The 57,671-nt window shown below is 59.2% G+C and carries 43 protein-coding genes and 4 pseudogenes (1 of these 47 running past the window's edge); 22 read left to right on the top strand and 25 right to left on the bottom strand.

The genetic code is table 11. The features are described from left to right. The 3 genes from ACFSQT_RS11410 to aepX form a co-directional block, all read right to left on the bottom strand. Window positions 1-205 carry the start of a pyridoxal phosphate-dependent aminotransferase gene (locus ACFSQT_RS11410; RefSeq protein ID WP_379018558.1) on the bottom strand. Its footprint begins 995 nt before the window's first position, so only the first 205 of its 1,200 coding nucleotides appear in the window; its start codon is at window positions 203-205; its stop codon lies beyond the left edge, outside the window. 29 nt (window positions 206-234) lie between these two features. Next, window positions 235-1,050: a phosphocholine cytidylyltransferase family protein gene (locus ACFSQT_RS11405; RefSeq protein ID WP_379018556.1), complete on the bottom strand. Its 816-nt coding sequence runs from the start codon at window positions 1,048-1,050 to the stop codon at window positions 235-237. A 372-nt stretch (window positions 1,051-1,422) separates the two neighbouring features. Then, window positions 1,423-2,307 carry a phosphoenolpyruvate mutase gene (aepX, locus tag ACFSQT_RS11400; RefSeq protein WP_379018767.1) on the bottom strand — a complete coding sequence of 295 codons (885 nt, stop codon included), beginning with the start codon at window positions 2,305-2,307 and terminating at the stop codon, window positions 1,423-1,425. A gap of 1,366 nt (window positions 2,308-3,673) precedes the next feature. Here aepX and ACFSQT_RS11395 point away from each other — a divergent pair. Then, a complete protein-coding gene (locus ACFSQT_RS11395; protein ID WP_379018554.1) occupies window positions 3,674-4,237 on the top strand; it encodes a PIN domain-containing protein in 564 nt (187 codons plus the stop codon). Window positions 4,238-4,765: 528 nt separating this feature from the next. On the opposite strand, the gene ACFSQT_RS11390 is transcribed toward ACFSQT_RS11395, so the two are convergent. The 4 genes from ACFSQT_RS11390 to ACFSQT_RS11375 form a co-directional block, all read right to left on the bottom strand. Further along, on the bottom strand, window positions 4,766-4,912 hold the full coding sequence (locus ACFSQT_RS11390; RefSeq protein WP_379018552.1) for a hypothetical protein: 147 nt from the start codon (window positions 4,910-4,912) through the stop codon (window positions 4,766-4,768). 121 nt (window positions 4,913-5,033) lie between these two features. Next, entirely contained in the window at window positions 5,034-6,032 is a 999-nt protein-coding gene (locus tag ACFSQT_RS11385; protein WP_379018550.1) for a hypothetical protein, read from the bottom strand. A 95-nt stretch (window positions 6,033-6,127) separates the two neighbouring features. Next, window positions 6,128-8,134: an AAA family ATPase gene (locus ACFSQT_RS11380; RefSeq protein ID WP_379018549.1), complete on the bottom strand. Its 2,007-nt coding sequence runs from the start codon at window positions 8,132-8,134 to the stop codon at window positions 6,128-6,130. Window positions 8,135-8,189: 55 nt separating this feature from the next. After that, entirely contained in the window at window positions 8,190-8,801 is a 612-nt protein-coding gene (locus ACFSQT_RS11375; RefSeq protein WP_379018547.1) for a hypothetical protein, read from the bottom strand. Window positions 8,802-9,160: 359 nt separating this feature from the next. On the opposite strand from ACFSQT_RS11375, the gene ACFSQT_RS11370 reads away from it, so the two are divergent. From ACFSQT_RS11370 to ACFSQT_RS11345, 6 genes are all read left to right on the top strand, one after another. Further along, window positions 9,161-9,574, top strand: coding sequence for a hypothetical protein (locus ACFSQT_RS11370; protein WP_379018545.1), 414 nt, complete (start codon window positions 9,161-9,163; stop codon window positions 9,572-9,574). Between the two features lie 444 nt (window positions 9,575-10,018). Beyond that, window positions 10,019-14,110 (top strand): P-loop NTPase fold protein, encoded by a 4,092-nt coding sequence (locus tag ACFSQT_RS11365; RefSeq protein WP_379018543.1) that lies wholly within the window; start codon window positions 10,019-10,021, stop codon window positions 14,108-14,110. 178 nt (window positions 14,111-14,288) lie between these two features. After that, complete coding sequence (locus ACFSQT_RS11360) at window positions 14,289-15,395, top strand: DEAD/DEAH box helicase (RefSeq protein ID WP_379018541.1); 1,107 nt, start codon at window positions 14,289-14,291, stop codon at window positions 15,393-15,395. 1,051 nt (window positions 15,396-16,446) lie between these two features. Further along, window positions 16,447-17,022, top strand: coding sequence for a hypothetical protein (locus tag ACFSQT_RS11355; protein ID WP_379018539.1), 576 nt, complete (start codon window positions 16,447-16,449; stop codon window positions 17,020-17,022). Window positions 17,023-18,234: 1,212 nt separating this feature from the next. After that, complete coding sequence (locus ACFSQT_RS11350) at window positions 18,235-18,720, top strand: hypothetical protein (RefSeq protein WP_379018538.1); 486 nt, start codon at window positions 18,235-18,237, stop codon at window positions 18,718-18,720. A gap of 112 nt (window positions 18,721-18,832) precedes the next feature. Beyond that, window positions 18,833-19,126, top strand: a complete 294-nt coding sequence (locus tag ACFSQT_RS11345; protein WP_379018536.1) for a hypothetical protein — start codon at window positions 18,833-18,835, stop codon at window positions 19,124-19,126. Here the strand turns inward: ACFSQT_RS11345 and ACFSQT_RS11340 are convergent. The 4 genes from ACFSQT_RS11340 to ACFSQT_RS11325 form a co-directional block, all read right to left on the bottom strand. Continuing rightward, on the bottom strand, window positions 19,069-19,611 hold the full coding sequence (locus ACFSQT_RS11340; protein WP_379018534.1) for a HEPN domain-containing protein: 543 nt from the start codon (window positions 19,609-19,611) through the stop codon (window positions 19,069-19,071). The two genes, ACFSQT_RS11345 and ACFSQT_RS11340, sit on opposite strands and share 58 nt — an antisense overlap. A 358-nt stretch (window positions 19,612-19,969) precedes the next feature. Then, window positions 19,970-22,204: a DEAD/DEAH box helicase gene (locus ACFSQT_RS11335; RefSeq protein WP_379018532.1), complete on the bottom strand. Its 2,235-nt coding sequence runs from the start codon at window positions 22,202-22,204 to the stop codon at window positions 19,970-19,972. Then, window positions 22,176-23,495, bottom strand: coding sequence for an ATP-binding protein (locus ACFSQT_RS11330; RefSeq protein ID WP_379018530.1), 1,320 nt, complete (start codon window positions 23,493-23,495; stop codon window positions 22,176-22,178). Before ACFSQT_RS11330 ends, ACFSQT_RS11335 begins: the two co-directional genes overlap by 29 nt. Then, complete coding sequence (locus tag ACFSQT_RS11325) at window positions 23,492-25,864, bottom strand: tellurite resistance TerB family protein (protein WP_379018528.1); 2,373 nt, start codon at window positions 25,862-25,864, stop codon at window positions 23,492-23,494. The genes ACFSQT_RS11330 and ACFSQT_RS11325 overlap by 4 nt, the downstream gene beginning before the upstream one ends. Window positions 25,865-26,152: 288 nt before the next feature. Here ACFSQT_RS11325 and ACFSQT_RS11320 point away from each other — a divergent pair, with 288 nt between their 5' ends. Further along, complete coding sequence (locus ACFSQT_RS11320) at window positions 26,153-27,004, top strand: thermonuclease family protein (RefSeq protein ID WP_095081706.1); 852 nt, start codon at window positions 26,153-26,155, stop codon at window positions 27,002-27,004. A 34-nt stretch (window positions 27,005-27,038) separates the two neighbouring features. Here ACFSQT_RS11320 and ACFSQT_RS11315 read toward each other — a convergent pair whose 3' ends face one another. From ACFSQT_RS11315 to ACFSQT_RS11300, 4 genes are read right to left on the bottom strand one after another with little or no spacing between them, the layout of a single operon-like run. Further along, window positions 27,039-28,082, bottom strand: coding sequence for an OmpA family protein (locus ACFSQT_RS11315; RefSeq protein ID WP_379018526.1), 1,044 nt, complete (start codon window positions 28,080-28,082; stop codon window positions 27,039-27,041). After that, window positions 28,079-29,455, bottom strand: a complete 1,377-nt coding sequence (locus tag ACFSQT_RS11310; protein WP_095081565.1) for a hypothetical protein — start codon at window positions 29,453-29,455, stop codon at window positions 28,079-28,081. The genes ACFSQT_RS11315 and ACFSQT_RS11310 overlap by 4 nt, the downstream gene beginning before the upstream one ends. Next, window positions 29,452-30,276 (bottom strand): hypothetical protein, encoded by an 825-nt coding sequence (locus ACFSQT_RS11305; protein ID WP_379018524.1) that lies wholly within the window; start codon window positions 30,274-30,276, stop codon window positions 29,452-29,454. The genes ACFSQT_RS11310 and ACFSQT_RS11305 overlap by 4 nt, the downstream gene beginning before the upstream one ends. Continuing rightward, entirely contained in the window at window positions 30,269-31,738 is a 1,470-nt protein-coding gene (locus tag ACFSQT_RS11300) for a hypothetical protein (protein WP_379018523.1), read from the bottom strand. The genes ACFSQT_RS11305 and ACFSQT_RS11300 overlap by 8 nt, the downstream gene beginning before the upstream one ends. 414 nt (window positions 31,739-32,152) lie before the next feature. On the opposite strand from ACFSQT_RS11300, the gene ACFSQT_RS11295 reads away from it, so the two are divergent. Next, the gene (locus ACFSQT_RS11295; protein WP_379018521.1) at window positions 32,153-38,506 is read left to right on the top strand and encodes a DUF3320 domain-containing protein; all 6,354 of its coding nucleotides are present in this window, start codon (window positions 32,153-32,155) and stop codon (window positions 38,504-38,506) included. Between the two features lie 121 nt (window positions 38,507-38,627). Here ACFSQT_RS11295 and ACFSQT_RS11290 read toward each other — a convergent pair whose 3' ends face one another. The 4 genes from ACFSQT_RS11290 to ACFSQT_RS11275 all read right to left on the bottom strand — a co-directional run bounded on the left by ACFSQT_RS11290 (window position 38,628) and on the right by ACFSQT_RS11275 (window position 42,199). Further along, window positions 38,628-40,568, bottom strand: coding sequence for an AAA family ATPase (locus tag ACFSQT_RS11290; protein ID WP_379018519.1), 1,941 nt, complete (start codon window positions 40,566-40,568; stop codon window positions 38,628-38,630). 67 nt (window positions 40,569-40,635) lie between these two features. Next, on the bottom strand, window positions 40,636-41,247 hold the full coding sequence (locus tag ACFSQT_RS11285) for a hypothetical protein (protein WP_379018517.1): 612 nt from the start codon (window positions 41,245-41,247) through the stop codon (window positions 40,636-40,638). A 346-nt stretch (window positions 41,248-41,593) separates the two neighbouring features. Beyond that, on the bottom strand, window positions 41,594-41,866 hold the full coding sequence (locus ACFSQT_RS11280; protein WP_379018765.1) for a type II toxin-antitoxin system YafQ family toxin: 273 nt from the start codon (window positions 41,864-41,866) through the stop codon (window positions 41,594-41,596). Between the two features lie 60 nt (window positions 41,867-41,926). Continuing rightward, window positions 41,927-42,199: a type II toxin-antitoxin system RelB/DinJ family antitoxin gene (locus tag ACFSQT_RS11275; protein ID WP_379018515.1), complete on the bottom strand. Its 273-nt coding sequence runs from the start codon at window positions 42,197-42,199 to the stop codon at window positions 41,927-41,929. A 505-nt stretch (window positions 42,200-42,704) separates the two neighbouring features. Here ACFSQT_RS11275 and ACFSQT_RS11270 point away from each other — a divergent pair. The 9 genes and pseudogenes from ACFSQT_RS11270 to ACFSQT_RS11230 all read left to right on the top strand — a co-directional run bounded on the left by ACFSQT_RS11270 (window position 42,705) and on the right by ACFSQT_RS11230 (window position 52,146). Next, window positions 42,705-42,920, top strand: a complete 216-nt coding sequence (locus tag ACFSQT_RS11270) for a hypothetical protein (RefSeq protein WP_379018513.1) — start codon at window positions 42,705-42,707, stop codon at window positions 42,918-42,920. 1,229 nt (window positions 42,921-44,149) lie between these two features. Next, on the top strand, window positions 44,150-44,731 hold the full coding sequence (locus ACFSQT_RS11265; protein WP_379018511.1) for a PDDEXK family nuclease: 582 nt from the start codon (window positions 44,150-44,152) through the stop codon (window positions 44,729-44,731). A gap of 66 nt (window positions 44,732-44,797) precedes the next feature. Continuing rightward, window positions 44,798-47,041 carry a Mu transposase C-terminal domain-containing protein gene (locus ACFSQT_RS11260; protein WP_379018763.1) on the top strand — a complete coding sequence of 748 codons (2,244 nt, stop codon included), beginning with the start codon at window positions 44,798-44,800 and terminating at the stop codon, window positions 47,039-47,041. Next, window positions 47,038-48,114, top strand: coding sequence for an ATP-binding protein (locus tag ACFSQT_RS11255; protein ID WP_379018509.1), 1,077 nt, complete (start codon window positions 47,038-47,040; stop codon window positions 48,112-48,114). The genes ACFSQT_RS11260 and ACFSQT_RS11255 overlap by 4 nt, the downstream gene beginning before the upstream one ends. 2 nt (window positions 48,115-48,116) lie before the next feature. After that, window positions 48,117-48,545, top strand: a pseudogene (locus ACFSQT_RS11250) (TniQ family protein); the annotation flags it as partial. Between the two features lie 186 nt (window positions 48,546-48,731). Continuing rightward, window positions 48,732-50,114, top strand: coding sequence for a hypothetical protein (locus ACFSQT_RS11245; RefSeq protein WP_379018777.1), 1,383 nt, complete (start codon window positions 48,732-48,734; stop codon window positions 50,112-50,114). 147 nt (window positions 50,115-50,261) lie between these two features. Beyond that, the gene (locus ACFSQT_RS11240) at window positions 50,262-50,873 is read left to right on the top strand and encodes a type II toxin-antitoxin system PemK/MazF family toxin (RefSeq protein ID WP_379018507.1); all 612 of its coding nucleotides are present in this window, start codon (window positions 50,262-50,264) and stop codon (window positions 50,871-50,873) included. A gap of 238 nt (window positions 50,874-51,111) precedes the next feature. Further along, window positions 51,112-51,660, top strand: coding sequence for a hypothetical protein (locus ACFSQT_RS11235; RefSeq protein ID WP_379018505.1), 549 nt, complete (start codon window positions 51,112-51,114; stop codon window positions 51,658-51,660). A 270-nt stretch (window positions 51,661-51,930) separates the two neighbouring features. Further along, on the top strand, window positions 51,931-52,146 hold the full coding sequence (locus ACFSQT_RS11230; RefSeq protein WP_379018503.1) for a hypothetical protein: 216 nt from the start codon (window positions 51,931-51,933) through the stop codon (window positions 52,144-52,146). Here the strand turns inward: ACFSQT_RS11230 and ACFSQT_RS11225 are convergent. Beyond that, window positions 52,104-52,538 carry a hypothetical protein gene (locus ACFSQT_RS11225; protein WP_379018501.1) on the bottom strand — a complete coding sequence of 145 codons (435 nt, stop codon included), beginning with the start codon at window positions 52,536-52,538 and terminating at the stop codon, window positions 52,104-52,106. The genes ACFSQT_RS11230 and ACFSQT_RS11225 overlap by 43 nt on opposite strands. Window positions 52,539-52,934: 396 nt before the next feature. On the opposite strand from ACFSQT_RS11225, the gene ACFSQT_RS11220 reads away from it, so the two are divergent. Together ACFSQT_RS11220 and ACFSQT_RS11215 are read left to right on the top strand one after the other, a co-directional pair. Then, window positions 52,935-53,150 carry a type II toxin-antitoxin system HicA family toxin gene (locus ACFSQT_RS11220; RefSeq protein WP_379018499.1) on the top strand — a complete coding sequence of 72 codons (216 nt, stop codon included), beginning with the start codon at window positions 52,935-52,937 and terminating at the stop codon, window positions 53,148-53,150. Window position 53,151: 1 nt separating this feature from the next. Beyond that, window positions 53,152-53,358 (top strand): type II toxin-antitoxin system HicB family antitoxin, encoded by a 207-nt coding sequence (locus ACFSQT_RS11215; RefSeq protein WP_379018497.1) that lies wholly within the window; start codon window positions 53,152-53,154, stop codon window positions 53,356-53,358. 57 nt (window positions 53,359-53,415) lie between these two features. Here ACFSQT_RS11215 and ACFSQT_RS11210 read toward each other — a convergent pair whose 3' ends face one another. Then, window positions 53,416-54,609 carry a LysR substrate-binding domain-containing protein gene (locus tag ACFSQT_RS11210; protein ID WP_379018495.1) on the bottom strand — a complete coding sequence of 398 codons (1,194 nt, stop codon included), beginning with the start codon at window positions 54,607-54,609 and terminating at the stop codon, window positions 53,416-53,418. Beyond that, on the bottom strand, window positions 54,560-54,724 hold the full coding sequence (locus ACFSQT_RS11205) for a hypothetical protein (RefSeq protein ID WP_379018493.1): 165 nt from the start codon (window positions 54,722-54,724) through the stop codon (window positions 54,560-54,562). Before ACFSQT_RS11205 ends, ACFSQT_RS11210 begins: the two co-directional genes overlap by 50 nt. Before the next feature lie 212 nt (window positions 54,725-54,936). Here ACFSQT_RS11205 and ACFSQT_RS11200 point away from each other — a divergent pair. Both ACFSQT_RS11200 and ACFSQT_RS11195 read left to right on the top strand, forming a co-directional pair. After that, a pseudogene (locus ACFSQT_RS11200) lies at window positions 54,937-55,402 on the top strand (Lrp/AsnC ligand binding domain-containing protein). A 127-nt stretch (window positions 55,403-55,529) separates the two neighbouring features. Continuing rightward, window positions 55,530-55,916, top strand: a pseudogene (locus tag ACFSQT_RS11195) (SDR family NAD(P)-dependent oxidoreductase); the annotation flags it as partial. 3 nt (window positions 55,917-55,919) lie between these two features. Here the strand turns inward: ACFSQT_RS11195 and ACFSQT_RS39810 are convergent. The 3 genes and pseudogenes from ACFSQT_RS39810 to ACFSQT_RS11170 all read right to left on the bottom strand — a co-directional run bounded on the left by ACFSQT_RS39810 (window position 55,920) and on the right by ACFSQT_RS11170 (window position 57,487). After that, window positions 55,920-56,546 (bottom strand): flavodoxin-dependent (E)-4-hydroxy-3-methylbut-2-enyl-diphosphate synthase, encoded by a 627-nt coding sequence (locus tag ACFSQT_RS39810; protein ID WP_465264326.1) that lies wholly within the window; start codon window positions 56,544-56,546, stop codon window positions 55,920-55,922. After that, window positions 56,431-56,982 carry a flavodoxin-dependent (E)-4-hydroxy-3-methylbut-2-enyl-diphosphate synthase gene (locus ACFSQT_RS11175; protein WP_379018491.1) on the bottom strand — a complete coding sequence of 184 codons (552 nt, stop codon included), beginning with the start codon at window positions 56,980-56,982 and terminating at the stop codon, window positions 56,431-56,433. The genes ACFSQT_RS39810 and ACFSQT_RS11175 overlap by 116 nt, the downstream gene beginning before the upstream one ends. Before the next feature lie 323 nt (window positions 56,983-57,305). Beyond that, window positions 57,306-57,487, bottom strand: a pseudogene (locus ACFSQT_RS11170) (YdcH family protein). Window positions 57,488-57,671 lie beyond the last annotated feature (184 nt).

Here is a 57,671-nt window from a genome sequence, read left to right as displayed (position 1 = left end):
GCAGACCAATTGATTCAGTATAGCGGTTTACACCGGCATTTATGGCGGCAATCGCGCCTTCGCGAACCGAAACCGGGGGTGCGGTGATGACCTCGCCTGCCGCCAGGTCGATGATTTCGCGCCCTTGGGCTGCCGCTGCCGCTGCTGCTTCCCGAGCTGCCGCGGTCCCTGATCCGGAAAGGAGAGCAATTCGTTGCGCCAACATGTCTATCTCCTGTCTGTTGTCCGCCTCTGCTAGGGCTTAACCTGCTGAACCCCCGCTACCAGGGGCTGGGCTGCCATCAGGCCCTCTGGCGCGAAGATCCCTTCGGCGATCATTAGATCCTCCTCGCTGTCGATCTCGTACCATTTGAGATCATCGCACCTGACAGCCGCGATCTGCAGTCCCTTCTGCTGAACCAGCTGAGACAGCAGCTCCTCGCAGTACGACTTGACGGCACCAGCGCGCATGAGATCGTCGAGATGCGGGACAATTGTCGTGCGAAGGTCCTCTCCGGAAAAGCGGATCAGGTTCATAGTCTTGAACAACTGTGGTGAACCGTCCGTCAGGTTTTCAGCGGTCTGTCCCATCCTCAATTCCGCAATATGGCCGTGATTAGTCAAAATGGCGGCCGAGCCTTCCATCGACGCTCCGAAAAGGGCGACGGCGGCGACGTTTTTGGACTGGCTTGTCGCGAGGCGGCGAAGCGCATCCGGCTCGAAATAGACATCGCCTTCGAGAATGTAGGTATTGCCCGTCAAAAGGACGTGACGCGCCAGCCAAAGCGAATAGGCACTACCGGTCCTGTCGAAAACATCCGATTCGACATAACTGATTTCGAGGCTTCGGAACCGGCGGCCGCAGGAATATTCAATCGCGTCCTTGCGATAGCCAACGACGATAGTGACTTCTTCCACGCCAACGGCCTCAAGGTTTCGTAGCGCGTTGTGGAGAATTGGGGTGCCATTGACTTCAACCAGGGGCTTTGGCCGTAAATCAGTCAGCGGCCGAAGACGCGAGCCGAAGCCGGCGGCGAGAACAACAGCTTGCTTGGCAGAGTTATCGACCATTGGTTATTTCCTCGGTGTGACGCTTTGGCGGAACGCCTGATTCCAAAACGCTGAAGCCATCAGCAAGCCAGCGCAAGCCGGTTCGAGCTTTTTCGACGGAACCCCGTACAGCTGTGCGCGCGCCTTGACAGATGCGGCCCGAAACGGTTGGCACAGCTATCAATGCTTTTTCTGATGGCGTCGATCGCCCCACACCGGATCGCTGCGACCGGATTGCTCCACTCTCCCTGGCCATCAGCTGTCGACCTCGCGGCCGGCATCGCTGGCCGCCCTGGAGGCAGAGCCCGCCGACCGAGGATTTGAACCAGCGTGTTCTTTGCGCCAGCACGCGCGCCCTTCTGCGTTTGCAAATTGCACTCTCAAGGCGGCCAATCATCTCCGGGCACCGTCTCCGGTCTTCGGCAGATAATGCGTCTCTGCGGCAGCGAGCTCGTCATAAGCCATCAACTCGAAAAGCTCTTCCAACGGGGCGACATCCGGCTCGATGCCAGCTATGCCTTCTTCGCGAATGATGCGATTGCAGACATTGCGCATGGCGGCGATCGCAGCGCGCATATTGTGATTTGCCCAGATGACGGCCGAGATATGTGCGGCGCGATATTCGGCGACCGGGGTGCGATAGTATTTCGTCGGCACGATCACAACAGGGAGGTGATTCTGCCATGAACGGGCAAATGCCAGGATTTCCATCGGATCGGATTTGCGCGAATGGATGAGGATCGCGTCGGCACCGGCGCCGGCATAGGCATGCGCGCGGGCAAGCGCCTCGTCCTGGCTGTAGCCGGCAATGAGAGCCTCTATCCGAGCCACCAGCACGAAGCGGGGGTCAGGCACCGCGTCTTTCATGGCCTTCAAACGGCCGCAGAACTCTTCGATGTCGGCGAGCGGGTGGTGATCGCCAATGAAAGAGTTCATCTTAGGGAAGAGTTTGTCCTCGATACATACGCCACTCGCACCGCGTCTGTGCAGATGGGCGGCGAGAAGGCGAGCGTTGTTGAAATTGCCGAAGCCGCTGTCAGCGTCGACGAGAATAGGAATGTTGGCAGCACGAGCCATACGTTCCACCACATCGGCCACTTCGCTCCAAGAGGCTTCGTTCGCATCGCGATAGCCGAGGCTGGAGGAGATCGAAAGGCTGGACGCCCAAAGCGCCTTGAAACCGGCCCGCTGGGCAATGGCCGCGGAGAGCGCATCATGGGCTTCCATTAGGAATGACGGTTCGTCATGTATGCAAATGAGGTCACGGAGCGTAGGCATAGCTCCGCTTGCTTTGCCGCCCGAATCCGCAGGTGATGCTTCTTTTCCGATATGTGGATCCGACGCAGATCTGACATGTCCTTTCATACCTTCAATCAATCCCCATATCCACGCGACACGAATGTCGGTCGGCAGCTCCTGTCGACTCGCTACAAGGGAGTTTCAAAAGTTGTGCCAACTGCGCAGAAAAGAGCCTCGGAAGCATTTTCCACTTGGTCTTCAATGGCTTACATGACTGCGCGTACTGTGCGTCAGGGAATCGGGCCAACGTTTTCGTGTCGCTCATGTGACAAAGCGGCAGTCGATTTCCAGGCGTCTTCCAAGGGATGGCGGACAGAATTCGTCCTTACGGGACGCGGAATTCCCGCGCGCCATTCAACCGGTCCGCGCTGTCCGATGTCCGACGATGTCGTGGCTTTTGGTCGTGCCCCGCTGAGTGGTGTAGCTCGGCGGTGACGAAGCCGCTCGCGAGCGCGCTCTCAACAGCGCCGTAGCGAGCGAGCGGCTTTGCGGCGGTCACTCGAAGCCGAAAAATCGGCGTAGCCAGGCACAGCCATAAGCAGGTTCGTCAATCGGAGCGTCGAGTCGTTCAGCGCATCAATGGAGACGGTCTGGACCTGCGCGTTCAACGCGGCTGCTTGCCCGGCAGAGAGGCGCGGGTTGCGACACACGCCGCAATGCGGGCAGACCGCCATTCGTCTTGGGCCAGCGGAACTGGCGGAAGATAGCGTCTGAACGAACTGGGACTCCGCCGAGCTATAGACAGGTTGAAGGCGTAACCGAACACGCCACATCACGGCATTCCGATCAACATGCCATCCGGCGGCCTGATACGCGTTCATCGGTCATCCCAAATGCTCCTGGACCGTCTAACGCAGGGAAGCGTCGGGTCCCGCCTCTATAAGCGGTCCAGAAAGAAATCGCTTCTCGGCAAGCAACGCTCGGAGACCGGACCGCATGAGTAGCTTGCCTCGAATTTAGTAGCCTGCGCTACCTAATGCCGCTCTGCTAGCAGGCGATCCTCGCCGTCAATTAGTCGAGATCAAGCACTTCATCACCCAACGGCCCGCCCTTTAGCAAGACATCCCGACCGGACTTCCTCGGCCCAAGCTTGGACATTTGGAGCACGAACTGTCGTCGGCGGTCATGAATCTCTTGCGGCCCTCGTTCGGCTGCCGCTGCCAACAAATCATTGAACCTGGTCCTCGCCTCTTTGACGGTCCAGATACCGAGTTCAGTACGACCGCCACTTGCCCCGCCGCTCGCCAATGCACGCTCCAGTTGACCGCGTTTACTATTCGCCGGTGGTTCTGATTTAGGCCTCGCCCATCATAAAGCAATCCTAGCCGCAAAGGAGCCCACCGGAATGTTTCTTCTCGACACAAATGTGCTGAGCGAGTTCACAAAGAAGAGACCGAACCGACATGTCCTTACCTGGGCAGACTGGGCGATGTCGCGACATCGGCTTGCAATCCCGTTTGGCGCCGTTTTCGAGCTGCAACGGGGCATTGAATCTCTGCGGTCGAGAAACCCAAGCCGCGCCCACGATCTCTCGCGCTGGCTGAACGAAGTGCTAGAAACCGATATGATCTTCCTCGTTATGGATGCCTCAGTTGCACGGATGTACGCATCGATGACCACGGTCCCGGAGCTGAGGCATTTGTGGGTGCCGTCACCCCAGAATCATCGGCGAGGACCAAGCCAGGACCTTGCGATCGCGGCGACCGCGATTGTGTATGGGATCCCCGTCGTCTCCATCGACGTCCATGATTTCCTTAGAATCCATGCTCATTTTGAATTACCCGGCCTTTTCAATCCGATCGAAGAAACCTGGGAAGTTCCGATGAAACGAAACTTTGTGACAGGATTGGCGAAAGTCGGCGTAAGGTCTTTAGAGGCACCGAGCCAGCACCTGAGGTACTGCGCCTGACGCTGCCGTGCCTCAGCGCGCGCGGAGATAACTCTCTTGTATCCCGGTCGGACACAAGCGCCACAGACGCGGAGCTGGGGACCTTTATTGCGGTCACTGCGGAACTCTATCGTGGTTAGCGCCGCTCGACAGGCATAACGCCGCGCCGGTCCGCCACATCTTCGCGACGAGATGTACACCGGTGACGGTTTCGACTTGCCCGGATACCCTGAAGCCAAACGAGGAATATACTCCCGTTTTTGTTCCAGCATGGCCTCATCGAATTTTTTGATGACAAGCGCTTTTGGCGGAGTCATTTTCGTCAGGCGGCGGTGTCTCACCGCCCCTGCCCTTTGTTTTGTTTAAGAGCTCAGCCCGCGCGAGGCCAGATGATTGATCGCCTTAATCTAGACCCAGCCCTTTATCCAAGTGACTTGGAACGCCTGAAGTCAGTTTTCGACCAGCTTTGCCAAGAGGGCCTTATCCAGCCTGGGTCGCCAGAAGCCGAGAACATTGCCTCTGACTTGATTCGACTTTTCCAAGAAGGACTCAACGACGAAAACGGCCTGCTACTTGCAGCTCGGGCGCGGCGTCAGGCGTTGCGGCGAGCAGGCTGACCTTTTGCCGCCGCCCTAAAGAGCGCAGATAGGCGGCGATCTCAGGAACGAGGTCATAGGCCGGCGACAGCCCATCCATGTGGGGCCGCGATCATGGCGCGGTTGCGAGGATAGTCATCCGAAATTCGAATCAGGGCATTGCAAGCCACGGATCGTTTGGTCGCTGTTGCTCGCACACGTCATCGGGCGGGGCTCCATTTTCACCTTGTAGAGCCATCCTTTGAGAGCCTTGCTCCAACGGCGAATTCGATAGCTGGAACGACGTCCCTGACAAGCCATCCGCCGAGGTCGCTCGCGTCGGGCCAATCCTCGCGTCCGCCAAGCTTGAAGAGAACTTGGGAAACCGCCTCCCACTGGCTTCCATGCGGAAAATGCGCCGGATGCACTATCCAGTTGCTGCTAGCTTCTGCGTTCGGCTTGACGAAGACTGCCAGGCTCTGCAGTTCAGCCCGGGCGCGGCGCGCCGGATGCTCCAGCTTCTCGACCAGAGCTCCCTTGGCAACCTTCTTGCCCTCGAAATGGGGCACGAGAGCCTCCTCGATATGGCTGAGCATGTCGCGAAGCCGTTCGATAAGGACCGGCACTCCATTTTGGACTTTCGCGCGGGCCAAGGCTTTCAGGCCGTCGGCCCCTGCGATGTCGGCAGGACACGGCTGCGCGCCATGGGTTTCGCCGGAAACCAAGGCCTTGATCTCGCGAACGGTTGGCCGTTTGCCCGCCTTCAGATCGGCAACCACGGAAGCGATGGCTTCGTCCTCTGCAGTCGCCAGCGCGTACATGGCGGCGGCAGGCATGCCGCAACCGACCAGAATCTTCCGATGGGCACGCAGATTGTTGTGAACCGCGATATAGTTGCCGGCCCCTCGCCGGGTCAGCCGGCATGCCTGCTTGGACCAGCGTTCGAACGACTCCTGGCTGGGCGCCTTGCTACGCACCTTCGCGAGCATCTCTCCGCAGGCGAAGACCTCGTCGGTCCTCTTCCGGCCGAGAGACGAAAACATCTCCCGGGCCTCTTCGAACGCGGGCACCGCAGCTTTTGGGATCCCGAGGCTGTCGTAGTCGATTGACTGCTCATCGGTTTTCGCCGGGCCGGACTGGCGGCCATTCCGCTGCGTCGGCGTGGTTGCGGCGGCGTCTCCTGGCTGGGTAACCTGCCTAAGCTCCTGCGTGGCTTCGCCCAATGCCTTCGAACCGTCCATCAATAAATCTCCACATTTATGCTTGTCGAAACTACGGCGCACCAAAACTGATGCCCGGCCCACATGCCAACTGCCGTGACTTAGGACATATTCGTTTAAGGATGCAGCCGAATGTCGGGAAATGTTTTCCCGATTCCGAAACCAATCATAAGGCAATCCAACGCGCTTGGGCTCGCAATGCCTTGCGCAGTCGGAGCGTCCATTCCTGCAAGTGCGCGCACTTCGTCGGCCAGCAATCTTCTTTTCGCAAAAAGACTGTCCGCGATTCTGGCCAGCTCCGCCGGCTTGGCCTCGAGCAGGCTCTTGGCACGAGCGAACTCAGCGGTCAGGACCCCTTCCACCCGCTTCCTGAGATCCTGGTCCATGTGCAACGTGACGAGCAGTTCCTGATCGGTTGTTCCCGAAAGGTACGTCAGCCCGCTTCCCAACCCGTATGAAGCCTCGAGCTGCAGCGCCAGCAGAGTGGCTTTATGAAGGTCGGACCCCGCCCCTCCCCCTCCGCCGCCAGATCTTTGTCCGAGCACGACCTGCTCCGCGGCCAGTCCGGCGAGTCCGATCGCGATCAGGTCGAGGAACTGCTGTCTGGTCCTTTCAGCCAGCAAGGGTCGATCGAACCTCGCCCCGCCACCCCTTTGCCGCTCGCCTCTGGACGGATCGAAGGTATCCTTGATTTCCACGTAGACCAGATCTCCGGTGTCCAGCTCAAGCCCGACTACCGCGTGACCTGCTTCATGAATTGCGGCGCGTCGCAACACGGCTTCGGGCACGGCAACAAGCCCAGGGAGCTGTGACTGGAGATCGTCGCGACTGATCTCCCGCCTGGCGCGCCTCGCGCGACGGCGCGCGTCGCGGACCAACTGTTCGAGGCGGGCTCCGGTCCAGCCTTCCGTCCGATCGGCCACCAGCGCCCGATCGCTATCCTCAAGTTTCCCTCCGAGATGGAAACGAAGGATCTCCTTCCGCGCCTCGGTGTCCGGTAACGGAATCTGGATATGCCTGTCCAGACGGCCTGGCCGTCTGACCGCCATGTCGATCATGTCCGGGAAGTTCGTCGCCCCGACGACAACCACACCTTCCCTGCCCGTCGCGCCGTCCATGCATTCCAACAGGCCATTCACCACTTCCCGGCTATAAGCGGCATTGTCGCCGCGGAACCGGGTTCGGTCTCCCACGGAATCAATCTCATCGATGAAGAGGACCGAAGGAGCATTCTTCTTGGCCTCGTCGAACGCCCCTCTCATCGCCTTCAACAGATCGCCGAGATGGCCTCGCGCTTGCCACTGGGCCAGGGATCCGACAACCAGGTGGACGCCGCAGGTCCGAGCCAACGCCTTAGCGAACATGGTCTTCCCGCATCCTGGCGGCCCCGAAAGCAGGACACCCTTGTCAACATCCGCCCATCGGATACGGCCAGCTTTCCAATCCAACAAGTCGGTCGCGAGTTCCCTGCCCCATTCGGCTGCCTCGCCCAGCCCGGAGAGATCGGCTAGGTACGGCTGCGCGGCATCCAGGACGGGCCCGACCGCTTCCGGGCTTGTCGCGGCATGGAGCATCTTGAGGACCCGGTCGAATGGGCGACCTGTTCGCCACACCGCAGAGATGGCCTTGAGCGGCGCAGCGGCGATCGCTTCCGCCTGCTCCGTGCTCATTTGCATGCCGTGACAAACCGTTGCGGCCGCAAGCACATGGCGAGGGTCCGGCGGCTTGATGTCCAGAACCGCATCAGCGAACCTGTCAAAGCCCTCTAACAGAAGATCACGCGACGTTGTCACCACCAACAGTCGGTCCTTCGTGGCGGACGCATCGAGGAGATCGTATGGCGCCGCCCGTTTGCCGCGCGTCGGTTTCAAGGCCACGATGTCGGTACGTTCGTGGTTTGCGCTGAATCCTCCGCCAAGGCTCTCCCCGAAGGCAGGAAATCTGCCGGCGTCCTCGTAGAATTCGACACTGTTCTCATGGGGCACGATAAGGACGAAGACGCCGGGACCGCCCTTGAGGAAGGTGCGCTGAGTTCGCAAAACGCGCATTAAACCGCAGTATGCGACGAAGCGCGCCGGCTTCGAAAAGAGCTTGCCACGTAGGCGCGGTGACATTTTCTTCATAGCTAGATTCCAGTTTGAAATGTGGTGTGGAGGGTTGGCGTCGCCACCCAATGCATCAGTCCCGGCGGCGGCGAACGGCCGTTTCCGGACCTATTCTGGCCTGGTCGAGCTCGACCTCGACGAAGCGCTGCAGGACCAAGGACGCCAGCCCCGCCATCGGGCGGGTTTCGCGGAAGGCGGCTAGGCATTCCCCCACGGACAGCGAGCCGGCCTCATCCAACGCGCCAAGCAACCGAATCCGGTCACCCAAGGGGCATTCCCATCGAGCGTATATCAGCAAATCCTTGGCGTTGGAGAGGCGGACCCCGTCGCGAATGGCAGACTTTGGCCATGCTTGGTAGTCGCTACCGCGCTCCCGAGCCGCGCTGCAGAGCCAGGGATGTCCCGGCCCCGGCCCGGCGTCGACAAGCGTGTGCCGGCGGCCGCGCTTGATAAGGAAGTCTGGAATGTGCGCATCTCCTTCCGAAGTGAGGGCGGCCGGAAGGCACGACCAGGCGTCGACTTCGTCGTCAACGTCGAGGAGACAACCAAGGTCGCGCGCGAGCTGTGTCCGAAAGGCGGGTGGCCCTTGGCACCTGACGGTGCCCCGAGGTAAAAATGGGTTCGACTGCGCGCGGCTGAGCGCGACTTCGACGGCTTCGTTCGGCTGGTATGTAAGGCTGATCACTGCTGCACCTGCGTACTCGTTCGGATATGCCCGCAGAGTGCGGGCTCGGAACGGTCAGCGTATGAGGTATGCGGCGGTTTTCATGCTCGGAACGAATAGTGAACACGGACTTCGACGTCAATAGGCATTCTGACTGATTGGCTCGCGCGCATACCAACGGCCACCAATGGACAACCTCCTGAACATGCTGCGGCTTGTGTCCGCGTGGTCGATCTGTGAAGACTGTCGTTGGGAAAGGGAGGGGAAATCATGGACTGGCTTATCTGGATATGCGCCGCTGTCGCGGTTCTCGGGCTATTTGGGATAGTCAGGACAAAGCGGCTGCGCGGGCCAGGACGGAAGGCAAGCTCGACTCAGGGGTGAACTTTATTTCGCGTGACGGGGCGCAGGGCATCTCCGTTTCTTCGTCTGGAACTGTGACCGTCGCGACCCAGTATGGATCGCGGACCATCGCCAAGGCCGACGTCATTTCCGCGTCGGTCATGAAGGAGGGCAGGACGTCGATAAAATCCAATCGCGGTTCCCAGCTTGGCCGAGCTGTTGTCGGCGGTGCGCTTCTTGGCCCTCTCGGGGCTGTTGCAGGAGCAGCAACGGGGTCGAAGACGCAGACCGAGGAAATCACGTCAATCACGCTGCGCGTCCTGACGCGTGGCTCCAGTCCTTATGAGGATATCGTGTTTTATTCCGGTTCAGCGAAACCGGAGAGCGAGTTAACCCATGAAGTGCGGGCGGCAAATAACGCGCTATCTCGCATTCTTTCGGCGATCGGCTAGTCTGCATTCCGCTCTTTGGCGATGGCTGCGGCGGGCGAACTGGCGCCAGTCTGCCGGAAGCTTGGAACCGTCGGCCTGATGGGCCTTTCCTCGAACAAGACCGTTTGCTTCAGAGGCGGCGCCGAGACACCTCACAAGCATCGCGCGATCGGATCAGGGAACTCGCGCTGGCCAATCCAATGGGCGGACCGCGCACGTTTTCGAAGCTGCTGGCTGAGGAAGGCGAACTTGTATCGACCCCTACCATCAGGAAGCATCTCATCCGGATGAGGTTAGGAAGGCAGGAGGGATAGGGTGAAGGCGGCAGCATCCACATGACCTTCACAACAGAATGAGCCTCAGATTGCCGCAGTAGCATGGGGTGGTCTGCTTACTGAATTCTGGGGCTTCTCGATGATGCAGGCAGGATATACACATGTCAGGGGTAGAATACAGGGGGGGACAATGACTGCACGAACCAGCGCGGGAATTTCGGGGGAACACGAGATGCCCAGCGTCTTGGACAGAGAGCTGTCAGTCCTCTCGGAAGACGCCTTTGGCCACCAGTATTTCTCAAAAGCGCTTAGGAGTCTGGTCGAAGGCCGGCATCGTCCGCCCTTCAGTATCGGGCTGCTTGGGTCTTGGGGAACTGGGAAAAGCACAATCAAACAGCTTTATCTTGAGTCCTTGGCATCCGACTCTAGCGGCCCGACCGGGAAGCGACGCCGAGACCGCTTCCGTCCGATCACATTCAATGCCTGGAAGTATGGGGGCGACGATGATATCAAGCGGGCGCTCCTGCGGCATGTGTTTATCCAGCTTGGCGGCGACGAGGTGGAACTCCGACGTAGCCTTTATCAGCAGGTTGCCGAGTCCGCCCAGGTAAGACGGAACCTAGGAGAATGGTTTAAGGAAGCCATACTCCAGAACGCCGCATCGGCTTTTCTTTTCGTGCTACTGCTTGCGAGTACTGTGGGAATTTTCTGGTTTGCTTCATACAGCCTGGGCCTCTCGAACCAATTGGGCATCAGTGCTGTTCTGTCAGTTGCCGCGATTGTCGGCGCTTTCTTGGCCAGGAATGTTGTCGACCTTAGGCTGAAATCGCCGACGCTGTTCAATAGCCAATCAGTGGTCACTTTCCCCGCCACAAGTGCAGAGGAATACGAACGGCTGCTGGTCAATCAGATCGAGACGTTTCGGAAGGCGCGGGATGGCCGTTCGTGCGAACGACTCGTCGTGTTCGTTGACGACCTCGATCGTCTGTCTGCTGCTGAAATGGTTTCCGGGCTGGACGCTGTTCGGACCTTCCTTGAGCTCCCAATTACCGACGCTTCTGAAAACTTCGGAGTTGTCTTCGTCATTTCGTGCGACGAAGACCGTGTAGCCGATGCACTGTCACGTGGACGTGGCAGGGTGAATCCTGAATTGCCAGGGTCCGTTTTCACGCGCTCGGACGCGCGTCGATATCTTGACCGACTGTTCCAGTTTCGCCTCGAGATTCCGCCGTTTCCAAAGCTGGATATGAGGCAGTTTACGGAGAAGAAACTTCGTGCCGCCGGATCCATGGTTGCCGAGCTTGAAAAACAAGGGGTCAGGCTGCAAGACCTTGTGGACAGGCTAATTCACGTCGGGGTCCAAAGTCCGCGTAACGCGATACAGATTCTAAACGCTTTCACTCAGACCTGGTGGATCGCGACCCAGAGGGAGCGGAGCGGCGTCGGCTCCAGCGCCCCAGGCGTCTTGCATAAAGGTGCAGTTACAAATCACCCCCTGGCCCTGGCTGCGCTGTGCGTCCTGCGGGTGGATTTTCCCGACTTCTACAACGAGCTACTGAAGCGCCCGGAGTTGATTCAGGAGTTTAGTCGAGTGGTATTCCGGCGAGAGCCGCCGGAATCGCTTGCGATCGGCGCCCAATACGCTCTGAAGGAATTCCTAGCCACGGCAGACGGAAAAATCGGAAATGACGTTCGGACAGAGCACCGGCAGCTTCGCCAGTACCTGTCCAGCCTCTTGGACTTGAGGTGGCCCAGGTCACTGCAGCCGCTGCTCCTTCTGGCGCAGGATACGATCTCCAGGAAATTCGGCGATCGCGCTGCCGAGTTGAACGACGCTTTCGTGTCAGGGGATATTCAAGGGGTCCTCGAAATCTTCGGCCATCATCTTGATAACGATCATCTCGGACGTGACGACGTTCGACTACTGGAAGAACTCGCTGAAGGACTGTCGGACGACACAGCCGCGCGAAGGGTAAATGCTGCGAGGGTGCTGGCAGCACTGGCTCACCGCATACCCCCAGAATATCGCAATGGTTTAATGGTGCCGTTGGCACGGCAGATGGTTGACCTCAAGGATATTCGGACGAACGTTGGTCCCCGCGCGGCAAAGGGAATTATTGGTTCGCTTGCAGCAGCCGACCGCCGGGAGGTCGCCGCTCATTTCTGTGGCGACCTCCTTACGGGTCAAAAGCTTGAATGGCGTTTGCCTACTGGCGAGACGCCGAATCTCGAGGAACTCGTCTCAGATGCGAAGGCAGCTGTAGAGCTCGTCTTGAACGTCCGGGCCAGTGACGGCCTCCTTCCCCCGACGGAGTCCCGCCTTAAAGGCTGGCTGCTCACCCGAGAGGTTCAAGCAAGCACAGGGGCGCAGACGTTGCCCTTCTCGCAGCTTGAAAACTGGATGGACGAGCATGAAGTGCACCTGCTTTCGTTCCTCGGTTCAGACTACGCGCACCTCGCAATCTTGGAGCTCGCTAATGAGCCAGCATCTATCCCGAACAAAGATCGGATGTTGCGGAGGCTCAGCGAAGTCTATCAGAGCCTCGCCCAAGGCGGTCAGGAGAGCCGTCAAGTGCTTTGGCAGCTACTGACAACGCAAGTGGCGGTCCGCGATCCCGCAGGCGCCTCGAGTGCATGGGGCGAAGCGGGAATTCATGCCGCGCTCGCCTCGGATGAAGAGGCCCGAGCATTTCTCGTCGCCCTGGCCGCCCGCTTGCAAAAGGACATGGAAGACGGGGACGACTGGGCGTTGGATTGGGAAGCGGGGGCAAACAAGTTCCTCGACTTGGTAACGCGTTGGGAATCGCACATCGATCCAAGTACTGCCACAGGCATCCTGCCGATTATCACTTCATGGGCCAAAGTCGATGACACCTCTGCCTACATGGTCCGCGCGGCGGAAATTCTGATCCGTACGGATGCTGCCGCATGGAACGGGCTGTTGAAACATATCACCAGCAAGTCCTTTTCCGACCTTCCATGGACCTCCCTGGAATATGTAGCTTCAAAGCTTGGCGAACTGACCGAGGAGCATAAATCGGCGCTGGCAACCCAAATGAATGCCATCATCAACGCCGACCCGGTTGATGTGGAGGCCGCGGAAAAATATGCAAGGTTCATTGCAACCGCGAGCAGTTCTGAATGGTCGGCCGCTCCTCTTCAAGGGCATGTTAAGGCGACGCGAGTCCGCACATTGGCGATGTCGACCCGGCCCGATTACTTGTCAGCGATATACCCTGCCGCTCGAATCCTACTTGAGTACGCCCCCAAGGCCCAAGCCGGAGCGTTTCTTAAACAGCTCTTTGAACAGGCAGTCGGAGCGCCTGACGCTTATCCAATTCTGCACCGTGAGATGGTGGGGCATTGGCCTAAGGAGAACGACCATACCGGGGCGTATGAGCCGGGGGGTATCGCCAGCCGTGCAATTCAATTCATTCGAGAGAACCCCGCAGTTTCCGGCTCCGGTGACGTACTCAAATCCATTGTGGACATGGAAGCGCGTGGCCTGCTTCCCGAGAGTTCTCGTGGGGATATTTCCGGAGCGGCGGCAATTCTGTGGCGCCATTCGCCTTCCTCCGTGGTGACCTGCATCAAGGACATCGGAACGTTCATGATGCCCGCGGATGTGAAGACGTTGCTGACTGGGAAGCAGCCGGCCAATCAGAACACTGATGACCTTCAGACGATTGTCGATGTGCTTGCTGAGGGCGCAGACGAACAACGACTTCTGTCTATCTCGAGAGAGGTCCTTTCGGTTCCGGCGAAGCAGATCGGCGACCATCCAGACGGTGCTCTCACCCTCTGGCTGTCCTCGCTATTGGGCAAGGAGAAGAGAACCCTTAAGACCTTGATGGAGGATGAGGGCCTCAATGAAGAGCAGAGAGAGCGGCTCCTAAACTTCTTGCTGACGGAGCGGGAACGGGTGGGCCTGGACTTCTTCATCGAGATCGTTCCGCTTGTCCTGGCGAGAACGTCGGAAGCGAAGCCGCTCACCCTCATGGTCAACGGGATCGATAACGTCTTGTCGCTAGCTCGCACCAGCGACCAGCGAAGCTCTCTCGTGTCGGCGCTTATCCCTACATTGCCCGACCATTCCAGGGAGACTCTGATCATGGTCGCTCGGTCTATTAGCCGTCTCGGAGGCAAGGGCTTGCTGGAACGAAATACCGACGTTCTGGACAAGATGGATGCCGAGCAAGTGAAGGTACTGTCCAACGAATTCAAAGAATCAAAGGTTCTCGCCGGATATGCACGTGACAGAGGAAATGAGGCGGCCGAATAGCCTACCGGGCCGCGCGGGATCTTCTGTTGAGGCGACCGCCTCCCGTCGGCGGGCATCCCATTAGGGAGTCTGGCGAGAGCAAGCTGGATGCCGCCCTGCGGCTGGCGGAGCATCTCGGTGAAGGCGTACTGCCCGTGCAGGGGCCGCCAGGCGCGGGTAAGAACTTACGGCAGCGCAGGTGATCTGCGCCCTCGTCCGGCGGGGTAAAACGGTCGGGATCACCGCCAACAGCCACAAGGTCATCCGAAACCTCATCGACAAGGTCATCGAGGAAGCGGATGGGCTCGACGTCGATCTGCAGTGTTGTCACAAGGCTGACGAGGAAGAGGAAGAACAACATCTGCTGACATTTGCCCGCCGGAGCGAAGACCTCATCGCGGCGATCGGCGAAGACGTGAACGTCGGTGGTGGGACGGCCTGGATCTGGTCTCGTCCTGACGCATTTGAAGCGGTCGATGTGCTGTTCGTCGACGAGGCGGCACAGATGGCCCTCCCCAACGTGCTCGCCGTCTCGCAGGCAGCGAAGACGCTTGTCCTCCTGGGTGATCCTCAGCAGCTTGACCAGCCGATCCAGGGCAGCCACCCCGATGGCTGCGACGCCGTCAAGGATGTGGTGGAGGGTGGACACGCCCAAACCATCCCGCCGGATCGCGGCCTGTTCCTCGACGAAACCTGGCGGCTACACCCCGACATCTGCGGGTTCACGTCAAAGCTATTCTACGCGGGAGAACTCCGTCCCCGCCAAAGACTGGCGGACCAGTCGATTGCAGGCTCGACACGCTTGTCTGGTGCGGGGCTGCGGTGGCTGCCCGTCACCCACAACGGCAATCAGAGCAATTCGCCGGAGGAGGCAGAAGCCATCGCGGACCTGGTGAAGGAAGTCACCGCCGCCGGTGTTGATTGGACGGATCGCCTCGGGAACGTCCGTCCGCTCACGCTCGACGACATCCTCATAATCGCGCCCTTCATTGCCCAGGTATTTGAGATCCAGAAGCGCCTGCCCGGCGCGCGGGTCGGCACGGTGGACAAGTTTCAGGGACAGGAAGCGCCGATCGCCATCTATTCCACGGCGACCTCAAGTCCCGCCAATGCACCGCGCGGCATGGAGTTCCTGTACAAGCGGCAATCCCACGCGCGTGCCGATCGAGACGAAGGAGAGCTACCGCTGGCTGGCTGGAGAACCTGCGCCAGTCCATCGCGCTCGTTGGCACGCCCGAGCGCTGCGTGCATGTGGGTGACCGGGAGAGCGACATCTACGAGCTCTAAGCACCGCGCAGGACCTTGATACCAGCTTCCTCGTGCGGATGCAGGTGCGCATTCCAGCGAACAGGCTGGCCGAGCGGCCTGCCGGTGCTGCCCCACACGATCCAGATCATCGCGTCTTTGCCCAACTTGCGGCGGCGCCTTGGTCGGGACGTCATCGCATTACGGTCGATCAGGACGAGACGACCTGGTTGCGGGTGAAGTTCGCCACCATCAACACCTTGCCGCCCGTGGGCAAGCAGAAGCGCTACAGTCCGCAGGTTCTGACATACATCCACGCTCTCGAAGAGGATCCGCCGCCCCGGTCACGAGCAGATCGACTGGAAGCTGGTGACCAACTTGCCGGTCGACGATGTCTCCGCGCTAGGCGGACCCATGGTCATGCTCATCATGCTCATCATGCCGACGACGTTGTCGGCGACTTGTTGCTTCCTGCTGCCAATGCCCCGGGGTGGCGATAGAGATCAGCCCATTCAATGAGAAAAGCGCTAAGAAGGGGCTTCTTGTCTCAAATCGAATCCCAGCAAGGCGAGGCGGCAAGCTCCTTCTTCGTCACCATCTTAGGGTGTGCAATCAAGCGCCGAACCGACTGGATGGCTCTTGTCCCGCATCGCCGATCCTCGCGTCGAGATCACGTAAGCCCCAGTAGTCTGCCGATGCTGGAATTCCCTGTCTCCATTCAATCTTAGCTTCCGGATCAGGCGGCGTGAACTGTGCGTTCTTCTCGCTTTCAAGGAATGCATGGGTCGATGCCCAAAGCTCGACCGTCCGGTCGAGAGATGGATCCGCGATCCATGCCGCTGGCCGGGCGTCCCCTACACATAAAGTGCCACATGGCGACAGAATCCTGGTTTAAGTTTCCATTAGCGACAAAGAACGGAAAATGTGATCCCTAAAAGCTGAGCGAGGTAATGACGCAACCGTTCTGGCGCGGCTGCCGATCCGCTGACTTCGGTATCGGAAGAGGGTCCGGGCCAAAAGGACCAAAGATATGGGTTGGCCCACCAGGGATCAGCTGGCTTCCGTCAAAATCGTTGGCGACGGTTGTTGCTGGCACTTTGGAATTCGGGAGAATGCAATTATTGGTTGGTGGTCGCCGTCCTTGCAGATATAGCGCCTGCGTGAGCATTCCAACCGAACATCCCTCTATCACTATAGACGGAAACACCTACGACCTGACGCACTTGAAGGCGTTTTCGGCATCGATTCCCGGAAAGGGTATAAGCGCCGAAACTGACCTCCTGGTCGAGGTGGTGTTTTCGAACCACGTCTATACCGAAAGAACCAAGCATGGTGAGCAACATCATGCCTTCGACCACCACGGCACGAAAAGAACGTTCGATGGTGATCGTTACGAGATGTCGAAGGGGCTGGGAGCCGCCATTAGGTTGCAGATCGAGAGCAATGGCTTGACCTACGTCTCGAAAAGCTATGGCGGGGTCGACAATCTTGTATTCGTCGAGATGGAGGATAGCTGCACGTGGGCTGTCGTGTACTGCCTGCAGCCGCTCGATGATGGCTGCTCAGTTCGCATGGAAGTCCTCTCGGCTCACCCGAAGGTGATCCACCAGAAGACGATTTCCCGCAGAAACTTGAGCTATTTCGCCAGGATGTGTCTGTTCAAAGAGACCAGGGTCCCAAACGCATAAGACCCGGCCGAAGCCGGGTCTTGATATGCAGTGTCCATTACCGTGATGTACAAGACCAAGACGATGCCGCCTTGGTTGACATGGCAGCGGCCTCGAAAGGTCAGCCTGCCTAGACACCGATATAGGGGATGCCTTCTTGGAAGTCAAGGTTTCAAGCAATCCGCCGTATCAATGCGGAACACCCAGCGACCAAGGTTCGGGTGTTGATCGCCATCACTTACACGGCCGACCATGCGAATTCAATTCCCTTCTCGATTGCTAAAACCAGCGAATAATCAGGTCCGCGGCTCAAGCAGAAGCGGAGAAGCGCTACCCAACCGCAGCACAGCGGCTTCGAGCACGAATGCGCCCGGGACAGACCAGCGCCGGCCGATCCGGGCGGCACGGCAGTGTGCAACCCCTACGCAATGTCGAATCGTGTCCACCTATTCCTCGGACAACATCAGCCTCGTATAAGTTGACTCCTCTTCTCTATATGTTCCGTGTCTCGGATAGGATTAGTGAACTGCGATCAGGAAATTTCAGCACGTCGAGCTTCTGGTCAAGCGCGACGGCCGCGTAATGTCGCTCGTCGATCACTATGCGGCGGATTCCTTTTGGAGAAGCCGAGAGCGAAACAAGTCGACGGTCCCGTGCCGGAAGGGTCAACGGGTATCCCTCTGGCGGCGAAATCTCTGTGTATGCCCATCGCCAAGGTGATCACGGAAGTCCTCGAAGGAAGACTGCCCGTCGTCGGCATGCGGGAAGGCATCGGCCTCACGGCGGTCATCGTGGACGTGAACGGCCGTCGCGCCGACTATCGGCATGCCCGCCCTTCCACCTTAACCGCCGGGATGTGGCGCGAGCCTGAGCGGCGGGGACGACCGGCTCTTCGACCTCTGCGTCGCTTCCAATCCTCCGCAGTGGGGACGGCCACAGCGTGACCACCAGCGGCTCATTCCGAGGGGCTTCCTTTGTCGTCAATCCCGCCCTCCACCCCCGCAGGGATTCGGCGTCGCCTTCGCAAGGTTGGCCGTACGGCGAATGTGGAGCTTTGCCAGATCAAGGATTAAAGGTCTGGTGGCGGTTGGTACCGGAGTACGAATACCTCTACCAGCTCCAGAAACATTCTCGCCATTTGGTAGCAGCCGCCACCAAATCGCGATGTTCACCTTTCCTAGCCGCCCTCTTTCGTTTTCCCGGTCAGCGTTCAACAGACGACGGAGGGCTCGTTTGAGCAGCATGTCGTATTGCATGTCTGAAATCCGTTTGGCAAATGTGGGGCACATCATTGCCACTGCCTTGTGCGTCCGAGCATTTGAACCTATCCGGGTCCGTGTGCCAGTAGGCGGCGATTTCAGTCAGCAGAAAATCGCGATCGCCGAATTCTTCACCTATGCGCTGGAGTTCGTCCTCCGCCGCCACCATTTCCTCGACGTCGCCCAGGCAATAGTTGAAATGGCCGATGGCGCAGATGTCACAGCGCGACTTGATCACCCTGTCCACGAAGGCCGGGATGTCGCTTGCCCTCATGAGTCGCTTGCCTGCCATTTTGAAATCTCCCGTCACGTGCCTCTTGCCCACAACATGGCAATCACCGCGTGCACCCGCAACCTGTGTGATTGCACAGGTTGCGGGACGCATCCAGCAACAAAATTCTCGCCAGGAACCTCTGTTGCATCTGTCGAATTCCCGGGTATCCTGCGGCTGCGCATGTGAGCACAAGGTGGCGCCTGGCGCTTCGACGAGCCACCCCTTCAAGAACCAGCGTCGGCATGGCGACCGAAAATGCTGAGGCAAGAGACCGCCATTCCAAAAGGAAACATCCGTCATGGATTCCCATGCCGTTATAGCGTCCCTGCCAGTCGCCGGGGCCGACCGTACTGTGCTTATCGCGGCCGCCAACGCCGCGTTCGAAAGGGTTATTGAGCGGATCGAGCCGGCCAACGAGCAACTGACTCGCACCCTTTGGGATGCCGAGTCTTATGTCGATAATGAAATCACCGCAGACATGTTGCCGATTTCACGGGACGAGGCTGCATACCTCGTCGACGTGTTCCTGGTGCATCATGTCATTGGATTAGCTGTCGCAGCAGACGAGGAGGCCGCTGAGTCCCGGCCTTGAACCTCGCCGGCGGCAGGTAGGCCTGCCCGCTGCGATCCTGACGGCAGCGCCATCAACACAGTGACCTTTGCCGCCACCTCCTCAAGGGTGGCGGTGAGGCGGTTTACCTGCGACGCGGTTGCGGCAAGTTCGGGGCCGTATCGGGTGACAAGATATTCCCGGTTCTGGCTGAGGGACTGAAGATGCCTGGCCGTTTTCGCGCGAAGGCGCAGGCCTGCCTCGATGGCGCGATCCGTGCGCTCCGACAGGTCATGCTGCATCTTGCGGATCTGATTGGGGTTGTGGCCACGGTGGAGCAAGAGCGCGGTCAAATAGAGTTCGATCGCATGGATCGCCGCCAATCTGAACGGCGCCCGGCTAAGTGGCTTGCCGGGTCGGCCGAGCTGAAGGAGGTGGTTTGCCGCCTTGCGGTATTCTTCCGCCAGCTCATGGACCTGCTGCGCGGATGCCAGCTCACCGGGATATTTGCGTTCTTCGGTCGTCATCTAGCGCGTGCCATTTCCCTAAGAGCTATAGCCGCAAGTTGATCAGTACCAACAGCAAGAGGCCGGCAATGACCCACACTGCAATCCGTATGGAGGACAGGAGGCCGACCGTTTGAGGGTCGGCGGCCGGCGGCCGGCGGTCGGGTTGAGCCTGAACAATCGGGTCAGCCAAGTCTTCCGCACTTGCATCGCTATCACTCCACGCCTCCGTGTCTTCCGCTCGTTGATTCAGTTGCCGACGTCACAACAGAATTGAATGCCTGCGCCGATGAGCTCTCCGGTGTAGACGAACGTGATATCAAGAACCGGGCTGACACCGGACTCAGAGTTCGTATATTTTGTTCCAAGGATGAGAGCTTCAAAGTTTGGACGCGAGCACTTCCCCTGCCATCATCCCAAGGTCTTCTCCGATTCTTGAATGCGCTCTCGCCCACAGCCGCCGTAGCAAGGTCTCCGGCACCATCTCGTCGAATTTCGCCGTCCGAAGGTTCTCCACGAAACCCGCGATCGATTGAATGTCCGGCGGACGCTCAGCAATCTGTCGCAGGATTGCGGCAGCTTCATCTGGCGTCGTTTCGAGCACTGTGACCCCGACGTCGAGAACCACGCATTCTAGGCCAGCCGAAACCATAGCGAAGGCCAAGACCGAATTCGCGTCCGTTCCTCTCCACGTGAGGATATGGGTGTCCTTGCCTGCGCGCAGAAACCGTGATTGATCCAGCCCCAACAGCTTGTATGCTGCCCTTCCCTGCTCAAGGAAATCGGTTGCGGCTCCATCGAGATAGGCAGGGATTTCCGTCGACGACAGAACCGTCTTCATCTCGGTCGCAAGCCGGTCGTGAATCGGTTCGTTCATTAGGGCGTCGAATTTCGGGATCTTTCCGGATCGGTGCCTTTCGACTTCAATCACTTTTCCCCGGTCGTCCACGGCGACGATGCGCCACCGCTGGCCCGCGAACGAAATTACAGCGCCGACTCCCACTGGATTGGAGACAGGGATCGTCCCTAACGTGCGCCCTCCGGAGACCAGTCGCCACTCCTCGTCCGTCGAGAAAATGGCGTAGAAATCACGTGCGCTCGTGAGCCGTTCGCCGATCTCGCCAAGCATGATCGTCCCGTCTGGCGCCTGCTCGATCAGCCTTTGTTCCGGCGACGCCATTGTCCGGAGAAGCTCCACGTAGTCAGTCTTGTCGAGCGCGGACAACGGCCCGGCACCGCAAAGCAATCGGTACAACCGGTCAGCACGCGCGCCGCCTTCCTGGACAATCACTGAAAGCGTCTGGTGAAGCACCACTGTTGCGGTAGCGCTGTCCGTCGACGGGGGCTCGACGAACCGTTCAATCAGGAGACGGACTGAGGCGGTCGCTCGCACTGTCTCCAACCTCAGCCGATCTAGAGGATCGGAATCCGCGGCGAGGCTTCGCTCGCGCAAATAGATCCGGAGAACGGCCGGGAAGCCACGCCGGCGTCCGCTGCGTCCAAGCCTCTGGCGCAATGACGCCAACGACCGCGGGGCGCCGATCTGTGCCACCGATTTGACCGAACCGATGTCGATGCCGAGTTCGAGCGTCGTCGTCGCCACGCCCGTGGTCGGAACATCGCCTTTCTTCAGCCGATCCTCAAGCTCCTCTCTAAGTTCCTTCGACAAGCTCCCGTGATGCGGGAAGAATTCGTTAGGCACGGTGGCTTTTTCGGACCGGATGCGGAGTCGGTCGGCCAACGCCTCGACACGCTTTCTCGATCCGGCGAAAGCAAGGTTGTTGGATCCCCGCAGGTTCGCAAAGACATGGTCGGCAATGAGATCGAGGGCGGTTGGGGGGCCTTCTTCGTTCTCGAGGCCATCAGAGTCTTCGACTTCCTCGGAATCGGCGTACGCCCTAACCTGAAGACGGAGCTCCGGTGAATCGGCTGCAGATTCGACGATCACTACAGAAGAAGGGTTCTCAGGCCTGAGCCAGAGCGCTGCGACGGCAAGGTCGCCGATCGTGGCCGAGAGGCCGATACGCCTTGCCGGCTTCTCGGCCAAATCATCCAGCCGACGGAGAAGGCTCGCGAGGTGCAGCCCCCGAGGTCCATTGAGGAAGGCATGCAATTCATCGATGACAATGAAGTCCAGCGAAGCCAACATGGCCTTCGCGTCGCCCGGACGGCGGAGCAGCATTGCCTCAATGGATTCCGGAGTGATCAGGACGAGACCGCGCGGATCGCGCCTCGCTCGCTGCTTCGCGGACTGCGGAGCGTCTCCATGCCAGCGGACTACGTCGATCTCCATCCGCTCGCATAGGTCATCGAGGCGGCGGAACTGATCGTTGATGAGGGCCTTGAGCGGGCTGACATATAGGACGGAAAAGCCGCCTTCTTTCCGATCAGCAACCTTCGTAAGGATCGGCAGGAAAGCCGCTTCCGTTTTTCCGGCTGCCGTGGCGGCAGCGATCAGGACGTCGTTCTCGCCGTTCAGCATCGCGGCGATCGCCTTGTCCTGGACGTCACGCAGTTCCTCCCACCTCTGTTCCCAGATCCAGCGCCGGATCGTCTCATGTAGCTTGTCAAAGCCGGAACGTTCCTCAGAGCCTGATGCTGGCAAGATTATCATCCCCGCCCTCGGCGCTGCCTTCGCTTTCGTCGGCTGACGGGTTCTCGACGTCAGGCGCGACGTCGACCCGCCCGAGAAGGCTTTCCCACCCTGTTCCAGGGTTCTGATCAAGAATCGCCAAGAACTGGACGAACGCTTTGATCGTGTTGCGAGGCATCCTGAAATAAGCCTCGCCGACGTATTTGCTGCAATGTTCCATGAACGCGGGAAGCGCCTCATCCGGAACCAGATGCCTCGCCGGATCGCCATGTGCGAACACAGACCGGATATTGGACAAGAGAATAAGGAGGTCCTCGGGCGTAAGACTCTGCAAGCGAAGCACCGGGCCGGACAGGTCGACGAGGCCGTTCGTCGCGAAGGCGTTCTCCGCGAGACGCGACTGCAGTGCGGCGTAACTGTAGAGGCCCCGGCGAGTGTCCATAAGGAATTCGGGGGTGCCGCCGAACACGAAGCCGATGCCGCCGAAATTCCCCTGAAGAACGTCGTTGAGCATGCGCAGAATTTGCTCAAAGTTCTGGTTGCGTGCCTGCGCGCTCTGGAGCTTGTACAAGTTCACCATTTCATCGAAGACAACGAGCAGGCCGGCGTAGCCAGCGAGTTTGACGAATGCTGCAAGCAATTTCAGCGCGTCATAGATGTCATTGTCATCGATGATGCTCCTGACGCCCAGCGCCTGTCTTGCTTCTGTCTTCGTTGAATATTCGCCACGCAGCCACCGTAGCGCTGATGTCTTGAGGACCTCGTCGCCCTCCTCGCTGCCGCGCCAGTAGGCCTTCAACACGGTCGCATAGTCGTAGCCGCCGACCTCCTCCTGAAGATGGGCAAGGCGTTCGTCTATGACGCGCTCGACAGGCGCGCCCTTCCTTCCCGCCTCGTTCATGCAGTCAGTCACGAAACGCTCCACGACGCTCGGCAGCGCGCCTCCCTCGGGCTTCGTCCTGGTGGCCATGTTCCGGACAGCCTCGGCATAGAGTCCCCTCGCCTGGCCGGCAGACGCATGAATTCTGCGGTCGGGACCAAGGTCGGCGTGGATAGTCACGCATTTCCGTTCAAGCGCTATCAAGCGGACGAGATTCAGGAAGAACGTTTTCCCCGCCCCGTACTCGCCGATGACGAATCGGATCGCCGCACCGCCATCTGACAGGCGATCAATATCCCGGACCAGGGCTCCCACTTCCGCGGCCCTTCCGACCTGCACGTGGCGAAGTCCCGTCTTGGGGACCACACCGGCGGCAAGCGCCTGGAGGATGACATCGCGGTCGCGCGATTTGATGGTCGTTCCTGTCGTCATCTTTCCGCTCCCGCCCTTTGCAGTTCCACCCGGACATGTTCAACGACCACAATGTGCTCCTCTCCGTCGAGGATCGGTTCGTCGAACTTGTCGAAGCCCCATTCATTTATCGTTTCGATCGCGCCGTCCGGCAACAGCCGCAGTTTCCTCGCCACGTCTTCAAATGCGTCACGGCCTAGTTCTCCGGCTCCAAGAAGGCAGGAAAGCAGTTCGGCATGAGCCGCATCAAGTCCTTCAAACCTCGAGTCTCCTCGCAGGGTCGCCTCCATTGGGGCCGGCGGTGGAGAAAGCGGCTCGTCTTCGACAAAGATACCCGCGAGAAGTTGGGAAACGGCTGACGTCTCCGACTTTATCCGTTCGAGCCGAGCACGGTCGATCCGTATGCCAGATGCTTTCGATGCCGAGGCTTCGGCAGGAATGGGAACACCGCCAGCCCGTATTTCCGGTGTGACGGCTATGGGCTCGTCCAGGACCACCGAACCGCGATGAAGCGCGGAATATAAATCCTCCACTGGATACCCAAGCGTTTTGTACAAGCGCTCGAGAAACTTCACCTCATCCGGAGCGGCGTGTCCGTCCGCGAGCACCGCTGACGTGGCCGACCGGATCGCGCTGTCGCGCGCCTCGGGTTTGACGCTGCGCAACCTCTGCATGGCGGATTGCCGGGCGGGAGCATCCTTCAGCAGCGTGCTTGCGTAGGCCATAAGCCTGGCGCGCTCAATTCCGCCGAGGCCGGGAACCGATCGGATGTCGCTCTTGATCGATTCGAATTCACTGATCTCGATCTTCCCATCAGAAGCGGCGGCAAGCGCAGCGACTTCGACCATGGCCTTGGCAGAAGCATAGCTTGGAGCCTCGCCATCCACGGGCGCCCCGTCTTTCGCCTTGAACAGTAGGACATAGCCGTCGGCATCGAGATTCCGGGCGCCGTATCTCCGGTCTGGCTCGAACCCTACATCGAGTTTGTCCATGAAGGCTCCGACTTGATTGCAGAACCCGGAGGGAAGTTTGCCTTTCGGTGGGGTGTCCACTCCCAATGCCGTGGCAAGTTGACCTACTCTGACCCCGGCAATGTTGCGGCCTCCGAACAGGTGTTCAACATTCCCTAGGACGGCGGTTCCCATTACCGAAGGCGATGTCAACAACTCCTTCGGCAACAGGAAGGCGGCCTCGATCGTGCCCTTCGCCTCTGGACTTTTCCCCAGCAGGCGGCTGTACGAGGCGAGTTCGTCGGTGCATGCATTGAGGAGGTCCCGCAAGCCATCGAGGGGCGCGGAAATCGCGGCGATGTCGGGAAGCGGCCCGGTCTCGCTGTCGGACAGGTCAAGGCTGCATTCGAAGCCGCCGCTCGCCGCATGATATTCGATCTTGAGCTTGGTTTTCGGCGGATTGACCTTGAGTCCTAGCGGGTAGCGAGATGCGAACCGCATTTGCCAGAGCTCGGCAAGTTCATCGAAACATCTCGTCGCAGGCGTTCGGAGATAAGTGTCCGGAAGCGAGAGAACCCAGAGAAGTGCGTCCGTGCCGTCGAAAGAAGTCGCTGAGGCGAGTTTGCGCCCAAGATGGAGCCTGACGGACAACGGCATTTCATATCCGTTCCGGAGATCGGGCGAGAGTACCGGGCGAGAGATTTCCGGATCTTTGACGAGCTCCGCAACGTCAAGAAATTTCGACGCGTAGTTCCTAAACGAGTGATTTTCGCCGTGGAGTGCAAGGAGGCGCCTGACCTCCGCAATCAAGGCAGGCGTCTCGTCTTTGACTGCATCCACGAGCATGCGGCGTTCAAGGCCGTAGAAAAACAGGAAGACATATCCAATGCCGATCCTCGGATCCTCCCTTCCGCTCGCAAGCCAGTCGAGATAGGTCCGCCTGGCAACGGGAGGAATGTTCGAATATGACGGCCAATAAGGTAGGAGGCTGCCTGACTGATCGCTGCCCGATGGGGCGATCGCGCATGACGGATCCACGAGGCAATTGTTCCCGCGGTCCGAGATCGATCCGGTGAAGGCTCCGCCTAAATAAAACATGCCTGCGTCGATGGAAATTCCACCAATCCGCACTGTCTCGCCAGGCGGAATCCATCGGGCAGGATTTCTGATCGTAGAGAGCCTGTCGCGACTTGGCGGTGACGGCGCTAGTAACCCCCTGTCTCGTTGGTCCGGGCCGTTGGTGAATCTTGGATCGGGGTTGATCCGAGGATCAATCCACGCCTCCCTAGCTCGGACCTCAGATAAATCTCCGACGACGCTGCTGCTGCTCGTTGAGGCAAACTCGCGCGATGGGGTTGGCTGGACGCTCCGTTCCTTATTCTTTGCGGCGCGGTAAAAGAACCAGGCGGCCAATACCAGGCCCGCAAGCACCCACCCCATCGTCGCCCCCGGCTTGCTTTGGATGTTCTTCCCCGAATAATTGCATATTCGGGAGCTCCGGTACAAATTCTTTGCCAGCCACTGAAGCATTTCCAGCAGTCGACGTCAGTGTTATTCGTGCTCGTTTAGCGATCCAAGCGTGTGGAAGGCCTTGTCCCGCGGCAGGAACACCCGTAGTGGCATGAACTTAGGCGGGTTTTGACGTGGACGGGTTAGTCGAGCTTTTCCCACAGCATATGGCGAAAAGTGCGGTTTGGGCGCATTGTGGTCAGCGCATCGGGGGCGGCAATGGACCATCGTGTCCGACTTAAGCGACGGCGCGAAGCAAGGTCGGTGACGCGATGTTCGCGACAGCATTCGAAGGGAAGCGGACGTTGGACTGTCGCAGCTGCACTCGCCGTTGCTGGCATTGCGGGATATTTCGGGTGGAGCTTCGTCTCAAGAAATAGTCCGGAAATCGTTTCTTACGCGCAGGGCAAAGCTTCCTCCGATCAGGAGGATTTGGTCGGCCGTGCTTCCGTCATCGACGGTGACACAATCGAAATCCATGGCAAGCGCATCCGCTTCAATGGCATCGACGCGCCCGAGTCGTCTCAAACCTGTGCAGACGGAAATGGCAAAGCATATCGATGCGGTGCAAAGGCGGCCGAAGCGGTGGACCAATTTCTGGCCGCCTCATCTCCGACCCGATGCGTTTTCGTCGCCCGTGACCGTTACGGCCGTTTCGTCGGGAACTGCTTCAGGGCGGACGGAGAAAGCGTTCAGGCCGCACTCGTCAGGGATGGCTGGGCTCTTGACTGGCCGCGTTATAGCAACGGCGCCTACGCCGACCTGCAGGCGGCGGCAAAGGCCGAAGGCAAAGGGATATGGATCGGCGCGTTTGAACGTCCGTGGGAATGGAGGGCGGATCGCCGGAATGGCAAGGCTGCAACCGCGCCGATCGTACCGCTTGTCGGCGTCTCGTCCGGTTCCGACGGATGCAACATCAAAGGCAATATCAATTCGTCGGGCGAACGCATCTATCACGTGCCCGGCCAGGAACACTACGACAGGACCCAAATCACGCTGAGCAAGGGCGAGCGATGGTTTTGTTCGGAGGCCGAAGCACTGGCTGCAGGGTGGCGACCCGCCCTTCGCTGATCGTCGAAACCGTCTTACCCGTGCTGCAGTTGCCTCACTGAATCTTCGCGCCGATCTCCGTTGTCGAAGGCGAATTGCGTTTCCTGACCCGGATCTCTATCCGACGCCGCGATTTCACGTCACCTGCTTGGGTTCCGTTGGTGAGGGTGTCGTCGGGAAGGATCAGTTGGGCCCCCGACATGGGCAGAATGGTAACCGCCTGGAGAGCTGGTACGCTCTTCAGGACTTTGGCTACGGCAATCGCACGCGCTAACCCCAGACCCGCATTGTCCGCAGGGTGCAGTACGCCGACGGGGGCAGTGCCGCCGAGTACGTCTTGAAGCTCGGCATCAAGGTTTGATCCAAGACGCGAGATCTTCTGCTCATCGGTGTGCCCGATGACCTCCACGACGTCCACCGCATATTTCGCGGCGATGTCCGCAATCTGTCCGGCAGTGTTTTCTCGCAAGGCCGCGTCAAAGCTCGGGCTGAGTTCCGCGCTGCCTGACTTGAAGAAGTATCCGTTCGTTTCGCTGAGGCTGATAATCGGCGGCCATTCGTGGGGCTTTGCGTTGCCTTCAGATTCCTTAGCCTTGCGGATGACCTCAAGAAGTTGCTCTTCCGGCGTCTGCTTCGAGGGTGAGACGACGACCTTGTCTCGGAGCACTTTGATCGCTGGGGCAAGCTTTTCGATGTCGTTGGCAGTCAGCCCGGAATCCCGGAGCCGTACTGCCATGGGCACAACTTCTTCGAGAGTGAGACCGGTCTCCAATATCTGGTCCACCTTCGTTTTTGCGAGTTCCAGTTCCCGCCATTCCTTTTCGAGTCCGTCGCTACCAGCAACTGTCTTTCGGAACACCTCGAGCTTTTCTTCGAGCAGAGCGTTGGAGGCCTCCTGCTTCTGAAGTTCAACCTCGACCGCCAGCTTGTCCGCTTTGATGTGTTCGGACGTGGACCGCTCTCTCGCGATGATCGCACCAGCAGCCAACAAGAGGCAGAAGACGAGCAACAGCATGGACTCGGCCATGGTGAGACCGAGAATAAGGCCGCGGCCATAGCCTCTCTGCTCGCTTGAGACGGACGTTCCCTGAGTGCTCAACGACGGTTCCACCACCGCTTGCTGTCAGATTCACTCTCGACAGATTTATTCACGGGGGAAATTGCATCCCCTGCCGCTTCGGGCGCATCCTGGCCGTTTGGCTGCTGCGCTTGAACTTCGACAGGGGCGGCCAAAGCAACGATGTCGTCGAGAAGCGGGGTCGACCCCAAGCCGTCGGTGAAATGGTGAACACCGTTTGCCCCCCCTGAAGCGCCATCGGATAGAGGTTCGAATACGCCGAGCTTAGAGCCTGCGCGCGTTTCGAGGAGCATCCTTTCAAGGAACTTCTGCATCTCCGCATTCTGTTGTTGGATGTGGCGAGCGAGGCTGTCTGTGCTCCGCTGAACTTGAGCCGACGCCTCTACCGACTTCTCCATGATCTGAAGCGACCTCCCGCTTGTCTCCACGATTTTCGCGACGGCATTGGTGATCAGGTCCATGCGGTGAGCCTGATCTTTGCTGAGGGCCTCGGTCCTGGCGCCGTAGTCGACAACGATTTTGCCGAGCTCCCTGACAAGCGGACCGAGCTCGTTCTTCAGGACGGCTTCGGGTATCATGACCGCTTCGAGTTTCCTGGCCACGGCGTCGACTTGGCTTCCGAGTTGAGACGTCGAGCTGGCCATCCCGCTGTTGGCCTTCTCGAACACGTCACCGGAGCTGTCGACCTTTTCCGCGATTTCGGAGAGCTTGGATGCAATCTGACCAAAGCTGGCGTCGATCGCAGTGCTGAGTTTCGCCGACGCATCCTGAACTGGCTTGATGGCTTCGTTCGCCATCCTTTCCAAAGCGCCCTTCAGTTGCTCCCCAGTATCATCAGCATGCCTGACGATCTCGTCGAACCCCTCGCTGATCATCTGATTGCTCACCCGACGGAAGTCGGCGAATTCGCGCGTGGCGCTTTCCATCTCCGAGCGTACGCGTCGCGTCATTGTTGCCAATTCATGGCGTGTCGCCCTCTCGACATCGAGAACGTCTCGCCGCGTCTGGTTGTAGAGGATGCGGAGAGAGATTCCGAAGATCGTGGACGTGATCGCGATGCCGAAGTTCCGGATGACATCGTCTGTCGAAGACACTGAGGTGAATTGATATAGGGAAACGCCCAAGCTCGACAGCGTGAACAGGAAGCCCATGTAATAGAGGTTGTCGCCGGTCTGCTCTTCGTGGAGCCGGATCCGCCCCGAAAACCAGGACAGCGACAAATATCCGATCATGAGCATGATCGGGACCGTCATGGAAACGAACGGATTCACCCCCCACAGCTTCGAGACTGCGATGAAAATGCAACCGGTGAGGGTAAACGCGGCGAAGGCATAAAGCGGCAGGTTCCGGAGAAGACCGGTCGAAAACTCTTCGCCGACTGTGTGACGGTTCAATTCATTCCCTCCAGTCGTGGCGACGGCAGAAAGTTGCCGCGATTTTCTACGACCCACTTAGCCCAGAATTCCAGATGATCGCGCCCGTCAAAGGGTTTGGCCGCGCGATCGACATACCAGATCGCGACGTCGACCCCGTCCAGCGTCGTCCGGTATTTGGCGTTCGCTGGACTGTTCAGATACGCTTCGTAGCTGACCCCTGACTTGTACTGGGAGTACAGCTTCGTGTGTTCGATCATGTCGGAGGCGACGATCAACTGCTTCGCAGCACCGGGTTTGGAAAACTTGTCGAAAACCGTGAGCTTGATTTCTTGAATGGCCGCCATGATCGGCGACTGATTGCCGGATTGGCCATTAGGGATGCTCTCCGAAACCTTATCCAGCGGCTTGTTGAAGGCTTCCTCCCACTGGCGCTGGCGTCTTGCAGGATTATTGGTCCATTGGTCGACTGAAGAGCCGTCACCAGGATTGCAGCCGTCAAACATCTTAACGAGCTCGCCCGGGTTCTCGGTAAGGCCAAAAATCTCCAGCAATCCGCCGACCGGGATCGACGATACGGTCTTTTGGAACCTATTCTTGATATCGAGCAGCGTAGTGTCGGAGATCGGATCGGTCGTATCGATCAAGAACACGTTTACCGCCATGGGGCCGTCAAGCGGACACAAGGTTTCCTTGGCCAGCTTCGTTTGGGAACTGGCCTTCGCGTAAAGGTATCCCAATCCACCGATCAATGCTCCGGAGAGGACGAGCAAACATATGCCGGCCACAACAGTGCCCAATCGTCCCGGTTTGCGGCTTTTTCTTCTTCTCGTCCTAGCCATTGGGAGCCGTCTCCGGATGCAGCTCGTCCAGTTCGCGGTACTGGTCGATGCCGTCGTCGCACACTGCAGCGATTTTTCTGATTTGGTCGGATAGGTCTGCCTGTGCCTTGCGTATGGATTCGGCGACGTCCTTGTCCGTCAGTTCGCTTTCCCCTGCTTTCGTAGGTTGGATGCGGTCCAGCTTGTAAGCGCCGTCGAAGTACTTCGGAGCTGCTTCCGTCCGTGCCTTGGCATTGGCTTCCCGATAGCGTTTAAGCAGCACGTTTGCAGTCCGCTCGAGCTGCTCCTGGTATTGGACAAACAAGGAGAGCAGCTTCGCCCGATGGGCGATGATCGCATTGTGGTCCCTGCGGCGGCCGCTGAGGTCCCTTATGATCTCGTCGACCTTCTCATTGTGGTCGTCTCGTACGCCGAGCAGTTCTTCGATGAGGTCTTCCTGACGGGTGGCGTACGTCGTGCGCGCTGAAAGCAGCCTTTTGTACACTGCCGCATATCCGAGATACGGGTCTTTCAGGTACCAGCCGTCAATAAAGGCAAAGATCGAAAACATCAGGCCGATGCCGAAGAGCAGCCAGGATTTGATGTCCACAAGTCCGAGCGGGTCATGCCGGATTCTATCCATAACGATTGGTCCGGCATCTTCGAGAATGCTCCCGGCTACCTCTCGATAATGCGCAAGCCCAAGATTCAGCGCGACGGCTAGCGCAGCATAGCCACCGATGGAAAGGTATCCGAGAAGCTTCAGGAATAGGGACCGGTGGACGGTGAGGCTGACGCAAAACAGGGCGAAAACCAAAGCGATCCCGATATTGAGGAACGAGAAACTCATGGCCTCGGTAACGCCCCCGACAATTCCCATATCGCTTCCCTTCGCGAGGAAGACGCCGTTCATGATCGCCTCGACGAGAAACAGGAAGAACAGGAACGACACCTTGAAGAACCATACGTGGCCCTCCGACAGCCGCGGGGCGCGCGTGATCCCGTGCCGCCTGCGGAAATCGGCATAGTCTTCTTCGGCAGCGTTCAGTGCCCGTCGCAAACCATGGAGTTCGTTGCGTCCCCTGACGACCTCCGCCTTGAAGTTGGAAACGCCTTCGGCGTTTGCCTTGTGGATGTCGGAAAACTGCCCCTCGAAGTCCAAGCCGCCAAGCCTGCTGGCGAACGAATGGAGCTGATCTTCCAGGTTATTGTACGCGGTGTTCCTGGTGTCCTGGACCTTGCTGACGATCGCCAGTTCGACGTCATCAAGTGATTTCGAGCTCTTCGAGGGCTGGTCGGCTGCACCGCGGGTTTGCCCTTCTTCCGCGAGCTTCATGTCTCGTGCGACTCTGTCTACGTCCAAGTTTGGAAATATTTCAGTCGTGACCACAAAGTCATGGCTCGTCTCGCGGACCTTTTCCAAGATCCGGTTGAGCCCATCAAACGCCTTCGTCAACTCTTTACCCCTTGCCCACTTTCCCATGGTCAGCCCGTGCGAGACCTCTTAAGCAAAGAAACGCACGCGGACAACAATAATGACGATCTATATGAGTTGCGGCAGAGGAGGACCACAGAATCAGTCACCTGTTTGCAGATCGAAACGGGCTACGCGGATGACCAGGGATTGTTCTAAGAAATGTCGCCCTGAGGCGATTGTCGGTACCTCCCTCGCGCTTGATAGCCGGAAACAATTTTGAGAAGAATTGGCCTGTAACACCGAACCATATGCATCATGCCCTCCCGGCCCTACCAATCGAAAAGAATCGATGAACTCGAACGCATTTTCAAAGAGATACGATCCGATGGACCTTCGCTCGAGCTGTTGTGGCGAGAACTAGAGCACCGGTCGACCCATCGAGCCGGGCAACTCCAGAGAAATGTTGCAGCAGCCCGTAAAGTGGCCGAACGAGCAAAGTCCGGTCAGACGCCTGATTGGCGCGACGACATGCAAACGCAATTGCAGCTCACCGGGACTGATCTAGCATCTTCGCAGTGTGAAACGAGGAATCCGGGGTCACTTCCCAATCGCATGTGTGATACCAACGGTTCCGGGGTGGACGTCGCCCGTCAGGCGGAAATGAACGACAGGTTTGGGATGCTTGATCGCGGCGAATTGGACAGGCTTGGCAATATCTACGAGCAGCTCCGACTAAAGCTTCTGGATTTGACCAAGAAAAATCGGATGCTGAATTACTCGATCAGCGCCCGATCAAAACGCCAGTTACAGATCGTCGATGAGGTGCTTGAGGAAGCATACTCGAAACTCGTCGAAGACGACGGCTCGTTTAGGATTGTCCATCTCGATGAACCCGAGGGCCTCCCGCCAGAAGAGAAGACCGAGGAGTTCGTTGACGCGTTCGAGCACGCAAAGGTTTCCGACATCGATTTCCTGACTGCGCTGGACAACTTGGTCGCCAGCGCAACCGATGATGAAATGGCCGTTGAACGGCTCGAGAGGGCCCTCCGCGATCGCGTGCGCTCCCAACTTGGACTCCCGCCTCGGCCCAAGCGCGCGGACGTCAATCGCAACGAACATGCGCGGTCGCTCGGCATAGACCCGAGTCCCGAGCTCCAACCGGCGGGCACGAAGAAGACGCACTCCGACCGCTTTCTCCAGACGTTGAAATATCCTGACGAGCTCGAGGCCTTAATGGAGAAAATCTCCGCTGAGGCCCGGCTCGCCGAACAGGAAGCGGGCCTGTCGACGCTGTTTTTGGCTTTCGGCTTCCTGGAATGGTACGACAGCGATGCCTCCGACAAGCCGATCTACGCGCCCCTCCTCCTTCTCCCTGTCAAGATCGAACGGCAGAAGGTGCGAGGAAAGCACGTCTATGAAGTTGCGGCGCGCGAAGGCGCTGCGGAAACAAACATCAGCCTTCAGAAATTCCTGGAAACGAAATTTGGCAGAGACCTTCCGGATTTCGGCGACGCAGACGACGGGGGATCCGTAGAGAGCTATCTGGCCAAGGTCGAGGCAAGCATCGAAGGATTGAAAAGATGGCGGGTTCGGCGTTGGCTAGTGCTAGGCCATTTCGCCTTTAGCCGCATAGCAATCTACGAGGACACCAAGCCGGAGAAGTGGCAGAACCACCCTGCCGCACATCCACTTGTCGGCTCGCTCCTAAGCGGCTTCGAGCAGGGCGCCGATGGTGACGGGCCCTCGTTCCATTCTCCTGAAGATTACCTTATCGACGATCCGGAGATCGAGAAGTCCGCCCCGATCCTGATCCAAGACGCCGACGCCTCGCAACACAGCGCTCTCGTGGACGTGATGCGGCAAAAGAATTTGGTGATCCAAGGGCCCCCGGGGACTGGGAAGTCCCAGACCATCACGAACATCATCGCAAATGCCCTGGCTGCTGGGAAGACGGTGCTTTTCCTGGCCGAGAAACAGGCAGCCCTCGACGTTGTCAAACGGCGGCTCGACAAGTCCGGAGTTGGCGAGTTCTGCCTGGAGCTGCACTCCGACAGATCGTCTCCCAAAGCTGTGGTCCAAAGCCTCGCCCGCCGATACGAAATCGGCGTCGGGCGGTCTGCTAGGGCAGCTACGGCACAGGAGGACACGACGTGGGCCTTCGCACGGGCCCAAATCTCTGAGTACCTGAACGATCTGCACTCCGAAGCCGACGATGGAGCGACTCCGTTCGAACTGATTTGGAAGTCGATCCGAGGACATTCGGTAAATGCCGATCTTGGCGACTTTTTCAACGACGTCCATATGCCGGACGATCTGCTGGGCGATCCACGCAACCTGCGGGACGTCAGAGGTAAATTGGAGATCTTCGCGGCGAGCGCGCAGGCGTTCCTTGATTCCTATGGACACCCGTCGGCATCACCATGGAGTGTGACCCCTCCGGGCCACCTACCCGCGTACGAGCGCGATCAGTTTCTCGTGGCGATCCAAAGCCTTCGAGATGCAGCTGCGGAATTGGCGAAATTTATGGATCGCCACGAGGGTCTGGATATTCTTTCCGGCGAAGATGGAGATGCGGTTTCGGCCGCCGACAAGATCATACCGGAGCCGTCGAGCCCTTCGACGATAGGCAAGATTGCCGCCATCGATCTCGATGGCCTGCAGCATGGATTGTCCCTTCAATCCTCGTACCTTTCGGCAGTTCAAGCAGTCGACGACTTGCCGTCAGCAGGAGATCTCGACGCGCCGACTCTTGATACGGCCCGTGCGATCGTCTCAGCGCTGCCTTCTCAAGACCTTGCCGAGCTTAGCCCCGTCGGCCTGCGGGCCTATGCCTACCGCACGATACACCGGAACAAGGGGTTCCTCGACGCGCTTGAATCGATGGGCCAAGCAATGGAATTGCTGGGCTTGGGAGGGTCCGCTCCCGTTCACGCTCTCGACGCTGTTGCAGCAGCTCTCGAGGTTACCGAGAGCGCTCACCCTGAGCATCTGCAATGGGTCGGCGCTGTCCAGATTGATACCTCTATTTTCGGCCTGCTATTTGATCAATGGAACGCTCTTTCTCGCGAAGAGTTGGAACTTCGCCAAGCGGCGAGAGGGTTCACCGAACCCAAATGGCCGGATGCACGGGAACTTGACGAAGCCGGCGCTGCATTGCGAAAGACCGGGATCGGCAGGCTCTTCAGCGCGATACGCGGAGACGTCAAAGCCGCGAGCGCATTGTTGGAGCGGCTCCGGCTTCCGGCAGAACCGAACTCCGTCGACATGCTTGTCCGAATCTCCAAACATGTCCGGTCGGTCGAGGTGTTCGCGTCCCATCGCGACGCGGAAGCCGCGATTGGCAAAGCCTGGGCAGGGATGGCAACGCCGTTCGTGGCTATCGATCAGGGGATCAAGCTGCGCGAAGCCTTGGAGCACAAGCTCACGGGGCTTCCCTCCGGAAACAGCGTTGCCAAAGCCATAGTCGGATTGACTGCAGGTTCTGTCTCCGCATTCGCAAAGCTTTCGCGAACGGCAGATCCGTATAGAACCGGACGGGCACGGTTCGATGAATTGATTGACGGGCACCCGATCGAGGACGCCGCGGAACAGTGCACAAAGAATCTGGAAGCTTTTGAGCGTGTTCTCGGACTGGACCCGGATGACCGGCTCTCATCTTCCACGCTTTCGCTCTCGACCCTCGCCGAGATCGATGCCGCCAGGACACGGTTGTCGCAAGCGCTGATCGCGGTCGAAAGATCTCCATTCGCCGTCGCGGTGCGCTCGCTGGCGCCTGACAACGACGGGGTCGCGCAAACTGAAGACGCCATGGGATATGTGCGATCAGTCAAATCGGCGCGACTGCCCGGACCGATCCTTGAAGGGCTTCTCTCTGCGGATGCCTTGGCATGGCGCGACCGACTTCGCGAGATGGCTGAGTCATATGACCGCGTTACAGGCCAGCTCAGCCACTCGGCGAAGCGTCTTGATGAATTCGGGGTTCGTGGCATGGACGCATTCGATCTGCGGTCCATGATCCCGCATCTTGAAAGGCTCCTGGAACATAGAGAAGAACTTTCGGAATTCATCTCCCTCCGCAGTTCCCGAGCTGAAATCGAGGGAGCAGGCCTCGTCGAATTCCTTTTCAAGACAGATGGGCTGCTGGTCCCTCCTTCGCGGCTTCCGGCGGTATTTGACGCGGTTGTTTCCCGACTTCGTGCCAAGGCTGCCCGTCGTCTCTCCTCGTCGTTGGCTAACCGGACTGGCAACGAACTCGATGCTAAACGAAAGACGTTTGCCGAGCGTGACAGACAGAAGATCCTTGGCGACCGCGAGACTGTCCGGGCGCGTCTGCTCACAAGGCAGCCGCCGAACGGCCTCCGCAATGGATCGGTGAAGACATGGACGCAAATGAGCCTTCTGGCGAACGAGTTTCCGAAACAGAAGCGCTTCACGCCAGTTCGCGGTCTAATGGGAAGGGCTGGCGAAGCTGTCAGGGCTCTAAAGCCCTGTTTCATGATGTCGCCCCTCTCGCTTTCAAAGTTTCTCCCGCAAGGCAGATTTGAATTTGACTTGCTCGTCATTGACGAGGCGTCCCAAATGAAGCCGGAAGATGCGTTGGGCGCCATGTTGCGTGCGCGGCAGATCGTAGTGGTCGGCGATCCGAAACAGCTTCCGCCGACGAGTTTCTTTGAGCGTTCGAGCGACAATCCGGCCACGGACGACGAAGATGCGGACGAGATCGATGACGAGTCGATCCTTGAACGATGCCAGAAGGTTTTCGGCGAAGTCAGACGCCTGAAATGGCATTATCGCAGCCGTTGCGAGAGTCTGATCCGGTTTTCAAACGACAACTTTTACGAGGGCAGCCTCGTCACGTTTCCTGCCGCAAAACCCGGCTCTTTCTCTGTCGACCTGCTTCGCGTCAATGGGGAATACAAGGCCAGGCGGAATGTCGCCGAAGCCGAGCGCGTCGCTGAAGAGGCGATAGAGTTCATGCGGCACTTCTCGAACAGCGATGAGGATTCCCTTCCCACCCTGGGCATTGTCGCGCTCAACACGGACCAGAGAGACCTCATTGAGGAAACCCTGCGACGGATGTCGGGCGATGACGAACACGTCGAGACATATAGGGAGAAAGCCGGGAAGAAGGGCGAACCTTTGTTCGTGAAGAACTTGGAGAACGTTCAGGGCGACGAACGCGACTTCATCTTCATATCGATGACCTACGGCAAGGAAGCCGGTGCGACTGTCATGCGGCAGCGCTTCGGCCCGATTAACAGCAAGCAGGGTCATCGTCGTCTCAACGTACTATTTTCCCGGGCCCGGATCCGCATTGGTCTCTTCGCTTCGTTTGGCTCCGAAGACGTCAGACCGACGGAAACGAGCAAAGAGGGCGTCCACGTTTTGAAGCGATACCTCGAATATACGGAAACCGAGGGACGTGCAGCGGTCCAGCTGATCGGCGGAGAGGCCGACAGTGAATTTGAAACCGAGGTGGCCATTCGTCTTCGCGCACGTGGCCATGCCGTGGACATGCAGGTGGGAGTTTCGGGATTCAAGATAGACCTGGGAATAAGACATCCGGACCATCCGGAAATGTTTCTCGCAGGCATTGAATGCGACGGAGCTCAGTACCACTCGAGCAAGAGTGCCCGTGACCGCGACAGGTTGCGCGAAGAGGTTCTACGGGGCCTTGGCTGGAATATCCTTCGGGTGTGGTCGACCGATTGGTTTGACAACCCGGATGCCCAGACGGAAAAGCTCCTCAAGCGGCTTGAGGAACTGCGGACTAAGCCAATGTCGGCGTTTCAGGACTATCGACTTGGCCCCACGTACTTGCCGGCGATTGAGGTCATGATCGCCGAGCGGCCAGAAACAGAAGACGACGATGACATCGATAGCCAAGCCCTGTTTGACTCAATAGCGGAGCACGCGATTTCCGACGTGCAGGCGGAAACCGAGGACGGCGACGACCCGTTTGAGGAAAGCGGTAGCTTGACCGTTGATCAGGCGTATGAAGCCTTGGCGGCGTTCAGGGAAAAGGTCATCCGACCGTCGGCCTCCAATTGGGAGCCGCATCGTTCCATCCTTCGCGAAGCTATGATCGAAACGTTCGTTCGCCAGAGGATCACCGATCCAGACGACTGGTTCACTCGTGTCCCGCACTACCAGAGGTCCGGCACCGACCCGGTGGAAAAGAGGCTGTATCTGGATCACATCTGCAGCGTCGTCGATCGCATTGGCGCGGAGGCCGGACAGAAGCCGCCAGGGCGGTCCACGTCTTCCTCCTTACATGTCGCGAAGGCTGCGACCTCCAAGTCACCCGTCAATCAAATGCCAGGGTTTTATGCCGTCACCGATTTCGGTCTCGCTGGGCTGACGCCGGATCATGATCGCTTTTATGAGGCAAGCTATCGTCCAACTCTTCGACAGCTGATTGCGCAGGTTATTCAGACGGAAGGTCCGCTGTACGGTGATATTCTCGCCATCCGGATCGCGAGGGCACATGGCATGGAGCGGACGGGTTCAACCATACAGAAGATGGTGACCGACGCCGTAGACCCGCAGTTTCCCCGATCTCGTGAGGAGGAACGGGACGTGTTCTGGCCGGAAGGTTCGGCGACGGATCGCCCGGTGCCCTTCCGGGTATCGGCTGATGGAGGCCGATCCCATGCCGACACGCCGCTCGCCGAACTCGCCAGCTTGGCGTCGCCGTATTTGCGTATCAGGCTTTCCGATGATCAGATCATTGAAAAGCTAGCGGAGCAGTTCGGCTTGCAGCGCATTCGGGCCGCCACCCGAGAGCGATTTGTATCGGCGATCGCTATCGCTAAATTGTCCGGCTCCGCCTGAAGGACAATGGGCAGTGTCTGTGCCGCGCTGACTTTGCCCACGACCGGCCTCAGCCCGCCCCCAATAATGAGTTCCGCTCATTCCTGCGACGTTGTGCCGATCCTAGTTTCTATGACCATAATTATGCAGTTTTGCTCCCGGATCCGTCGCGCAGTTTGAGCCGAGGTTGGCGCGAAATTAGCTCCTTGACCGTTTCTGCCGACAGGCGCCGATCACGAAGTAGCGCCGCCGCAATGTTTTCAAGTTCGGGTCTCATGCCTTCAACGAGCGTCCTCGCGCGACGGAACTCTGCAGCGAGGACGTTTTCCACCCGGGCCTGCAGACTGCCGTTCATATGCAGCGTTACCAGCAGTTCCTCCTCGCTTGCCCCGGACAGAAACGTGAAGCCTGCACCCAGCCCGTAGGCGGCTTCCACCTGCAGGGCGGTCACGGTGGCGGTGTGAAGGTCCGAACCTTTCCTCCCTCCTCCTCCGGCAGACCTCGAACCGAACACAATTTCCTCGGCTGCAAGTCCTGCAAGCGCGACGGCGATCCGGTCGAGGAATCCGGCCTTCGTCCGTTCCGGAAAGAGCTGCTCGTCGAAACGAGCCCCTCCTCCCCGTTGCGTGGGCTCGCCTGTCGGATCGAAGGTGTCGATGATCTCCACGCTCCTGAAATCGCCAACGCCTAGCGTCAGGCCGACGACTACGTGGCCCGCCTCGTGGATCGCGTTTCGCCACAGCAACGCTTCCGGGAGAGACATGAGCTCGGGCAACTCGGCGAGCAAGTCCGCGGTCTCGAGGTCGCGCCGCGCACGGCGCGCACGGCGACGCGCCTGCCTGGCGAGCTGTTCCAGGGCCGCCCCTGTCCAGCCGTCCGTGCGAGCGGCTACGGAAGTCAGGTCCAGAGAAGACGACGCTTTGGCTAGATGCCAACCAAGAATTCCTCGTCGTCCCATCATGTCCGGCAGCGGAATGTTCACATGCCTGTCGAGGCGGCCCGGACGGGTCAGCGCCGCATCCAGCATATGGGGGAAGTTAGTCGCGCCGACCACGACGACACCTTCCCGGCCACCGGATCCATCGAGGCATTCCAGCAGACCATTGACGACCTCGCGGCTATATTGTGCGTTGTGCCCCGAGAAGGCATTCCTATCCCCAATGGAATCGATTTCGTCAATGAGCAAAATCGAAGGCGCGTTCTTCATGCCTTCTGCGAACGCGCCTCTCATCGCCTTCAAAAGATCTCCCAAATGCCCCATTGCCTGCCAGCGTGCCAGCGAACCCAAGACAAGATAGACCCCACAGGTTCGCGCGAGAGCCGCTGCGAACATCGTCTTGCCAGACCCGGGCGGACCGCTGAGCAGGATTCCTCTGTCGACTTCGGACCACCCGATCCTGCCTGCCCGCCAGTCCTTCAAGTCGACGGCAAGCTCCCTCCCCCAGTCGGCAGCGGCGCCCAGTCCATGGAGGTCGTCCAATGTCGGTCCCTGCCCTACGCTCGACTTTGGAGCGACCATGGTGGCGCGAGCCGCTTGCAAGACCTTGTCCAGCGCCCTGCCCTTGCGCCAGATTGCGGCGAGAACATGCAGAGGGACCGTCGCCAGGAATGAAGCATCCTCGTCCGACAGGATCTGGTTGCGGCAGAAACGGGCCGCCGCCTTGAGATATCGGGGCTGGATAGCCGGAAGCACCAGCACAGCATCTGCAACCGCGTCAACGTTTTCCGCGAGAAGGTCGCGGGAATGCGTAACGACGACGATGCGGTCGTTAGAACCCGTGATGCCGAGGAGGTCGAACCGTTCGGACTTTTTTCGCCCCTCCGGTTCGACCGTCATGACGAGCGTCCGGTCGCGATCGTACACGCTTCCGGTGACAAGCGATTCCCCCTTTGCCGGGAATTTGGACGCGCCCTCGTAAATATCCACGTCCTCTTCCCTCGGCGCGATCAGGACGATTACGGCCGGTCCTCCCGACAGGAAGTCTCGTTGATCCCGGAGTGCCCGCATTACCGAGCAATAAGCGGCGAACCGCGCTGCATTCAAAGCGAGCTTGGCGCTCAGCGCTTTCGACGGGCGTTTCATTGGATGTCCTGACTTGATGGTTCCGCGCGCTCGGCGGCGCAGCAACGATGGTGTTCGGAAGCCGCGTTCAGCCGCGAATGCGCCGAACGGCGGTCTCGGGTCCGATCCTGGCTTCGTCTAGATCGATCTCGACGAAACGTCGCAGGACCAGCGAGGAAAGCCCTGCTATCGGGACTGTCTCATGGAAGGCGGTCAGGCATTCGGCGATGGTGAGGGAGCCGTGCTCGTCCAACGCCGCCAGCACGTGGACCCGGTCGCCCAGCGGACAATGCCAGCGGGCGTACCGAAGCAGGTCCATGGAATTGGCCAGCCTGTGACCTGCAATGACCGTCGATTGGACGCCATATCGATAGCCCGCCTCAGCGGCAGCATCCTCGACCCATGGCTCCAGACGACAGCTTTCAGACACTGCATCGACGATCGAAGTCCCCTCCTCCCGGACGACAAGAAAATCCGGAACGTGGCTGTCGCGCTGTCGATGCAGGACGAGCGGGAGGCATGACCATTCGACCACCGTCGGGTCGACGTCGAGCAGGCATCCGAGGTCTCGCGCGGCTTGGTTCCTGAACAAGGGCGCGCCGATGCAGCGGACAGTTCCTCGCGGACGGAAATGAAGACGCGCGGCATCGGCGCGGACGGACGCGAGTTGGTCGGTTTCGATTTCGGGCTGGGCGGTCACGGGACGCTCCTACGCATACGCAAGAATGATCGGCCGCTGCGAGTGCAGCGTCGGGGCGCGATCAGCGTATGAGGAGCGATGCCTGTTTCATGGTGGCGGGAACAAATATAGAACAGAAACAACGGCGTCAACTGCGGATTTCGGCGGCATGTCGCATAGTTGCGAGCTTCCATGCCCATAGAACGACAGCCAGCTCGGGCGTAGTTGCGCGCCTGTGATTGGCGATGCGTTGACAATTGCGGCATTCGGTAGCAAAAGCCACCAATCTCGCCTTTGGCATTCGGCTAGGTTCGCGCCCCTTTTTCGGCATCCAGAATCACGGTGTCGGTCGCGCCAGCGCCGTGCCTTACTTTCCAAACAACTCGGAATGTGAGCCGAGCCTGACAAACTCGACGAAGTCGTCATCGGCGGCATAGACGAGGAGAAAGTCACCACCGATATGGGCTTCCCTCGCCCCTTTCCACTCTCTCCCTGAGAGTTCGTGGTCGGCCCATTCCGCGCCGAGCGGCCTTTTCAGAATGATCAGGGTCATCAATTCGATGGCGCGAGTCATATCCATTTTCCCGGCCTTGTTGTATCGGTCCCAGTCCTTCCGAAATTGCTTGGTGTATTCCGACACCCTTGGAAGGGAGGCGCGCCTGGCGTCGCTCGGTTTCTTCAAGCTTTTTGCTCGCAGAATTTACTTTTTTCCGTTGAGATCGGTGAAAAGCTCATCCGGCGACGCAAAGCGAGCCTTACGTGCCTTTCTGATCTCACGCGCCTCCGCCAGGGCGGCGCGGGTTGTTGCGTTGGGAACCTTGAGCTCGAGAGGAAAACTTTGGGTGGAGACAACTCGATGAAGAAAGATCCGAACGGCATCCGAAAGCGACAGACCGAACGACCCAAGAATCGAGGAAGCCTCTTCACGAGTGTCGTCGTCGACTCGAACATGAACCATTTTGGTGGCAGCCATATCAGGACTCCTTGTGGCGATTGACCCGCTGTTGGCCCACTTACGCCGATTGCGACCTGGCTTCTATATGTATCTCAATTGCGATACAGTCAAGAGTGCGGAACTCCGTGACCGTCTGCTGCCTACCCTTCCACCGGATATCATCCAGAAGAGAAAAGGCGGCAATCCAGGCGGGCCCAAATATGCACGGCGGGCGGCGACGATACCTGCGTCGGTTGGCGATGGAGCAACACTCGTGTCGTCTACTCGTGTCGTCCTCGGCCCGCACGAGCCTGATCGCAAATCGAACGTGTTCGGCCGTTAAAAGTTGCCCTGCCGCCACTCTTGGCATTCGCCCGCTTTGTTTGGTGGCGTTTGCTACCGAATGCCGGACAATTGTATCGGGCCTGCCGTTCGTGCGAACCGAATGACATTCACGTCGGCAAAGACATGAGAATTTCCGGCTTTGGCTCTGCGTGCGAATCCCATATTGACTGCGTGAAGTACTAACAGGGAATTATTTCAGTTGAAGAACGATGCCTCTTCCACAATTCCAGAGATCGTTTTGGTTACTGACGAGGACGTACCGAGTGATTGCGCGCTCTATGCCATAATCCTCGGAGGACAGCGTATTGGATACATCGTTGTCGGCCCTGAGGGGGAAGAGCTTGTGACGGCGAGCCTCGCGGAAGCTCTCGAATTCGTCGGCAGGGTCACGCGCACAAAAGGTTTTGGCCACTGAGCGATGCTTGATGGTGCGCGGCGTTCGCCAACTCGCTTGGATCGATTGCCCCCTTAGCGGCGAAGAGACTAACCAAAGGGTGGCCTAGCTTAATCAGGCTACCGCGCCCGTGCTGCTGCTCGATCCGCCGCCCTGCCTCAAGGACAGATCTCAGTCGTCCGTACTCTGATTGCACTCCTGGATCAGTCGATCGTGAAAGCTTTCGATAAGCATGGAACATCGTCGCGAGCGATGACATGTCTCCCATCGCCTCTGCAAGCTGCATTGATGAAAGAAAATCGATGTCCGAGATGCGATCGATCACAGGGGTAGTTGTAGCCATTGCCCGAACTCCAGTGAAATGGGCCGATCAGAAGCTCCGCCCTTAACTAGCTTGAAAGGGCAGATCGCACGACACAACCCGGTCATTTTGCGAATCTTCAAACTGGATCTGACGATGCTGATCTATAGCGGGATCTACGCTCGCAATCCCCCAACGACTGGATCGCGACGGCTCCCAGGTTGAGGTTGCCGTCCAATTCTGAGAGCAATTAGGCTGATTTCTGCATCGGTTCCTCACGAAGGGCGAGAGCCCGATTTCTGGTCTCGGATTGTGAACAATTGCCTAGATCCGAACAATTTTACGAATCCTGTTCACTATATCGCAGGACGTCCTAGGTTAATGCCGCATTCCCCGACGAACGCCGGGCACAGAGGACCGAACGAGAATGACAATGAAGTGCATATCGATAGCTGTGCGGGAAGTCCGCGAAGCTCAGGGCTGAGGCCCCGGTATGTTCCGCCGGGGATTCAAATCCGGCTTTTCGACCCTTCCCTGATCGATGGATGACGTGGCGGTTACCCGCGATGGCACGGTGTGGACGAGTCCGCGACCGAAAGGTTGGCCTCGTTCCCGCCTGCTGTCCGAAACCTTCCCGTCTCCTGCTCGGCCTATCGATGCATTTCATCGCCTGTCGGCGATGCGCTGCAATTGTCGCAAGGGAAACGAACATGCGCTGCCACAACCTCCTGCTCGCCGAAGCCTTGAAGACGTCCGTCCATGGGTTCAGCTTCCGTTCTGACGTGCTCGCCAACCATCACGTGGCCGAGATCCGCGGCTCGTCCGGGGGCTGGTCTATACCGATGCCGCTCCACGTGACTGGGGCCGGGATGCCCCTGCGGTAGACGTCGAGGACAGCGTAGCCAACCGGGTGCCGCGACCAAGGAAGCGCGGCTCCAAGGTAGGCGCCGTGGTCGATCCGTTCCGTCGCAGGAGCATTTGGTTCGAAAGCGATCTAGAAGAGTCCGCCCTTGTAGTCCTCCTCACCCTCGCCGAAACTCAGGAGATCCGCGAACAGCAGAAAGCGGAGTACATCCAACATGGCAAGAAGCGAAAACATTATTTCGACTTCGTCCAGCGACAGGCATCCGGCAGGATCGCCTACGCCGTCAAGTACGAGCAGGACGTGGATGACGACCTCCGAGAAACGCTCCGGCTTATCTCTGAACAACAGGGCGATCGGTTCGCCGACGAGTTCCGGATCCTGACCGAGAAAGACCTGACGCTGGCGCAGATCGAGAACGCCAGGGAAATCCTGGCGTATGCGTCCGACTTCGACTTCGAAGGCCAGGCGCTCGTGACCGCCGCGCTGCAAGGGCTTCCCGCGCGGGTCCTGCTCGCCGACGTCGTCCGCGTGACAGGCTTGGGTGAACGCGGGCGACGCGCCGCCGTGGCCTTAGTCCAGAAAGGACTCCTGAAGGTTCCGGCGAACGTCCGGCTGACCGACAACGCGCTCCTCGTCAACCGCGCCGCACGCGAAAACCGTCGTTAATCCAATCCTCACGGCAAACTTATAAAGGCAAAGGAAAACAAGGAAATGGAGGGGGGCGTGAAACTGATGAATCCGGCTTTGGCGGGAAGCCACGAGAGATCTCACCTATTTGGCCGCCACGACAGGCTTGTCATCGACGGTCAGTCCTTCAGGGTCGAGCGCAAGGTCAAGGACTCGCACGTGCTGCAGCCCGTGACCGGCGACCTGATCGCCGAGGATTTCTTCGTGGTGAAGACGGACAAGGAGATCAACGGCTTTATCCGTTCGAAGCGCATGCGCATCGACGAAGGCTATTATTCGAAGGCCATTGGAATCCTACGGGTGCGGTTCGACGACTCCGACCTCAGCGACCTTTCGGAAGAGGATCTGAGGACCGTCGCCTGGAAGAAGGAATGGTGCGTTCGTTTCTTGGACGCCGCGGCAAACGTCGAAGAGCGTTGGCGACCCCGCCGCACGATCGACGACTGCGCGCGTTTTATTGAGGAGAACGCGGACCGCATGGATCGCTGGTATTTCGACACATTCGGAGAGCGGAGGCGGCCCGGCCGGCGACTCCCAGGCGAAGTGCGGAAGGCGTTCGATTACCCAAGTCCTCCCTCTTTGAAGAAATGGCTTGCAAAGTTCATCGCAGGGCACTGCCGCATGGACAGCTTCCGTCCTCGCTATTCGAACTGCGGAAACCGCAGCCAGCTCGATCAGCGCGCTGCCGCAGTGATCGCGGTCGAAGTCCAAAAGTTCGCCAGCATCCTGAAACCCAAGATGGCGGACATCTGTGAGAACGTTGAGCTGGCCCTCTACGAAATTAACAAAACGCTGCCGCAGCACCAGCAAGTCTACGCCAGCCCCAACGCCGTTCGCCGCAGGATTCATGCGCTTGACCCCTTCATGGTCGACGCCGGCCGCGAGGGCAGCGACTACGCTCTTCGGAAGTACACTCCGGTCGGTAAGGGACTCTCGATCACGACGGCGTTGGGCCGGGTCGAGATGGACGACTGGGAAGTCGACCTCCACACGCTCATCGAGCGCTCCGCAATCTGGAAGGCCTTGACGCCCGAGCAACGAAAGCTCGTGCCCCGCGTCCGGATGGCGTTTACGGCAGGCATCTGCTGCGCGTCTCGATGCATCGTCGGCTTCAACCTCTCCATCAACAGCCCCTCGACTGCCACGACGAAGCCCGCGCTCAGGTCGGTAATGGTCGACAAGACCGAATTAGCGGCTGCGGCGGGAGCGCAAGCCTCTTGGCATATGCATGGCCGTCCCACCTACGTGGCGACTGACGGAGGACCGGCGTACGGCAGAGAATTCGATGACGCAGCGATGCGCGCCAACATCAGTCGTGTGATCCCCGAGCAAGACCCCCGAATGCGCGGCACGGTCGAAGCCTTTTTCCGCTACATGAAGCGCCTTTGCCGCTACTTCGCCGGACGGGCGTTCGCTAACGTTGTCGAACGGGGAGACTATCCGGCGGAACAGCTCGCGGCGCTGACGGTCGGAGAATTCTACAAGACCGTCATCGTATTCATCGTCGACTACTACCATCTCCGCCCCCACCGTGGCCTCGAGGGCCGGACGCCGTACGGCAAATGGATGGAGCTTGAAAAAGCTGGCTTGCCGCCTGCCCCTTCCGAGCAACAGCTGGCCGTTGCCTTCGGGCTGCGGCGCAAAGACCGCAGCATCAGCAAGCACGGCGTCGAATTCCTGGGGATTTCATACAACTCGCTGGAACTCGCCCGCCTCTACGCTCTCTTGGGTCAGAAGAAGGTCGACGTCATCGTCGAGCCTGAGGACCTCGGCTACCTATTCGTCCGGATTCCCAAGCAGTTCAGGGGGCGGATCAAAGAAGTCCCCGAAGACCATGCCTTCCTCACGGTTCCCAGCGTGGATGGCACAGGCAACGGGAAGACGCTCGCTGAAACGCTCCTGGCGAAGCGAGCTGTGCGCGAGTTCGTTAAGGCCGAACAGCAAGCTGGCCGAACAATCCGCATCGATGCCCATCGGCACTTCCTAGATCTGGCAGAAAACGTCCGCAAGAGGGCCGCCATCGCGACCCACGAAATCACGGAAAAGACGATGGACCTGATCGAGGCTCGGATCGCGTTCTCCGGCAGGGCAGGATTTGGGTCTGTTGAACTTGCGGCCGAGGAACCCGAGGGCGACGGTTTGGGTACAGTCGTCGCGCTCTCGACGCGACGCCGTGTCGATACCGGGCAGAAGTCCCTCCCGTCTCCCGAGTCGCCCCTCGAAGAAAGTTCACCAAAGCCGACGCCATTCGGCGGAAGCATGAACCTCTATGACGGAGAAGACGAATGACGCGTCAACTTGCCGATCAAGGACTCCGCGCAGATCACGAGCGTGCCGAGGGTACGCTCCCGACGGGTTGGACCGATGCCATGTCCGACGACGACTTCCTGGATACGATCGAGGACCGCCTCAGCGAGAAAGAGAAGCGCGTCAAGGACGTGCTGCAACGCGCGAAAAGTGTGTACGTGCGCTGTGGACGGGACGACGTCGCCAAAGGCGTCCTTTCACGCTTCGTGACGATGATGCTGGCGAAGAAGAACCTTCGTCGCGATGACGGCCGCATCCTGTTCGTAACCGGCGAAAGCGGGGCGGGAAAGACCACTTTGGTGGATCGGATGCTTGAGGAAAACCCCACGCTAGCTCCGATCCAGAAGTCTTATGGCATCATCGAGCCCGTGATCTCGCTCACGCTGATGGGGCCTTCGACCCTCAAGTTTCTGGGTCTGAATATCCTGCAAAAGGCTGGGTACAAGATCACCCGCAAGTACGAACAGGGCGAAGTGTGGGACATCCTTCCCGAGCAGTTGCACCTGCGAAAGGTTCTCCTCATTCACATCGACGAGACGCAGCACCTGCTGAAACTCACCGAATCCGACAGGGAGCGGGACTCCGTCAGAAAGGCACTCAAGGGTGTCATGAACTACAAGCCCTGGCCTGTCAGCTTCGTCATGTCCGGGATGCCGAGCATCACATCTCTGGCCAAGCTTGACGAGCAAATCGAGCGGCGCGCACGGCACCTGCACCTTCCGGATGTCGTTCTTCCGGAAGAGCGCATCCTCATCCTCAATGTCGTGGCCGCTATGGGCGAAGCGGCCGGGCTCAACCCCGCCAAGGTCCTGGAAAGCGACCTCCCGGACCGTATCGCGCATGCGGCTAGGTATCGGTATGGACGTATCGCTCAGGTGATTCTCGCCGCGATTGAGCAGGCGGCATCGAAAAATGTGGACGTTCTGACACGCGACCATTTCGCCCTCGCCTACATCGAACATTCGCAGGCCCGAGGGCATGACGAAATGAACCCCTTCCTCGTTGATGACTGGATGCGCTTGGAGCCCGGCCTATTCATGATCGAGGAGTACTGATCGTGAGGAAGAACGGGCGGGCCCTTGAACCGCTTGCGTTTGCCTATCAGCTCGAGGAGCAGGAGCCGGCAGCGGGTTTCGCGTCCCGCCTCGCCGCTTTGAACGGCCGTTCGCTCAGGGATCTCCTGCGGGACATGTGCATCCAACAGCGGAGCCTCGACAAAGGCATTGCCTCGGTCGTGCGTGACATTGCCACCCTTGGGCGGGCAGATCCTGAAAACCTGCTGAGGTTTACGCCTATTCCCAGGGGCGGCAGATTCTATGATGTAGCCGACGAGACATTCGTCCGGCTAGCCGTCAACCGGACGTATTTCCGGTTCTGCGCCCGCTGCGCGAGGGAGGATATGGACCACTATGATGGTCCGTCGTCCAGCAGACCTTGGCTCCGGCTTGAATGGACCCTGTCGCATTTTCGTTCCTGTGGTCGGCACAAAGTCTTTCTGTCCGCGACGAAGCCGATCAGGACGCCCTTCGCTCCATTCGATTTCAGCGGCACAATGCGTACGTTGATGCCAAGCCTTCCCCAGATGGCGGACGCGGCCGCCTCTGCGAGTGTGTCCCCTTTCCAGGCTTGGCTTCAGGATCGGCTCCGCGGAATGCGGTCGCAGGAGAACTGGTTGGATGACCTCCCGCTATACGTGGCGGCGCCATTCTGCGAGGCCCTCGGCATTTCCTCGCTCCACGAGCCCAAGGTCAAGGTTGCAAAGTTCATCGCCACCGACTGGGCCGCAGCCGCCGATGAAGGATTCCGCATCGCCAGCGCCGGTGAGAAATCTCTTCGCATGCTTCTCGCAAGGCTCAACGACGCGCAGTCTTCCACACGTGGGTTCTGGGGGCCGCGCGACACCTATGGCTACGCATACGGCCTGCTCCAAAAGACGGTGGACGATCCGGCCTACCGCAAGCTGCGCGACGCCGTGCGCCACTTCGCCCTTGAGACCATGCCGATCGAACCCGGGACCGACGTGCTCGGAGAACCAGCGGGCGACCGCAAGATCCACACGGTTCGCACCGCGGCCCGGGACTCAGGTGTGCATGCCCTCACCATCCGTCGGCTTTTCAAACGGATGGGCGTCGACGGCGCGGGAGAGCGATCCGGGGTCATGGACCATCGCATCCTTGTCACGTCCGGCGAGGTCCATCGAGTCGTTTCGGAGCTCAAGGATGCGATCACTGCTCCGGAGGTCGAGAAGCTTCTCGGCGTTCCCCGCCTCCACCTGAAGGCCTTGGTCGCCGGCGGCCACCTTTCCGCATTGGCAGATACAGGCTCTCGACGGAATGCCAAGCGACGTTTCTCAACAGAAGTTGTCGAACAGCTTCGGTTCCGCCTTTTCGAAGGCGCTTGCGCAGTTTCAGAGCCAACCGAGCGCCAGGTCGATGTTATCGGCGCGCGGCGTGCGTCCTCCTGCAGCATTCCAGACCTTCTCGACATGGTCTTCACGGGGAAGCTGAGCTGGAAAGGCAGACTTGTCGGGAGGATGGACTACATGGCACTGCTCCTGGACGCCGACGAGATGACGCGGATCGTGCGTTCGCGCGAGACGCGCACAAACCTTACCAAGGAGGAGACAGAAGCTTTCCTTCCGGGGACGCATGATCGCGTCGTGAACGCGTTGATCGCGTCGCGCTACCTGACGCTTGTTGAGGAATTCAGCCCTGACGCGAGGCGGATAATCCCGGTCGTTTCACGGGAGACCGCAGAGGCGTTCAGGACGCGCTTCGTTTCGCTGGGCGAACTCTGCCAGAAGACTTGCATGCACCATAAGCAGGTCCGCGCCCTTCTCCGGCTGGCCGGAATCCTGCCTACCCTGCTTCCGGAAATGGTCGGTGCGTTTTTCTACGACAGGCAATCCGTTGAGCGCTTCGAGGCCGACAATCGCGACGCCTGGACCTACTACAAGGCGTCAGTTTTGAAAATGAGTAGGAAGCAGGGGGTGAGCGCGAGCAAGGTTGCAACCCCGCCGCATCCGATTGCATCCGAAGCAAGTCGATATGACTAGAAAGCCCGTTGGTGAGAACAGGCGTCATACTGGAATTGGGGATTTCCAATTGGAGACGAAAAAGGTACCGACGAGGCGTAATACCATGACAAATTTGCCGCCGTTTATTGTCTGTGCAGGCTATGGCCGCAAAGGAGAGAACAGAAATTGAGAGGCACAAGAGGTTGGGATACAACTAAACTCAGCATCAGGTACGCGCCATCGCCTCGAGAGGTATACTGGATCGGGACCTTCGAAGATTCGGCCGAACCGGAGTTCACGGGCTTCCATCCTGGTGTCATTCTGAGTGGAACGAAAACCCTGAATGAGCTAACGGAATGCGTTACGTTCGTGCCAATAACCAGCAGTGAGCCGACCCCTGGCGCCACTGGTCGATTTCCACCTTACGTTTTCTCGCTTTCGCAGAATCCTAATCCAGTTGATGATCGTCCCGTGTGGGCAGTCTGCAACCACGTGATGACGGTCAAACTGTCGAGATTGGAAAGATACATCGGGGAAACCGGGCCTGTTGTGCCTAAGGTCTCTCATTCTGACTTCGAGGGTATTCTCGACGCCGTAGCCAATGGAATGGTTGCATTGCGCAATCTCTATGAAAGCCGTGCGAAACAAGCCTTGAATGATTTGGCACAAACCCATATTCAGACCATGTCGACCATGGTCGCCGAGCAGGATGCGCAGCGCGAAGCTTATTTTTGGCAGCGGCTCGACGAGATGACCGTGCCGGCGGGGTCTTCCCAACCCTTGACTGTTGAGACTTGATCGCTTATGTGTGTCTTCGTGGTTGCGACCACACTGGCCCGAAAGGGTCATCAAAGTTACCACCTGAGGGTGGATTAAAAAGGCAGCTGAACAGGCTGCCTTTTTCAGTTTTCCTCTTCAAGGCTTCCTTTGTTTAAGGACTTTCAAGCCCTGAGGTCGCGTTAAGTCGCTGCATCCAGGTGTTTGAAGCTTGCATTGTGCCGAGCAAACTTCTCCCGAGATGTCGAGGAGACGAAGCATGCGCCGCAGGAAAAACATGAACCGCCCTACTGGCACTGACGCTTACTTGGGCATTCCTGCGACAGTTTTCTACGAGAACGGTACCCGACGCACTCCAAACTACATTGTCCGTTTCATACGCAAGGCCTTCAACGATCCAGCGCTGCCGCCGTTCTGGGAACTGACGGTTGGAAACTCAAGGTATTCGTACCGAGTCATCCTGAGCCTCCCTGCCGACGAGCTCGAAACCGCCATGCAGAGCCTTCCGTTACCATCGGCCGAAAGGAATGGCGTCGACTTCATGCGCGCATACAAGGAGGTGATCCTTCCTGAAGACATAAGGCGGCTCAGCGGCGACGCGACGATGGCGTTCCTCACCTACAAGGTGGAGTTCGCGCCGCCGGGATCGCCATACAGAAAGGGCCAGCGTTACAACGAGGCCGACCTGACGCGTCCGATTACGCATACCGATGCGGATATTGCCGAAAACGACAGGCGCAGGGATGCCCTACTGAGGCGTTTCGAAGCCGAGATAGCCGAGGCTCGCTTACCCTCTCTCCGATTCTGAACTGCCAGAACTGGGTTTTGCGTTCGCCTTCACTGTCCCATAGGCGTCGCGCCCCAGGAACCGCACGGACGGCACCATAGTGGGCGGCGGCCGCGAGCTAACCTCAGGCGTACAGCACTCATTGCGGAGACGTCGACCAGCCCTCCTGGCCGCAATGCTTGACATCAAACGGTGAATCCTTGATTGCCGACTATCGCCGGATCGCGCTAACCAGCGGAACGGCAAGGATTCGAAAGCTGCCTAAGCCGAAGCCAAAGAAGGAGCGAGACTTTGTCTGTGGAACACTCCGACGACATCGACCCGAAGATCGAAGAAGTTCCGGCCGACAGCAGTCCGGATGGCGAAATCTTTGACCTGTGGAAGGACGGAAAGCATGTTGCCTACGTGGTCATTCCGGCAAAGACCGGGAAACGACACACAGTGGTTGGTGACTTGGGCGACGCTCATAAGGCGCTCGGAGTGTTGAATTCCGGCAAGCCAGAATGAGCGGCAGCATATGCCTCCGCATTGCGGATGATATCCGAATTTAACAGCCCTTTTGCACGCAAGTCCACGAAGACCGGATCATCGAGCTTCAGGAGGGCCCCCTCGCCCCATTCCGCCTCGATGGCCTGCCACTTCTTTGTGACTTCCTGCCATCGTGCGTACTTCGCCCTGACGTCCTTCGACGCCGAGGTCGCCAAGTCCGAGAAGTTCCCCTTCAAGACGTTGGCCATCATTCTGACACTGCCGGACCGCTCGAGCTCGGCGAGGACGTAAAGCTTTTCATCCTCGGTCAGCCTGCAAAAATATCGCGTCCCGTTTTCCATCGCCGTCAACCTTATGCTCCTGTTGAAGGAAGGGTCAGGCGCCGGCTTGCTGGCGTCAATCGGTGCCACGATTCTTTCTAGCTTCGTCCCAGGCCAAGACGTGAGGGCCGTTTAGCGATGAGGAAGAAGCCTGAGCGGTGGAACCCTCGCAACAGGTGTCGAAGACGCCGCTTCAGTCCGGAAAAGCCTTAAACAGGCATCGTTCAACGCTTCCTGCACCCAACTTGCTTTCTGGCATTACTTTGAGCCGCACGGAAGCCTCCGGGAGGAGCCGGAAAACTTTTACGAGGACTAGAGAGGTGCCGACGCTTGGTTATGAAAGCCGAAAACGACCGCGGACAGCCATCTCCCGGCACTCCAGGATACAACTTTGCGTCTCACAGGTACCTAACTTTGGGTGTGGAATATCTTCCTAAAAAATATGCCTGCAATTTCAATTAGATCCGAAGGGGCCTGGATACAACTTTGCGTCCCGTACCACCGCCTCGGCTTGCGGTTCGCGAAGTCATTCGCCTGCTGGAGGCCGACGGCTGGTATCTGGTTGCAACCAGGGACAGTCATCGCCAATATAAGCACAAGATCAAAGCCGGCCGCGTCACGGTGGCCGGCAAGCCTTCTGAAGAGGTTGCGCCAGGAACACTGAACAGCATCCTCAAGCAGTCCGGTTTGAAGGAGCGATGACATGCGTTACGCGGTGGTGATCGAAAAGGCAGGAAATAATTTTTCCGCCTATGTGCCGGACCTGCCCGGCTGCATCGCCACCGGTGCGACTGTGCCTGAGGTGGAAATCGAAATTCGCGATGCAATACGCTTTCACATCGAAGGCTTGCGAGCCGACGGGTTGGATGTGCCCAAAGGTGTCAGCCTCGCGGAGTATGTAGAGGCATAGAAGGCAAAGGCTCCGCCCTTTGGATTTCAGCCGCGGGAGCGGCTTGTTGATGCCATTTCATCCGAAATGCTGCACCATGAAGTCGACAAAGCTGCGGAGCTTTGGGCCGGGCCGCTCGTCCGGCGCAAAGAGAATGTGCATGGACCGCGATGGCGGTTCGTAGTCGCACAGCAGTTGGACCAGCCGTCCGGCTTCGAGATCCCCAGCTAGCAGCGCGAAGGGCTGGAGGATAATCCCAAAGCCCGCAAGTGCCGCTGCGCGGAGGGCTTGACCGCTGTTCGTGGTCAGTCGGCTAGCAATTGCTGCCGTTCTCGCGGCGCCATTTGCATCCTTGAATTCCCAAGAACCACGCGGCGCCCAATGAACGAATCCAAGGCATTCGTGATCGCCAAGGTCCATGGGTGACGACGGTGTGCCGCGTTCAGCCAGATAGCTCGGCGCGGCGCAAGCGACCAAGCGATAAGGCGCCAGAGGACGGGCGATCAAACTCGAGTCCGACAAGGCCCCGACCCGGACGACCGCATCGTAGCCCTCCTCGACAAGGTCGACGACGCGATCGTTCAAGCTGAGATCGACCGACACCTCGGGATAGGCCCGCAAATACTCAGGCAGGATTGGCGCGAGACAATGGGCGCCGAAAGTCACGGGTGCATTCACACGCAGCCGGCCGCGCGGCATCGCACGGCTTTCCGCCACGCATGCCTCTGCCGCTTCGACCTCCATCAACACTGTCTTGCAACGCTCGTAGAAGCACTGCCCGGTTTCGGTGAGGCTCTGACGCCGCGTGGTGCGGTTGATGAGACGGACGCCCAGATGGTCCTCGAGCATTTTGACATGTTTTCCGACCATCGGGGCAGACAGGTCGAGTACGTCAGCCGCCGCGGCGAACGAGCCGACTTCGACGGCCTTTACGAAAACAGCCATGCTGGATAGAAGTCGCGCACGAGCGGCAGAAGGTTGAGGTGCTGGCCGGCCTGCACGCCGGCGCCGACCACCCGTCGCGACCTTGGCGTCGCGCCGGGCGAGTTCGCGCAGCACGAGAGCACGGCCGAGCCGGAGGTGCGCACTGGCGGTGATATAGGTACCGTCCATGACGCAGACCGGCATGCCCGTTTCCGGGTCGAAGAGATGGATGGTGGCGAGATGGCTGGGGATGGCCCGGGCTATGTTGCCTTCGAAAGACGTTGACGAATCTTCACCGTCAGATGCATGCCGCCATCCAGGCCGGCATCGCCAGCGAATAGCCTGCATCGGGGATGTCGAGCTGCGGCCATCGCGCCGGATTGACGACCTTGCCGCCGGCTAGCGCCTTGAAGCCGCCGGCCAGCGCCTCGAGAAGCTGGCGAAGGTCGATGCAGGTCTTCACCTCGGCTTCGCTCCAGGAAGAGCACTGGTGTATCGCCCGTTGGCCTGGGCGCTGCGGGAGATCGATAGGGCTGTCGTCATGGGGTCCGCCTTCGTTTGTCGGCTGGAGTGCACGGCAACGGTATGCGATCCGGTGGCGTGATGAAATATAGCTGTTTTGCGATTTTTGCGTGGTTATCACGCTTGTCTTGGCTAAAATGTGTGAATCCTGAAATGGACGATCTCGACCGTATCGACCGCTCGCTGCTGCGCTTGTTGCAGGAGGATGGCCGCCGCAACGACGCTCGACCTGGCGCGGCGGGTCGGGTTGTCGCCGACCGGAGCGGCGCAGCGCGTCAAGCGGCTGTTCGCCGAAGGCTTCATCCGCGCGGTGCGAGCCGTTCTCGACACCGCCAGATCGGGCAGGCGCAGCTCGTCTTCATCGAGGTGCGGCTCGACCACACGCGCGCGCATGTCTTCGACCGCTTTGCCGAGGCGTGTTGCGGCGCGCCGAGATCATCGAGTGCCACATGGTGGTCGGCGGTTTCGACTATCTGGTCAAGGCGCGCATCGCCGACATGGCGGTATTCCAGGATTTGCCTGGCAGCGGGTCATCCTGACCTGCTGGCCCGGCGTCCGGGAAACGCACACCTACGCCTCGATCGCCAATGTGAAGCCCGACGCCCTGTTGCCTGTCTGAAACTCCCAGCGACATGCTCGCGTTTTTCTGCATGCTGGTTCAGGCTTTCTGGTTCGAACTGGCCGACGAAACCGGCTATACACCGCCAACTGCCACGGCCCGCCGCCAACCCAAGAAGGAAAATCAGATGAGTTCAGAAAAAACAGCTGTCGTCGTGGCTGGCGGCAGCGGCATGTGGGGCGGCGGCGGCGAGCGCCTGGCGGCGGATGGCTTCAAGGTTGCATCCTGTCCTCTCTCGGGCAAGGGCGAGGCGCTCGCCAGAGGAGCTTGGCGGGCTCGCGTCACCGGCTCCAACCAGTCGAACGACGATCTGCGAGCGCCTCGTCGACCTGACGCTGGGAGCGCTTTGGGACGCATCGACGTGCTGGTCAACAGCGGCGGCCACGGGCCGCGCGCCGCCGATCCTCGAGATCACGGACGAGCAGTGGCACACCGGCATGATGTCTATCTGCGAACGTCATCCGGCCGTGTGCGCATCGTGGCACCGCAGATGGTCAAGCAGAAGGCCGGCGCATCATCACATCTCGACCGCCCCATCACCGCGACACTTGAGGTTCTCGACGCCGGATAGTCTTTCGCGCCACACAGGCATGTTCTTCCGCAGATCGCCTGGATGTTCTCGGGCGAGTTCCTGGAACCACGGTGGAGGTGGTGCGGCCGCAGCCGGGGCAAGCAGCGACGATCGGCACGAACTGCCTGAAACACCATGGTCTGCAGCAGCTCCTGCGACACCTGCACCTCGCGCGTGCGGTCGCCGTTCGGCTCCGGCGTCAGCGAGATGCGGATGGTGTCGCCGATGCCTTGCTGGAGCAGGATGCCCATGGCGGGCGGACGAGGCGACAATGCCTTTCGAACCCATGCCGGCCTCGGTCAGGCCGAGATGCAGCGCATGGTTGGAGCGAGTGGCGAGCCCGGTATAGACGGCAATCAGATCCTGCACGCGCTGACCTTGGCGACAGGATGATTTTTTCGCGGCCAAGGCCGATTTTCTTCCGCCATTTCGGCCGAGAGAATGGCCGACTGCACGATCAGCCTCGCGCGTCACTTCCTGCGCCGTCAGCGGGAAACCCTGGGCCTGGTTGTCGTCCATCAGCCGGGTCAAAAGCTCCTGGTCGAGCGAACCCAGTTGACCGCCGATGCGCACCGGCTTGTCGTATTTGATCGCCATCTCGACGATCGCCGCGAACTGCCGGTCCTTCTTGTCCTTGACAGCCGACATTGCCCGGATTGATGCGGTATTTGGCCAGCGCCTCGGCGACAGGCGGGTGTCGGCCAGCAGTTTGTGGCCTGATATAGTGGAAATCGCCGACCAGCGGCACGTTGACGCCGAGCCGCGCCAGCCTTTCGTGGATGCGCGGCACGGCGGCCGCGCTCTCGTCGCGATCGACGGTGATGCGCACGATCTCGGAGCCGGCACGGTGCAGTGCGGCAACTTGCGCAACGGTCTGGTCGACATCGGCCGTATCGGTGTTGGTCATCGACTGCACGACGACAGGCGCGGCCGCCGCCGACGACCACGCCGCCGACATCGACACCGACCGACGTGCGGCGGGGGAAGGGAGAGGAAAATATCCGGTCATGCGGCAGCCTTTTGTCTCTGGAGCGTCTTGCGTCCACTTGGGACGCACAAACTACGCTCCGGGCGATGCCGCTAGGTCCGGGCATGAGGTGGAGGAGCAAAGATGGCTGTCAATGGGCGACAGGTCGCCACTGGCCACAATGACCCCGCCGCAGGAATCGGAAATGATCCCGATCCGGCGAAGGCCGAAGCGATAATTGAGCTCATTGGAGGTCCAGCCTCGGCTGAAAGCCCAGCGCTGGAAATTAAAAACCCGCCCTAACCGGCGGCAGACGTCGCCGGCAAAAGAGGCCGCGGATCGTAAGCGGCTATGTCAGCAGGGCATCAATGCGTGGTTGGTTGTGCTCTCAGTTTTTCAATCTCGTCCTTGAGTGCCAGCTTGCGTCGCTTGAGATTCACGATTTCGAGGTCGTCGACCGATGGATGGTTCATCGCGTCATCGATTTCACGCTCGATGTCGCCGTGTTTTTCCGCTGCAACTCATCAAGATGGGATGCAAGAGACATGATGGTTCTCCCTTCATGGTTTGCTCGATTGCAGCCGTCACGGCGCGTCCACCGCAGGTCCGCTTCTGTGACGAGCACAATGACACTGTGCCACCATCCGGCAGCGATGTCGAATGCTGCGTGGTAGCATTCCACGACAATGTGAAATGTGATATGGGCTGCGCGCCGGTGGCAGAAGTGCCGG

Origin of the sequence: Mesorhizobium calcicola (assembly GCF_042682105.1) — a bacterium.
Classification (GTDB): Bacteria; Pseudomonadota; Alphaproteobacteria; order Rhizobiales; family Rhizobiaceae; genus Mesorhizobium; species Mesorhizobium calcicola.
This window is presented reverse-complemented; position numbering and strand designations above follow the sequence as displayed.

Bases quoted from the DNA above. Each gene is read 5' to 3' on its own strand.
- ACFSQT_RS11405 (WP_379018556.1), bottom strand. From the start codon at position 1,050: ATGGTCGATAACTCTGCCAAGCAAGCTGTTGTTCTCGCCGCCGGCTTC.
- aepX (WP_379018767.1), bottom strand. From the start codon at position 2,307: ATGCCTACGCTCCGTGACCTCATTTGCATACATGACGAACCGTCATTC.
- ACFSQT_RS11395 (WP_379018554.1), top strand. From the start codon at position 3,674: ATGTTTCTTCTCGACACAAATGTGCTGAGCGAGTTCACAAAGAAGAGA.
- ACFSQT_RS11390 (WP_379018552.1), bottom strand. From the start codon at position 4,912: ATGGATGGGCTGTCGCCGGCCTATGACCTCGTTCCTGAGATCGCCGCC.
- ACFSQT_RS11385 (WP_379018550.1), bottom strand. From the start codon at position 6,032: ATGGACGGTTCGAAGGCATTGGGCGAAGCCACGCAGGAGCTTAGGCAG.
- ACFSQT_RS11380 (WP_379018549.1), bottom strand. From the start codon at position 8,134: ATGAAGAAAATGTCACCGCGCCTACGTGGCAAGCTCTTTTCGAAGCCG.
- ACFSQT_RS11365 (WP_379018543.1), top strand. From the start codon at position 10,019: ATGACTGCACGAACCAGCGCGGGAATTTCGGGGGAACACGAGATGCCC.
- ACFSQT_RS11355 (WP_379018539.1), top strand. From the start codon at position 16,447: ATGCAATTATTGGTTGGTGGTCGCCGTCCTTGCAGATATAGCGCCTGC.
- ACFSQT_RS11345 (WP_379018536.1), top strand. From the start codon at position 18,833: ATGGATTCCCATGCCGTTATAGCGTCCCTGCCAGTCGCCGGGGCCGAC.
- ACFSQT_RS11340 (WP_379018534.1), bottom strand. From the start codon at position 19,611: ATGACGACCGAAGAACGCAAATATCCCGGTGAGCTGGCATCCGCGCAG.
- ACFSQT_RS11335 (WP_379018532.1), bottom strand. From the start codon at position 22,204: ATGATAATCTTGCCAGCATCAGGCTCTGAGGAACGTTCCGGCTTTGAC.
- ACFSQT_RS11330 (WP_379018530.1), bottom strand. From the start codon at position 23,495: ATGACGACAGGAACGACCATCAAATCGCGCGACCGCGATGTCATCCTC.
- ACFSQT_RS11325 (WP_379018528.1), bottom strand. From the start codon at position 25,864: ATGGGGTGGGTGCTTGCGGGCCTGGTATTGGCCGCCTGGTTCTTTTAC.
- ACFSQT_RS11320 (WP_095081706.1), top strand. From the start codon at position 26,153: ATGGACCATCGTGTCCGACTTAAGCGACGGCGCGAAGCAAGGTCGGTG.
- ACFSQT_RS11305 (WP_379018524.1), bottom strand. From the start codon at position 30,276: ATGGCTAGGACGAGAAGAAGAAAAAGCCGCAAACCGGGACGATTGGGC.
- ACFSQT_RS11300 (WP_379018523.1), bottom strand. From the start codon at position 31,738: ATGGGAAAGTGGGCAAGGGGTAAAGAGTTGACGAAGGCGTTTGATGGG.
- ACFSQT_RS11290 (WP_379018519.1), bottom strand. From the start codon at position 40,568: ATGAAACGCCCGTCGAAAGCGCTGAGCGCCAAGCTCGCTTTGAATGCA.
- ACFSQT_RS11275 (WP_379018515.1), bottom strand. From the start codon at position 42,199: ATGGCTGCCACCAAAATGGTTCATGTTCGAGTCGACGACGACACTCGT.
- ACFSQT_RS11260 (WP_379018763.1), top strand. From the start codon at position 44,798: ATGAATCCGGCTTTGGCGGGAAGCCACGAGAGATCTCACCTATTTGGC.
- ACFSQT_RS11255 (WP_379018509.1), top strand. From the start codon at position 47,038: ATGACGCGTCAACTTGCCGATCAAGGACTCCGCGCAGATCACGAGCGT.
- ACFSQT_RS11235 (WP_379018505.1), top strand. From the start codon at position 51,112: ATGCGCCGCAGGAAAAACATGAACCGCCCTACTGGCACTGACGCTTAC.
- ACFSQT_RS11215 (WP_379018497.1), top strand. From the start codon at position 53,152: ATGCGTTACGCGGTGGTGATCGAAAAGGCAGGAAATAATTTTTCCGCC.
- ACFSQT_RS11210 (WP_379018495.1), bottom strand. From the start codon at position 54,609: ATGCAGGCTATTCGCTGGCGATGCCGGCCTGGATGGCGGCATGCATCT.
- ACFSQT_RS11175 (WP_379018491.1), bottom strand. From the start codon at position 56,982: ATGACCGGATATTTTCCTCTCCCTTCCCCCGCCGCACGTCGGTCGGTG.